Raw genomic sequence first — 56,498 nt, 5'->3', positions numbered from 1 at the left:
CCGGAGGTCTCCGCTCCGGCGGCTCCCGCACTGTGCCTCTCGCCTGCCGGAGGTGCCTGCGTCGCGCGTCGGCGGCTCCCGCACGGTTCACCCCACCCACGCGTCCGGCGTCTCCGCTCCGGTGGCCTCCGCACTGTGCTCCTTGCCTGCCGGAGGTGCCTGCGTCGCGCGTCGGCGGCTCCCGCACGGTTCACCCCACCCACCCGCCCGACGTCTCCGCTCCGGCGGCCTCCGTTTCCACCCCAGCCCGCTCACCCACCCGACGCCCCCCCCAACCGCCCCTACGTCGAGGATCGGACGCGGGTGATCGGGTGGGTGGGTGGGAAGCATCCGCCGCGAAGCGGCGGTTCAGGCCGCCCGCAGGGCGCCCTGCCAGTCAAGGCGGCGGTTCAGGCCGCCCGCAGGGCACCCCGCCAGGCAAGGCACCGGCCCCCCCCGCCAAACACCCCAGCGGCCTAGGACTCCCCCCGCCGAGCCCGCTGGGCAAAGAGCACCACAAGGCCCACGGCCAACCACATCGCCCCCACCACCTGCGCGGACCCCGCCGCCTCCACGATCACCGCGATGGTGACGGCCGCCCCGAGCACGGGGACGAGCACATGCCGCCACCAGCTCACGGGCCCCCCTTGCCGACGGACGGCGAACCACCCCACCACGCTCGCGTGCAACAACACGAACGCCGTCAGCGCCCCGACATTCACCACCGACACCAGGTGATCCATCCCGTCGTCCCGGCGAGCCGCCCACACCGCGGCCACCAGCGTCACGACAGCCGCACACAGCAGCGCGAGCCGAGGCGTCCCCGAATCGGTCTTGGACAGCGCGCCGGGCAGCCGCCGGTCACGCGCCATGGCGTACAGCAGCCGTCCCGCGGCGGCCTGCCCGGCCAGCGCGGCGAAGGCAGCACCGATCGCCTTGCTGACGGCCACCAGATCGTGCAGCCAGTCCCCGACGGCCGAGTCGACCGCATCGTAGAAGGCCGACCCCTGCTTGGCCGGCTCGGCGGCCAGCTGCGCGGAGGACACCGGCTCGAGGAGCGCCACCAGGTACGTCTGGGCGATGAACAGCACACCGGCGAGCGCCAGACAGCACAGCACCGCCCGCGCCACCTTCGCCGAGCCGCCCGTCACCTCCTCGGCGAACGAGGCGATCGCGTCGAAGCCCAGATACGAGAGCACCGCCACCGACACCGCCCCCACCACGGCGCCCAGCGCGAACGCCCCCTGCGAGCCGTCCCCGCTCAGCGGCGAGAGCCAGTCCCGCTCGGCGCCGTCCCGCGCGAGGACGACGATCGCCGACACCATGAAGACAAGGAGGACCACGATCTCCATCGCGAGGACGAGGAAGCCGACCCGCGCGGCCGCTCGTACGCCCCACAGGTTCAGCGCGGTCGTCACCAGGACCGCGATCGCCGTCCACACCCACCGCGACACGGAGGGCACGAGCGCCTCCATCGCGATCCCGGAGAAGAGATAGGCGACGGCGGGGATGAGGAGATAGTCGAGCATCGCCATCCACCCGGCGATGAACCCGGGACCGTTGCCGAGCCCCACGCGCGCGTAGGCGAAGACGGAACCCGCCTGGGGGACCACCTTCACCATCTGGGCGTAACTGAACGCGGTGAACGCCATCGCGATCGTGGCGATGATGTAGACGAGGGCCACGGCGCCGTGCGACTTGGCGTCGAGCGTGCCGAAGACTCCGACCGGCGCCATCGGGGCGATGAACAGCAACCCGTAGACGACGAGATCACGGAAGCCGAGACTGCGCCGCAGGCCGTCGCCCTCGGCAGCGGAGGCGGTGTGGGCGCCGCCCGTCGCGCCGCCCGTCGTGTCTGAGTTGCCGGAGTAACCGGACATCGTGCCTCCGTAAGTGAACGCAGGCCTCCAGTCTCCCCAAGAAGCCGATCTTTGACGCGCTGGGCTCGGCCTTACGATGGGGGGTATGACTGCTTCGACTCCTGCCCGCCGAGTCCTGCTCGCCGCCCCCCGCGGCTACTGCGCGGGTGTGGACCGTGCCGTGATCGCCGTCGAGAAGGCCCTTGAGCAGTACGGGTCTCCGATCTATGTCCGCCACGAGATCGTTCACAACAAGTACGTGGTGCAGACCCTGGAGAAGAAGGGGGCCATCTTCGTCGACCAGACGGCGGAGGTTCCCGAGGGTTCCATCGTCATGTTCTCCGCGCACGGCGTTGCGCCGACGGTCCACGCGGAGGCCGCCGAGCGCAAACTGGCGACGATCGACGCCACGTGCCCCCTGGTCACGAAGGTCCACAAGGAAGCCGTCCGGTTCGCCAAGGACGACTTCGACATCCTCCTGATCGGCCACGAGGGCCACGAGGAGGTCATCGGCACGTCCGGTGAGGCGCCCGACCACATCACCCTGGTCGACGGCCCCGACGACGTCGCGAACGTCGAGGTCCGTGACCCGGACAAGGTCGTCTGGCTCTCCCAGACCACGCTTTCGGTCGACGAGACCATGGAGACGGTCGACGCCCTGAAGACGAAGTTCCCGGGCCTGATCTCCCCTCCCAGCGACGACATCTGCTACGCCACGCAGAACCGCCAGGTCGCGGTGAAGAAGCTGGCGGAGGACGCCGAGCTCGTCATCGTGGTCGGCTCCAAGAACTCCTCGAACTCAATCCGTATGGTCGAGGTCGCCCTGGACGCGGGCGCGGCCGCGTCGCACCTCGTCGACAACGCCGACGAGATCGACGAGGCCTGGCTGGAGGGCGTGACCACGGTCGGCCTCACCTCGGGCGCCTCCGTCCCCGACATCCTGGTGGACGGCGTCATCGAGTGGCTCGCCGAGCGGGGATACGGGGACGTGGAGACGGTGAAGACGGCCGACGAGTCGATCACCTTCTCGCTGCCGAAGGAACTCCGCCGCGACCTGCGCGCCGAAGCCGCGGAGCTGTCACAGAAGTAACGCGAAGGCCAGGCCAGGGTCGTACGGTGGGTCTCATGCAGATCTTCGGTGTGGACATCGGCGGATCAGGGATCAAGGGCGCTCCCGTGGACCTGGACCGTGGAGACCTGGCACAAGAGCGGCACAAGGTACTGACACCGCAACCGGCCACGCCCGACGGCGTGGCCGACAAGGTGCGTGAGGTCGTCGAGCACTTCGGCTGGACGGGGCCGATCGGCGCCACGTTCCCCGGCGTCATCACCGGCGGCACGGCGCGCACCGCGGCCAACGTGGACAAGAGCTGGATCGGCACGGACATCCAGAAACTGGTCTCCGACCGGCTCGGCGGCGGCGTCCCCGTCACCGTCCTGAACGACGCGGACGCGGCGGGCGTGGCCGAGATGCACTTCGGGGCGGGCCGCGGCCGTACGGGCACGGTCATCCTGCTCACCCTCGGCACCGGCATCGGCAGCGCCCTCTTCACCGGCGGCCGCCTCGTCCCGAACACGGAGCTCGGCCACCTCGAGCTGCACGGCCACGACGCGGAGAAGCGCGCCTCGTCCAAGGCCAAGGAGGACGAGGACCTCAGCTGGGAGCACTGGGCGCACCGCGTGCAGAAGTATCTGGCGCACGTGGAGATGCTGTTCTCGCCCGAGCTCTTCATCATCGGCGGCGGAGTGAGCCGCAAGTCACACAAGTTCCTGCCGCTGATCAAGGACATCAAGGCAGAGATCGTCCCCGCGGAGCTGCAGAACAACGCGGGGATCGTGGGAGCGGCGATGGCGGCGGCGGAGAAGGACTAGAGCGCGGTCCGCCAGGTTCGGGCCGGCCTACGACGCCAGGTTCGGACCGGCCTACGAGGTGGGCATGCGCCTCTTCGCCGAGACCGGCTTCCGTGGCGGTGCGGTGACGGGGGAGGCGGCGCGTGCCCGGCGCCGCTGCCCCATGAGCTTGATGCGGCGCACGATCGCGACGAGACCGGCGACGAGCGTCCCGGCGTACAGCCAGCCCGCGTGCAGCGCGAGCGACGTGACGAGCCCCATGAAGTGACCGCCGAAGCCGCCGCCGTTGCCGCCCGAGAGGGGCACGAGCCCGACGGCGAAGGCGATCGGCGCGGCCACCGGCGCGGTGATCAGGTCGGCGGGCCGCACCCAGTACGCGGTCAGCGCGCTCACGGGCAGGAAGAGCACGCCGTACGCGACCACGGAGCTGCCGAAGAGCAGCCACAGCAGACAGGCGAGCAGGAACATCGTCGCGGCGCAGAAGAGCCCGCTGCCGAGCCCGGTGAGACGCGGGTTCGGCATCGCGCGCAGTCTGCGATAGAGGGGCAGCGCGCGCAGTTTGCGTACGACGGGCGGGACGGGGCGGCGGGGACGCGGCGCGGCGCGGTAGACCGCCGCCGAGTCGGCGGACCTGCCCTGCGGGGGCAGGGGCGCGGTGCGTCGCGGCCGGGCCGGAGGCTGAGGGGGACGCGTCCTGTGTTGCTCCACCGGACCAACCTAGGTCGAGCCGTACCGATAATCCGGCATGGGACACGCGCTTTGGCCGACCTTGGCCAAGCGTTCGATACGAGAGCGGTACGCCGACGAGTGCGGGGCCCGCACGCCGTAGACTGGGGGATCGCCCTACGGTCGCTCCGGCCCTCCGGGCCGTCCACCCCCAGCACTCACGTACGGGAAGTCGCAACGTGTCGCTCACGATCGGAATCGTCGGTCTGCCCAATGTCGGCAAGTCGACCCTTTTCAACGCCCTGACCAAGAACGACGTCCTTGCGGCCAACTACCCGTTCGCGACGATCGAGCCGAACGTCGGCGTGGTCGGCGTCCCCGACCCCCGCCTGACGAAATTGGCGGAAATCTTCAGCTCCCAGAAGGTGCTCCCGGCGACGGTCGACTTCGTCGACATCGCGGGCATCGTGCGCGGCGCGAGCGAGGGCGAGGGCCTGGGCAACAAGTTCCTCGCGAACATTCGCGAGTCGGACGCGATCTGCCAGGTCATCCGCGCCTTCAAGGACGAGAACGTCGTGCACGTGGACGGCAAGGTCTCGCCCAAGGACGACATCGAGACGATCAACACCGAGCTGATCCTCGCCGACCTCCAGACCATCGAGAAGGTCCTCCCGCGCCTCCAGAAGGAGTCGCGCATCAAGAAGGACGTCGCCCCGAAGGTGAAGGCGGTCGAGGAGGCCCAGGCGATCCTGGAGAAGGGCGACACGCTCTTCTCCCAGGGCATCGTCCAGGGCTCGGGCAAGGAGGAGCTCCTCCACGACCTCCACCTCCTCACGACGAAGCCCTTCCTCTACGTGTTCAACGTGGACGAGGACGAGCTGACGGACGACGCGTTCAAGGCCGAGCAGAGCGCCCTGGTCGCCCCCGCGGAGGCGATCTTCCTCAACGCCAAGCTGGAGTCGGACCTGGCGGAGCTGGACGAGGAAGAGGCACTGGAGCTCCTCCAGTCGGTGGGCCAGGAGGAACCCGGCCTGGCCACCCTCGCCCACGTCGGCTTCCGCACCCTCGGCCTCCAGACGTACCTCACGGCCGGCCCCAAGGAATCCCGCGCCTGGACGATCCCCCAGGGAGCCACGGCCCCCGAGGCCGCGGGCGTGATCCACACGGACTTCCAGAAGGGCTTCATCAAGGCCGAGGTCATCTCCTTCGAGGACCTGGTGGAGGTCGGCTCGGTCGCGGAGGCCCGCGCCAAGGGCAAGGCGCGCATGGAGGGCAAGGAGTATGTGATGCAGGACGGGGATGTGGTGGAGTTCCGCTTCAACGTGTGAGCGGATGAGCCGGCGCGGCGTTTCCGGTACGGGGATGGCCCCGCTCGTGAGAGCGGGGCCATCCCTTTGTGCTATCCGGGCGGGGCTCCGGCGGGCGTCCCCGCCGGCACCCCCGCATACCCCGACGGACGTGTGGTGAAGGTGCCTCTGCCCTGGGTTCGGCTGCGCAAGCGGGTTGCGTAGCCGAAGAGTTCGGACAGGGCCACCGTTGCCGTGAGGGTGGCCGTGCCGGAGCGGGTGGTGGAGTTCGTGACGTGGGCCCGGCGTGCCGCCAGGTCGCCCAGTACTCCGCCGACCGCGTCATCCGGCACCGTTGCCGTCAACTCAGCCACTGGTTCGAGGAGTTGCATCGTCGCCTCCCGCAAGGCCGTGCGCAGCGCGAATCTGCCCGCCGTCCGGAACGCCATCTCCGAGGAGTCCTTGGAGTGGGTCGCCCCGTCGGTGAGCGTGACCCGCAGGCCCGTCACCGGGTGGCCGCCCAAGGGGCCCTCCGTGAGCGCGTCCCTGCAGCCGGCCTCCACCGCTCGGATGTACTCCTGCGGAACCCGGCCCCCGGTCACCGTGGCGTCGAAGGTGAAGGTGGGCGTCGGGCCCGGCTGTACCTCCAGTGGTTCGACGTTCAGGACCACGTGGGCGAACTGGCCCGCTCCTCCGTCCTGTTTGACGTGCCGGTACACCAGGCCCGACACCCCGCGCACGACCGTCTCGCGGTACGCCACCTGCGGGCGGCCCACGCCGACCTCGATGCCGTGGGCACGGCGGATCTTCTCCACCGCGACCTCCAGGTGCAGCTCGCCCATGCCGGAGAGCACCGTCTGACCCGTCTCGCGATCGACCCGTACCGCCAGCGAGGGGTCTTCCTCGACCAGGCGGGCGAGGGCCGACGAGAGGCGTCCCGTGTCCCCGCTCCTGCGTGCCTCCACCGCGACCGAGACCACCGAGGCCGCCACCGCGGGAGGTTCCAGGACCAGGGGTGCCGCGGGGGAGCACAGTGTGGTGCCGGCGCGGGCCGTCTTCAGGCCCACCACGGCCACGATGTCCCCTGCCGTCGCCCGGTCGAGCTCAGCGTGGCGGTCGGCCTGCACGCGCAGGATCCGGCCGATCCGCTCCGTGCGGCCCGTGCCCGCGTCCATCACCGTCTCTCCCTTCGTGATCGTTCCCGCATACACGCGCACATACGTCAGCCGCCCCGTCGCCGTCGCGTTCACCTTGAACGCCAGGCCCGCGAACGGCGCCCCCGGATCAGCGGCCCGCTCCTGCACCGTGTCGCCCAGAGTGCCGCGTACCGCCGGAACGTCCTGCGGCGACGGCAGGTAGGACACGACGGCTTCGAGCAGCGGCTCGATCCCGCGGTTCCGGTACGCCGACCCGCACAGCACCACCAGGCCCTCACCGCTGAGGGTGAGGTCACGCAGCGCGGCCGTCAGGGTGGCGGTGGTGAGCGCCGACGTTGCGCAGTACTCCTCCATCGCCGTCGGATGCAGCTCGGCCACCCTCTCCTCCAACTCCCTTCTGCGGGCTTGCGCTTGGGCGGTCAGCGGCGGGGGGATGTCCGTTGTCTCGTACGTGTCCTTGCCCGGGTGCCAGAGCAGTGCGCGCATGCGCAGCAGGTCCACGACGCCGGTGAACTCGTCCTCCCGCCCGATCGGCAGCTGCACCACCAGCGGGACCGTGTGCAGGCGCTCCCTGATCGACGCGACCGCCGTGTCGAGGTCCGCGCCCGTGCGGTCCAGCTTGTTGATGAACGCGATCCGCGGCACGTCGTACCGGTCCGCCTGCCGCCACACCGACTCGCTCTGCGGTTCCACGCCCGCGACGGCGTCGAACACCGCCACCGCGCCGTCGAGCACCCGCAGCGAGCGCTCCACCTCGTCGGCGAAGTCGACGTGCCCGGGGGTGTCGATCAGGTTGATCCGGTGACCGTCCCAGGCACAGCTGACCGCTGCCGCGAAGATGGTGATCCCGCGGTCGCGTTCCTGCGCGTCGAAGTCGGTGACGGTCGTGCCGTCATGGACCTCGCCCCGCTTGTGGGTGGCGCCGGTCAGGAACAGGATCCGTTCGGTGACGGTCGTCTTGCCCGCGTCCACGTGGGCGAGGATGCCGAGATTGCGGACAGGGAGCGGTGGTGTGTGGCCCGTTGTGCGGCGGGTGGTGGGGTTCGTGGTGTGGGTGCGCATGGCCCTTGGTCTTTCGATTCGTGCGGGCGGGGCAGCGCGATTTCCGGGGCGGGGCCGAGCCAGGGCGGAGAGCCACGGCAGGGAGCTACGGCAGAGAGCCGGGTGCGGGGAGCAGCAAGCCTCGGAGATTCAGTGACGGCCGCGCAGCCGGCACCGTACGCGCGAAGACACCAGGATCACGTCGAACCGTGTCCGGGGAGGGCGGGCAGCTGTGCGGTGACGCATGGCCCTGCCCCCTCACTCGGTCGTTCCTTCGGCTGACCGGAGTCTAGGCAGCCGGGTCCCCCCGCCGCACCGGAATATTGGTGGGCGGCTCGTTTCGAACCCGTGAAGGGATCACAGACCCGGCATGAGTTCATGACTGTCGGGATACCTCGGTGCGCCTTCAGAGTGGACACTCTCAGACACTGCGAGGAGAGCGCGCATGGAGGCCACGATCGACCTGCTGGAGCTGCCCGGCGGACGGCTGCGGCATCTCTGGTCGCTGCGTGAGGACGTGGTGGTCGAGTCCGACGCGCTCACGGGGTCCCTGGTGCTCACCTGGGACCAGGGCACCGCCCGTGTGGCGAGCCCGGGGCCCACCGTCCTCGAAGTGCTCCGGCGGATGCAGTTGGGTCCGGTTCTTCTCGGCAACGCGCTGGTCGACGACGGCGAAGGGGGCCGGGACCGGGACGCGAAGGTCTATTTCATGATGCGGCCGGTGTTCGGGCGCTTTCCCCATCTGCTGGTCCGCACCCTCGGGCTCGACGGCCTGAGCGGTCCGCTTCTGTCCATCGCGCCACTGGCCGACGTGGGCGGAACACACCCACCCGAAGCGACCGAAGCGGGCGCGTCTCTCACCGTCCTGCCCCTGGACCAGGCGCGGCCCATCCGGCTGTTCCTCGGGCTCTCCTTCGCCTTCGACCCGCTCACGGCCACCTTCGAGTCCCGCACGGCATCACACCGCCTCGTCATCCACCGGCAGGAGGCCATGATGGTCTTCGCGCTCGCCCTCGCCCGACCAGTGACGCTGAAGGCCATCACCGCCGTACTGCCGTTGCCCGGCGACGTCACGGAAGGCATCCTCTGCTACCTCGCGGCAGCCGGAGTCGCGGCCCAACCCCGCTCCTGAGCAGCCCCGTTGAGAGCCTCACGGCCACCCGGTGTCACAGCCACCCGGAGTCATTGGCGATGCGGATCGCGTCCACCCTGTTGCGGGCGTTGAGCTTCGTCACCACGGTGGTCAGATAGTTCCGTACGGTCCCCACCGACAGACGCAGCCGCTTCGCTATCTCACTGGCGTCCGAACCCTGTGACGCGAGGCGCAGCACCTCCGTCTCGCGTGAGGTGAGCGGACTGTCCGCGCTGCCCCACGCCGCCAGCGCGAGTTCCGAGTCGATGACCCGCTGGCCGGCCGCCACCTTCCGCACCGCCTGCGCGAGTTCCTGCGGCGGCGCGTCCTTGAGCAGATAACCGGAGACCTTCGCGGACATCGCGCGGCGCAGAGTCCCGGGGCGGCCGAGGCTGGTGAGGATCAGGGTGCGGCACTGGGGAAGCCGTTCGTGCAGCTGCTCCGCCGCGCTCAGTCCGTCGAGGCCGGGAAGATCGATGTCGATGATGGCGACGTCCGGCTGGAACTCGCGGGCCGTGGAGAGAATCTCGTCGCCGCGTTCCACGCTCGCCACGACGTCCAGATCATGTTCCAGGTTCAACAAGGCGACCAATGCGCCTCTCAGCATGTACATATCCTCGGCGAGCATTACACGGATCATCGATAGCCCCCCATGATTACCCGTATCGCGAACCCCCGTTGTTGCTCGCGGGCACATGTTATCAGCCGCCTAGAACGCGCCATTCGGATTTATTCGCCCGGTTTTCTGGGGTTGTTCCGCACTGTTTCGGCCGACACTGTTTCGGCCGACGGCCTGCGCGGGCACCTCGGCGACGAGACGGAACCAGCCCCCGCAGTCCGGGGGTATCTCCTTCTCGCGTTCGGTGATCAGTCTGCCGCCGATCTCGCCGAGCCGTTGTTCCAGGTTGCCGAGGCCGTTTCCGCTGTCCGGGGATGCGTCGTGATAGTCGTCCACCACACCGTCGTTGATGATCGTCAGCCGGGCCGTTCCGTCGTCGACCACCGCGGTGATGTTGCAGCGTGACGCCTTGCTGTGGCGCAGCAGATTGGTGACGCCCTCGCGCAGGACCGTGGCGAGCGCCGTGCCGGCCTGGGAGCTGATCTCCTCGACGGCGGGGTCGAGGACCACCTCCACCTCCACCTCCGCCGCGTCGAGCACCGACTTGGCCGACGACACCTCGGGTACGAGCGACATGTCGCGGTAGCTGCGGGCCACCCTGCGGACGTCGCCGAGAGCTTGCCGGGAGATGGCGAGGACCTCCTCCACCTCCTGGTCGGCGCGCGGATGCTGGGCCCGGATCAGGCGCTGGAGGAGCTCGCTCTTGAGCACGATCGCGGAGATGCTGTAGCCGAGGAGATCGTGCAAGTCCCGTGCCAGGCGCAGGCGTTCACTGGCGACGGCCATCCTGGCGATCTCCGCGCGCGCGGCGTACACCTCGTCGACCAGTGACGACAGACGGGACAGGCCGTAGATCACCAGGCCCGTGAGCAGAGTGCTCTGGCACATGTAGACGAGGTCGATCACCGACATCCCGGCGATGATCCCGGGGACGAGCAGGCTCAGCCCGGTCACCCCGTAGAGCGGCCAGGCCGCCCGGGGCGGCAGCAGGAGCAGCAGCGAGCCGCCGAGGAAGCCGGCCATCGCGCCCCAGAGGATGCCGAAGAAGACCAGGGGCAGATAGGTGAGCAGGGCCTGGGCGCCCAGGGTGGCGGCCTTCGTCCAGGGTGAGGCGCGGTCGGCTCCCGGTTTGGAATGCACGAGTTGCAGGCCGAAGACGGCGGAGAGCGTGACGAGTCCGGTGATGAGCTCCGGCGTGGAGGGCCGTTGGCTCAGCAGGTTGATCGCGGTGATGCCGAGATAGCAGATGAGCGCCGCCAACAGGATGACGTGGGCCAGCCGGGGGGCAGGCCGAGGGCTCCATCTGGAACCAGCCACGTCAGACGTGTCCTTGGTGTCGCTGTGCATCCTCGAAGTGCTCCTCTTCTGCCAGGAGAGCGTACGAGAGCGCGTCTTGTCGGGCGCTCCCGAACCCCGGGCCCGTGGTATTCGGCCACAACGCTCTTCCAGCAGACCTTACGTGGGATGGCCGCGCATCAGTCCCTTCCGGAGAAAACCGTGCTTTCGCATGAACTCGCTTGGCCGGGCTCGGACTTTGCGTTGTGTGGCACCCGGAGAAATGCCTCTCCCGCACGCGTGACGCGTGAACTCGTGTCAGACGAAGAGAGGGATCGGGTTGAGTTCCGCGTACGGCGTCGGTTCCGCGATCCGGCCGAGCGCGACGGGAACGTCGTAGAGGCGTCCGGGCGCGTATCTCGCCCAGAAGTGCCGGAGCCCGGGAACCACGACCTTGACCACCGGAAGGCCGATGTCGGGGCGGGTCTGGTCGAGTACGAGCAGATCCATGCCGTGCGAGGCGAGCAGGTCCGTGGCCGCCGAGAGGTCGTCCCGCAGGTCGCCCCTCGCGGTGTACTCCCAGGAGTGGGGCGCTCTGGGGGCCGCGTCGGGGGCGGGGGTCAGATAGGGCTGGGTGGCCGTCGTCTCGCGCCGCCACCAGTCGACGGCCTCCGGCTGGTCCACGCGGTAGCCCGAGCCGTCGGGACACGCCCCCGAGACGGCGGGCAGGAGCTGGCCCATCTCCGTCAGGGCCCGGCGCAGCGCGACACGGGGATCGAGGTGGGCGCCGAAGCCGAAGATGATGTCCTCGGAGGGCTTGTCGGTGCGCCGCGAGAGGGCCACGACGACGGGGATGCCGAGGTCGGACGTGAGGTCGAGTGCCCAGATCTCGCGGTTGAACCGGCCGTAGCCCTCGCGCAGTCGGTCGATGTAGGGCTCGGCGAAGGAGTGCAGGTCGATGCCCGGCTGACGCGTGCGGTTGTACCACCACAGGGCCACCGCGTCGCGCTCGACCAGCTCCAGGAAGCCCTGGAGCACGGCGTCCTCGAAGCTGCTGCCGGCGGCGTTGCCGTTCGAGTCGGCGACCGGCTCGTGCGGGGACACCCTGTCGGCGGGGAAGTACAGCATGCCCGTCGGCAGGAGCCGGTGCGTGCCCGTGGCCAGGGACCACAGGGGGGTCCAGTCGACGGGCCGGTTCTCGTCGAAGCGTTCCGGTACGTGGGTGAAGGGCGAGCGGGCCGCGTTCCAGCGGGACCGGTCGCGGAACTGCCGGTCGTCGTACAGCTGGCAGGAGTTGGGGTGCAGGGCCACGTCGCCGAGGCCGCGGAAGGTGTCGCGCACCATCGCCTCGTCCCCGCGCCGGGTGCCGCTGTAGCGCTCGATGGCCTCGCCGAGCGCGCTGACCTTCGCCTCCTCGGCGGTCAGGCCCTTGCCGCCGCTGAGCGAGCGGAGCCCCGCGCGCAGCCCGGACAGGGTGCTGGCCTCCATGGCGAGGTTCTGGCCCGACACATAGGCCTGGGTGAAGTCGGGGGCGCCGGGCGCCCGCCGGATCTCCTTCACCACGCCCGTGATCGGGCCGACCAAGTGGCCGTAGCGCTCCAGCATCAGCGCCGTACCCAGCGCGCGGTGACCGCCGCCGGTGCCGTCCGCGGCCTTCGGGCGGCTCTGCGGCCGGGTGGGCCGCCAGCCGCGTTCGCTCATGAGCGACGGGTCGCCGCACGACGCGCACTGCGGGAGGCGGGACACCAGGTGGGTCGCGGTCCGCAGCGTGAGGGTGTCGAGGGTGCGTACGGCGCTCTGCTCCGGACTGCGCAGCCCGCTCGCCCACTTGACCGCCTCGAGGACCGCGGCCTGCACGGCGAGGGCGCGCCCGGTCGGCAGGTCGGCCGCCGGCCTGGCCACCGGGTGGTCCAGGCGCAGCGCGCGCTGCAGGGGCAGTTCGGTGGAGCGGTGGCCGCGCAGCCGGGTCGCGAGACAGGACCAGCAGGGCCCGTCGTCGGGGCGGAACACCGGACCGAACCACGGCTCGGGACCACCCAGGCGTACGAGGAGCCAGGGGCGCCCCGTCGCCCGGTGCTCGGCGTCCACCTCGCGCAGGCCGGGGGAGAGATAGTCGTCGCACAGGACGAGGCTGAGGCAGGAGTCCGCCGCGGAGTCGGTGACCCGCAGGCCCGAGGCCGCGCAGGCCTCGCGGACCCGGAGCTCGTCGGCGAGCCGGGGCTCTCCGGAAGGCCCGGACGGCGTCACGATCCGCACGGCCGCCCGCGCCGCCTCCTCGGTGGCGCGGGCACCGTCGAGGCCCGCGAGATCCCAGTAGGCCTCGGCGGCCCGGTCTGCCGGTGACCTGCCGGCCCGCTGCTGGAAGCGGAGCAGCCCGGCGTCCGTGAGGACCCGCAGTGCGTCGCCGACCTCCTCCGCGGACAGGGAGGCGGCGGCGGCAAGGGCGACGGCGGCGGGTGTGCGGGTCCCGTCGAGCAGGGGGGCCAGCGCCTCCGCCTGCGCCCCGCGCAGTGCCGTGATCCCGGAGTGCGACACCAGATAGGCCGCTTCCCCGGGGACGACCGCGCAGCGCAGGTGGCTCTTGAACTCGACGAACGCGGTCTGTTCCCCCGTGGGCGTCATGCGTGGGAGAGCTCGTTGACCGTGCCGGCACCCGACATGAGGGTGCAGAAGGTGAACAGGGCCACCGCGTCGTCGGCGCCGGAGTCGAGGTGGTCCACGACGAGCGCGGGACGCGGGGAAGAGTGGCTGTCCGTGGCGGCGGGGAGCGTGAGTGCGCCGGCAATGATCTCGATCATCAGCACGTTCCTTTTCGGTCTGGGGAGGCGTTCTCCGTTGCCAGGATCCTCATACGGGGAAAGCGTCCGCAGAAAGTGAAGGGCTCATCACTGGGGGGTGAGACTTTCCCATGCGCCACCTTCATATCTCACTCCCGGGTTGCCCCGGGAACGCCGCGGTAATCGGAAACCTCCATTCACCTTCGCCCCACCGAATGGCAGGGGCTCTTCTGGAGGATTTGATTCCGGCGTTGTGAATTCTTCACGGGTGTGACGTGGTCACATCCCGGGGCAGAGAAACCCACCCCGAACGCCGGTACGCACCCACTGTTTCCGGCCCCGGTCCGAATGGAATCTTCGGTGTCCATGAGGGTCACCGAGACGCCGTACCTGCCGCAGGCGGCGCACGCCGCCGCCGCCGGGCCGAACCTGTTCTGCCTGCCCTGTGCGGGCGGCGGCGCGTCCGCCTACGCACGGTGGCAGCGGGAGCTCGACGTGCGTGGCGCCGGAGTCCAGGTGCTGCCGGTGCAGCCGCCGGGCCGTGAGGAGCGCGCCCACGAGGCGAGGTTCACCGACCTGGACGCGCTGGTGGAGGAGCTGGACGAGCAGCTGGACGCCGCGTTCTCGCGGCCCCACCTGCTCTACGGGCACAGCATGGGGGCGTTCATCGCCCACGCGCTGACCCTGCGCAGACAGCGGCGGGGTGCCGTACTGCCGCGGGCGCTCGTCCTCAGCTCCCACCGCGCGCCCCACATCCCGCCCAACCGGATCCTGGACCCGGCGGCGGACGACGAGGAACTGGCCGCACGGCTCGCGGAACTGGGCGGCATTCCGCCCGAGTTGGCCGCGCGGCGCAGATTCCGTCAGCGCTTCATGCCGCTGGTCCGGGACGATCTCAGGCTCTGCTCGGGGGTGGTGAAAGAGGACGAGATCGAACCGCTGCGGGTGCCTCTGCGCCTGTTCGTGGGGGAGCGGGACCGGCTGGTGCCGGTCCACAAGATGGCCGCTTGGTCGGAGCACGGAAGCCGGGGGGCCGAGCTGCGCACGATGCCGGGCGGACACTTCTTCGTCCGCTCCCAGGAGGGCGCCCTCCTCGATGAACTCGCGGGGGTGCTGAGCGAGTTCGGTGCCGTACCGGCCGAGTAATCCCATTCTCGAAAGGAACACGGAACGTGAAGATAGTGATCGCCCGGCGGGGGACTCCGGTCTGGCTGGAATCCGCATCGCTGGTCAGCAAGGTGTTCGGGACGAGTTTCGGGGCGCGGGTGTCCCCGGATCCGGATCAGTTCATCGCGTACGTAGGACGGAAGGACGGCGGCCCCGACGAGGTGGAGGCCTGCATCGGGATCTCCTTCCCGGAGAACGGGCCGATCTTCCTCGAGCGGTATCTGGACGGGCCGATCGAGGACGCGCTGCGCGAGGCGGCCGGCCAGGACGTACGACGGCACCAGATCGTGCAGCTCGGCAGCGTCGCCTCGGTCGCGAACCTGGCGGGCGCGGAGATCTACCGCGCGCTCCCGCTGATCCAGGCCTGCCTGGGCCGGTCGTACGCCGCCATGACGATGACCAACCGGTCGGCGGCGCTCGCCAAGCGCCTCGGCCTGATCACCCACCGCCTGTGCGACGCCGACGGCACCCGCCTGGGCGCCGAGGAACTGGCCCGCTGGGGAACCTTCTACGACCAGCGGCCCGCGGTGCGCTGGGGCCGCCTGGCCGACCACTCCCAGCAGCTGGTCACGGGCGTCGAACGCTACGCACTCGACTCCGTCGACATCCGCCTGCTCTCCCCGAACCGAACGGAGCTGACCCGTGCTGCCTGACGTCACGTCCCGCACCACCTCCTTGACGGCCGGGCTCCTGAAGCGGGCCGAGAGCGACGCGGTCATGGTCGAGGTCCTCTCCACTACCGGAGGGCCCGGAGTCCGGCACACCTACCGTGAACTCATCGGCGCGGCCCGGGTGTTCGCCGCCGAGCTGCGCAGGCGCGGGGACGCGCTCGGCCGCCCCGTGCGGGTGGGGCTGCTCGCCGACAACTCCGCGCAGTGGGTGGTCGCCGACCTGGCCGCCCTGTTCGCGCGGGCGGTGGAGATCCCGGTCCCGATGGCCTTCACCGCCGAACAGGCCGCGTCGCTGCTCGCGGACGCCGACCTCTGCCTGGTCGACGCGCGGGGCGAGCGGTGGCTTAAGCGCGCCGCGGACCAGGGGACCCAGGTCCTGCCCGCGGACTGCGCGGTGGTCGGGATCGACCTGCCGGGGCTGATCGAGTCCGCCGCCGGCGCCCGACTGCCGTCGCTCGCAGCCGAGATCGCCGAGGCGGAGGCCGCCGACGACACCGTCGTCAAGGTGGTGCACACCTCGGGCACGACCTCCGCGCCCAAGGGCGTACGGGTCAGGCTGCACGGCATGGAGGCACTGCTCGCCTCCCTCGGCGGCCGGGTCGACGACGCGGTCTTCGGCCGCTACCTCTCCGTGGTGCCGCTGAGCCTGCTCATCGAACAGGTCGCCGGGCTCTACATGCCGTTCCTGAACGGCGGCAGCGTCACCTTCCTGCCGCCCGGCACCGCCCTGATCGGCACCGTGGCCGACGCGGGCCCGCGGATGCTGTCGCTGCTCCGGCAGGCGCAGCCCACCGCCATGGTCGTACCGCCCACCGTCGCGGGCCTGCTGCTCGCGCTGTGCGAACAGAACCCCACGGAGGACCTGGCCCAGCGCAGGCACCGGCTCTTCGGCCACACCGGGCCCGTCTTCATCGCCTGCGGGGGCGCGCCCGTCTCGCTCGACGTCCTGGAGCGCCTCGAAGCGTTCGGGATCCCCTTGTACGAGGGGTACGGCCTGAGCGAGAACAGCTCGGTCGTGGCCTGGAACTTCCCCGGGCAGTTCCGGTTCGGCACGGTGGGCCGGCCGCTCGACCACGTACGGGCGCGGCTCGCGCAGGACGGCGAACTGCTCATCCAGAGCACGTCGTTGTTCGCCGGCTACACCCAGGAGGACCCCTCCAGCGTGGTCGTCGACGACCAGGGGTGGCTGCACACCGGCGACCTGGCCACCATCGACGACGACGGCTACATCCGGATCACCGGCCGCAAGAAGAGCCTGGTCATCACGGCCGCGGGACGCAATCTGTCCCCCGAGTGGGTCGAGGCCCGCTACCGCGAACTCGGCTTCGTGCGCGAGGCGGCCGTCGTCGCGGACGGCCTCGACGAGGTGCTCGGCCTGTTCGTGATCGACGCCGGCACGGACCGCGTCGAGGCCCGCCGCCGGATCGAGGAGTTCGGCGCGGGACACCTCTCCGCCATCGAACGGGCCACCTCCGTACGCCTCATGGCCGAGGACGACCCGGAGTACACCACCTTCTTCACCGTGACCGGACGCCCCCGCAGGGACGCCGTCCGTGACCTGCTGACCCGCACCGCACCCGAGGAGATCACCGCATGAGCACCGCCCTGAGGACCACTCCGTACGGCACCGGCGGCGGACTGCTCGTGACGCCCGCCGAGCCGGGCGCCCTGGCCGGCGTCGAGCCCAAGGAACTTCTCGACCTGCTCGCCGAGGCGGGCTTCCTCCTCCTGCGCGGCTTCGGCGCCGACATGGCCTCGTTCACGGACCTGGTGCAGCGCACCTCCACCTCCACCACCCTCGACCCGGCCCGCGACTTCTACTCGGAGGTCGCGCAGAAGGTCGACGCGGGCGTCGCCGAGGTCGGCCTGCACACCGAGAACGGCAACAGCCCCTTCCGCTCGCATCTGGCCTGGTTCTTCTGCGAGAAGGCGGCCGCCTCCGGCTCTCAGACCACGGTCTGCGACGGCTACCGGGTGTGGGACGAGCTCGCGGAGCCCGTACGCATGGCGTTCCTCGGCCAGGACATCGTCTACAGCAGGCATGTCGCCGAGCCCCAGTGGCGCGCCATGGCCCACCACCTCACGGGCCGGCCCGCCGAGGAGATCACCGTCGACGAGCTCGTCGCCCTCGCCGCCTCGATGCCCGGCACCGAGGTGACGCCCGAGGCGGACGGCGGGGTGCGCTACGCGTTCCGTACACCGGCGGCGGGAGCGACGCTGTTCGGCGAGCGGATCTCCTTCGCCAACAGCATCCTCGGCCCGTCCTTCAACTACGAGAAGCCGCGCATCACCTTCGCGGACGGCAGCGAGCTCTCCGACGAGCTGCTCGCCGCCGTCACCGAGACCACCGGCGCCCTCACCGAGAACCTCGACTGGGCCGACGGGGATGTCGCCGTCATCGACAACACCCGGGTGATGCACGGCCGCAGGGCCATCACCGACCCCCGGCGGACCATCTACAACGCGCTGAGCTTCGTCGAAGCCACCGCGCCCGTGGCCGCCTGACCCGCGCCGCCGAACCGGCGGCGCCCTCGACCGGCGGAGGCCGGTACCACCCCCCGGCGCCGGCCTCCGCCCCCGTACCACCGAACCTCGAAGGTGATCTCGCATGTTCTCTGCCCTGGGCTCCGCCCTCCACGCGAAGCGGAGGCTGACCCTGTACGTGGTCATCGGCCTCGCCGTGCTCTCAGCCCTCTTCGGCGGCACCCTGCAGAGCAAGGTGACCAACGGCCTCGCCGACTACGACGACCCGACCGGTTCGCACACCGTGGCCCGCGAGGTCATCCAGGAAGCCACCGGCATCGACGCCCAGCAGGGGTACGCGCTTCTCATCCGCACGGATGAGGCCATCGACCCCGGCGGGCCGCAGCCCGATGCGGTGACGGCGGGCATCGCGCTCCTGAAGGAGCGGCCCGAGGTGAAGCGGGTCGTCGACTACAAGTCGGCCGGTGACCCGGCCCTCATCTCCGAGGACTCGCGCTCCACCGTCCTGATCGGCGCGGTCAGGCCGATGAAGGAGAAGGAGACCAAGGACGCCGAGAAGGCGCTGCAGAAGGCGATCGACGCCGACCCGGCGCTGCGCGGCCACGCCCACCTCGGCGGGCCGACCATCGGCATGGTCCAGGTCGGCGAGGTCACCACCAAGGACCTCTCGACGGCCGAGGGCATCGCCCTGCCGGTCGTCCTCGTGCTGCTCTTCCTGGTCTTCCGTGGCCTGGTCGCGGCGCTGCTCCCGGTCATCGGCGCGATCTTCACGCTGCTGCTCACCATGGCGGGCCTGCGCCTTGTCACCCTCTTCGACAACGTCTCCACCGGGGCGCTCAACCTGGCGTTCGCCCTCGCGCTCGGCCTCGCGGTCGACTTCGGACTCCTGATCGTCTCCCGCTATCGTGACGAGCTCGCGCGGCACGGAGCCGGGGTGCTCGCGCTGCGCCGCACCATGGAGACCGCGGGACGCACCGTGCTCTTCAGCGGGCTCACCGTGGCCGCAGCGCTCGCGGCGCTGCTCGTCTTCCCCCAGCCGTACCTCCAGTCCATGGGCATGGCGGGCGTGATCACGTCGCTCGCCGCGGTGCTGTTCGCGCTGGTCGCGCTGCCCGCCGTGCTCGCGTTGCTCGGCGACCGCGTCAACTCCTGGGCGCCGCGGCGCTGGCAGCGCACCGCGCAGGCAGCGGGGACCGAAGGCGAGGGTGACCCGGCCGTCAGGCGCTGGCGGCGGATCGCGCAGCTGGTGATGCGCAGGCCCGTCGTCGTCGCGGTCGCCGCCACCGCCGTCCTGCTCGCGCTCGCCTCGCCGATGCTCGGCATCCGCTTCACCGGCGCCGACGCGTCGGCGCTGCCCACCAGCATCAGCGCGGGGAAGGTCGCGGCCGCCCTGCAGGACGACTTCGCGGAGCCCGCCACCTCACCGCTGCGCGTCGTCGCCGACACCTCCGACGGGGGCGAGCTCGACGCGTACGCGAAGAAGATCGCGGGGGTGCCGGGCGTCGAGGCGGTCGCGAAGCCGGTACGCCTGGACGCCACGCACTGGGAGATCGACGCCGTCCTGGAAGGGGAGCCGCTCGGCACGGTCGCCAAGGACGCCGCCGGCGAGGTCAGGTCGCTCGACGCACCCACGACCGTACGGTTCACCGGGCAGACCGCCGACTTCCTCTCGCAGAAGGACGGCATCCGTGACCGCCTTCCGCTGGCCATCGGCGTACTCGCCGTGGTGACCCTGGTGCTGCTCTTCGCCTTCACCGGGTCGGTCGTCCTGCCGTTCAAGGCGCTCCTGATGAACACCCTCTCCACCGGGGCGGCGCTCGGCTTCCTCGTCTGGGTCTTCCAGGACGGGAACCTCGGCTTCGACGCGGTGAACGGCATCGAGTCCACCACTCCGGTGCTGGTCTTCGCGCTCGCCTTCGGACTCTCCACCGACTACAACGTCTTCCTGCTCGGCCGGATCAAGGAGGCGCGGGCGGCGGGCCTCGACGACCGCGCGGCGGTGGCCGAGGGCCTGGCCCGCACCGGACGCATCGTGACGTCGGCCGCGCTGCTGTTCTGCGTGGCGGTGGGCGCGCTCGCCCTGTCGCGCCTGGTCTTCGTCAAGGAGCTGGGGCTCGGCACCGCCTTCGCGGTCATCCTCGACGCCACGGTCGTCCGCGCACTCCTGGTGCCCGCCCTGATGACACTGCTCGGCGGCGCCAACTGGTGGGCGCCGAAGCCACTGCGCCGGCTGCACTCCGCGCTGCGGCTCGACCGCATGGAGACCTCGGACGACACCGCCGTACGACCGGAACCCGGCACCACCGGGAGCACCGGGCGCGAGGAGGCGGTGAGCAGAGCCTGAACCAAGGACTCACCGGCTGGGGTTGCGGGGAACCACACAAGGGAGAGCGGACATGTTTGCACCAGAGCGGGAGTACGAGGTCGTGATCCCGGCGGTGCCGGGGGGCGGCGGTGTGGCGGCGGAAGCGGAAGCCGAACGCCTGATGGGTCACGGCTTCGGCGTGATCCGTGGCCGGGAGGGCGAACTCGCCCTGTTGGAAAGGCTGTTGGCCAAGCCTCAGGAACGCCTGATCACGCTGACCGGGCCGGCCGGAGTGGGCAAGAGCCATCTGGCTCACGCGGCGCTGATCGCGCGGACCAGGGCCGGCGGCGCGCCCCCGCTCTGGACGGACCTCGCCGAATCGGCCGGGGCCACAGCGGTCTGGTCGAGTGTCGGCGTCGACACGGTCAGGGCGGCCGCCGCACGGATCGGCACGCGCCAGACGCTGCTCGTCCTCGACAACTGCGACCCGGTGGCCGCGCGGGTGGCCCTGGACATCTCCGCCCTGCTCAGGGCCTGCCCGCGGCTGAAGATCCTCGTCACGAGCCGTGTCTCCCTCGACATCCGGGCCGAACGCGTCCTGGTGACGGAGCCGCTGCCCACGGGCGTGGGCTCACCGGCCGAGGAGCTCTTCACCGATCACGTGAGCCCCCGCTACCGCGCGGGACTCGACGGAGCCCAGGCGCAGTCGGCGGTGACGGAACTGTGCCGGGAACTCGACGGCATCCCCCTGGCCATCGAGCTGGCGGCGGAGGCCGTCGGCACCGAGGGCCCCCAGGCCGTCCTGGACAGGCTGGGCAGGGGCGAGCCCATCGGCCGGCGCAGGCCGCGGGACGCGTCGGCCCGGCACGAGGGCATCAGCAGCGCCCTCGGCTGGGCCACCCAGGGGCTGAGCGCCGCCGACCGTGAACTCCTCGCCACACTGGCGGTGTTCGAGGCGCCGCTCGGCCTCGCGGAAGTACGCAGGGCGGCCGGAGCGGGCCAGTCGGACGCCGTGGCCGGCATCGAGTCCCTGGTCCACCAGAGTCTGCTGCTCAGCGGGCGCGGCCCGGACGGCGAGCCGGAGTTCCGGCTGCCGCGCATGGCGCGCACCCACTACCACCAGGCCCTGGCGGCCGATCCGGACGCGCTGGCCCGGGCGCTGGACCAGCACGCGGCGCACTGCACGGCCTTCGCCGCCGTGCTCGCGGACGGGCTGCGCTCGGGGCGCGACATGGGCCAGCTCCTCGCGGCCGTCGAGGCCAGGCTGCCCGACCTGCGCAAGGCCACCGGCCATCTGCGGGCACGCGGCGACCACGCGGGGGTGCTGCGCATGCTGACCGCCCTTGAGGGCCCGCTGCTCGGCCACGGGCTCTGCCTCGACGCGGTGGACACCATGGAAGCCTCCGCCGCCGCGTGCGCCGACGGCGCGCTGGCCGCCGAGGCCCTGCTGGCCGTGGCCCGCTGGGCGCTCGGCCGTGACGAGCGGCAGCGTGCGGAGGCGGCGCTCGACCGGGCGGCCGTCGCCGCCGCCGAACTCCCCGCGGTCCGGGCGCGGGTGGCCGCGCACACCGGGGAACTGCTGCGCCGCAGGGGCGAGACGGCGGGTGCCGCCGCGCTGCTCGAATCCGCGTTGAGGGAACTCGATGCCGCGGGGGATGTGTACGGCGCGGCCCTGGCCCGCCGCTCGCAGTCGCTCCTGCGTGCCGGACACGGCGACCCGGACGCGGAACGCCCGGCGCTGCGGGCGCTGGCGGAACTGCCGTGCACGCCGGTCGAGCGGGAGCCCGGCGCCGCTGAGTTCTGGCGCGATCCATGGTCCCCGGTCGTGGTCCGTGCCGCCCTGCTCAACGCGCTGGCCCGGGTGCGCCGACTGCTCGGCCGCTCCCCGGAGGCGTACGTCAACGTCCGTGAGTCGATCCGGCTCCTGATGGGCACCAGCGGCCCCGCGGAGGCGGCCGAGGCCCTGGAGACGATGGTGATCGTCGCCGTGGGGCCCGGGAACGAGGAGCACAGGGAGGCGCTCGCCCAGGTCCTCGCCCACGCCGAGGCCCTGCGCCGGCAGCACGCGCTGGTCTCCGAGGAGGGCGTCGCGCTGCGGGCCGTGGCCGACCGGCTGCACCAGGGCTTCGACCCGGCCGCGCTGCGCAGGTTGCGGCTCGAGGCCCGTCAGGTCTCGCCGCACAGCGCCCTGATCGCGGGCCTGTTCGCGCCCGCGCCCAAGGAGGAACGGCCTTCGCCCACCGGGCCCACCGCCCCGCACGGGCTCACTCCACGGCAGCACGAGGTGGCGCTGCTCGTCGCCGAGGGGATGACCAACCGGCAGATCGGCAGGCAGCTCGGCATCTCGGAGTGGACGGTGACCAACCATCTGCGCGTGGTGATGCAGAAGCTGGAGTGCGGCTCGCGGGTGCACGTCGTACGCGCCATCCAGCAGGCCGGGTGATGGCCGGGGCCGGGCGTGCGGGCGTCCACATCTGGGCCGGTCAGGTGCCCGGCACGGCGGCCGAGCGGGACGTGGCGCTCCTGGACGAGCGGGAGAGGCGCCGCTTCGACTCCTTCACGGACGAGGTGACGCGGGCCCGGTACGCGGGCGCCCGAGCGGCGATCCGGCGCACGGTGGCGCGCTGGCACGGCGTCGAGCCGACCACGGTGCGCTGGGGCGTCGCGCGCTGCCCGGGCTGCGGGAGCAGGGACCACGGCCCGCCGTACGTCCGCCTGCCGCGCTCCGAGTGGCGTTCGAGTGTGTCGCGCTCCGGGGAGTGGTGGCTGCTCGCCCTGTCGTACGGGGCGCCCGTCGGCGTCGACCTGGAGCACCGGGGTGCCCCCGAGGCCGAGGCGGTGGTCCGCCGCGCGCTCACGCCGGAGGAGCGTGCCCATGTCGAGTCCGCCGGGGAGGGCGGGGAGCGGGACGACGCTCTGATGCGCTGCTGGGTGCGGAAGGAGGCGGTGGTCAAGGCCTGGGGCGTCGGCCTCGGCACGGACCTCGCCGGGGTGGCGGTGCGGCCGTGGCAGGAGTCGGCGGTCGTGGAGCGGCCGGGCGGGGGCGGCGTGGAGCGCTGGGCGGTGCGTGAGGTGAACGTGGGGGAGGCGTGCGTGGCCGCGCTGGCCCGCCCCGCGGATGCCACGGCCCCGGTGGTGGTGCACGGGACCGACGGCGGGCGGACAGCCGCGAGGGCCTGACTGTGCGCACAGCCAGGCCCCCGGGAGTGTCCGTGTCCATCAGAGGACGTCCGCGGCAGAGGACGTCCGTGTGCGTCAGAAGACGATCGGCCCCGGCGTCTGCTTCGAGACCGCCTTGCAGGTGTTCTCGCTGCCGAGGATGTTGAGGGTCAGCGAGGTGTCGGCGGAGCCCGCGGCCGGGATGTACGAGTCGAGGCTGTCGCCCGCGGAGACCGCACCGGTCAGCGCGCCGATGGTCACCGGCTGCCCGGCGGCGGCCGCGTCGTTGGCGGTGCCGGTGAAGTCCACCGTGCCGCCCCCGGCGCGCTCCAGACGCAGCGTGGCGGTGATCGAGTTCGCCGGGATGTCGATCGGGGCCAGCCCGCTGCTGGTGGAGATCTTGACGGAGCCGACGCCGTCCGCGGCCGACGCCTCGATCGTCAGGTCGGAGACACCGTAGCTGCCGCAGTCGTACGACGCCGTCACGGTCTGGGAGGTCGTGGGGGCCGCGACGGAGGGAGCGGCGAGGGCGATGCCGCCCGCGAACAGGGCGGCGGTGGCAACGGTGCTGGCCTTGAGAATGTGACGCACAGTCAATTTCCTTCTGTTGGGGGTCTGTTCTGCTGGAACTGCAGGGGTGTTGAGCACACGGACGGCCGGCGGGCCGTCCGGGTCATAGGGGGTGGCGCTCGGCCACCGGGATGCGCACGGTCGGCGGATGCCAGTCGGCGATTCCGTCGAAGCCGCGCAGGAGCAGGCCGGGGACGGCCCTCGAAGCGGCCCTGAAGACCGCGTCGCGCGTGGCGACGGCCGCGCGGGAGCGCAGCGACGTCAGCCTCAGGATGCGTTCGGCGCGCCGCACCATCGCGGTCGTACGCGGCCTGCGGTCGTGGTCGTAGGCGGCGAGCGCGGCGAGCGGATCCGAGCCCGGCACGGCGTGGTGGGCGAGGACGACGCCGTCCTCGATCGCCATGTTGGCGCCCTGCCCCAGGGTCGGCACCATGGCGTGCGCCGCGTCCCCGAGGAGCGTGGTGCGCCCCCGGTGGAACGAACCGAGCGGCACGGCCATGTGGTGCACGTCGTGACGCAGGATGTCGTCCTCGCCGACCGAGCCGATCAGGGTCGGCACGGGGTCGTGCCAGTCGCCGAAGAGCCTGCGGAGCTCGGCCTTCTCGCCGTCGGGGGAGCGGCCGCCCTCCTCGGTCGCGGCGCAGGCGTAGATGAACACGCTGTCCGGGTCCCGGACCAGGCTGCCCCAGACGAGGCCGGCGCCCCACGACTCGTGCGGCACGAAGCCGGGGCCGGGCGTCGGCGCGAGGATGCGCCACACGGTCCAGCCGCCGTAGGCGGAGCCGGGGTGGCCGGGGAAGAGGATGGCGCGCGTCTTGGAGTGCACGCCGTCGGCGGCGACGACGAGATCCGCCTCGTACACCCCCTGCGGGCTGCTGACGTGCGCCTTGCGGCCGGCCGATCCCGCGTCCGTGAGGTAGGCCGCCTCGCCGGTGCGCAGGACGCCTTCGGGCAGCCGGTCGACGATCAGGTCGACCAGGTCGCTGCGGCGCAGGACCACGAGGGGTCCGCCGAACCGGGCGGTGACGGCCGAGCTGTGGGTGCGGGTCAGCGGGCGGCCCCGTGGGTCACACATCAGGCCGTCGCCCTGCCACGCCGCGAGGGCGGTGACCTCGTCACCGAGGTCGAGGGCGGCGAGCGCGCGCTGTGCGTTGGGGGCCAGGGTCAGGGCGGCCCCGATCGGGGCCAGGGTGGGGGCGCGTTCCAGGACGGTGATGTCCCAGCCGCGTCGGTGCAGGGCGAGGGCGGTGGTCAGGCCACCGATGCCGGCACCGATGACGACGGCTTTGGGGCGGGTCATGGACTCTCCTTGTACGTCAGGCGAGTTGCCGTGATCTGCGGGAAGGCCGGGAGGTGGGCCGGGGGCGGCGTGAACCGCCCCCGGGCCCGTGGGTCACCCCCGCGCACCTCCCGCCCGCCAGTGCACGGCGGCGGCTCCCGCGAAGTCCCCGGCGTGGGCGAAGCCGGCCAGCATCAGCAGGCTGCCGTCCTCGACCCGGCCCTCGCGGATGCCGTGGTCGAGGGTGATGGGGACGGCCGCGCCGAAGAGGTTCCCGAACCTGTCGAAGGTGTCCAGATGGCGGTCGGGGCCGATGGAGAGCCGCTCCTGCCACTGCTTGAGGAACATCCGGTTGGGCTGGTTGGTGATCAGCAGGTCCAGGTCGTCGGTCTTGAGGTCGAGCGACTCGCAGACCCGGTTCACCACCTCGGGCACCAGACGGTTGCCGCGCTCGACGATGTCGGCGACCTTGTCGGGCGTGAACCCGACGTGCATCTGGCTGGAGCCCGCCTCCCAGTACTTGCGCCCGTCGTGCAGCGCGAGGCCGCAGTCCCGGGTGTACTCGCCGTGGTTGGCGACCTCGATGCCGAGGATCGGTGACTCGTCGGACGCCGCCACATAGGCGGCGCCGCAGCCGTCACCGGGGATGACGGCCTCGGGGAGCCTGCGCACGTCGGGCTGGGTCATCACCGGGCCCGCGCTGTTCTGCACGTTGAAGAGCAGCGCGGACCTGGCCTGGCCCGAGCCGATCAACGCACGGGCCAGACGCAGCAGATGGACGAAGGACGCACAGCCGCCGTTGTGGGCGTCGAGCACCCAGTCGGCCTTCACGCCGAGCCGGTGGGCGACCTCCGCCCCGGGACCGGTGAACGGCACCTCGGGGAGCAGCGAGTTGGTGATCACCACGTCGACGGCGCGCAGGGCGTCGTCCCCGATCCGGTCCCGCAGGACGAGACCGGCCTTCTCCATCATGTCCGCGGGCGTCTCGTCCCTCGACACCTGGTGCCGGGTGCGCGGCGCCTTGAACATCGTGTGTCCGGACAGGTCGCCGGCGCCTTCCTGATGTTCGAGGAAGTACTCCGTGCCCACCGGTTCCCCGGGCAGGTAGGAGGCGAGCTCCAGCAGACTGACGGCTCTCATGCGCCGGTGCTGCCGTTGCGCAGCTCCAGGATCTTCTTCATGTTGTCGATCTCTATCTGGTGACCGGCGTAGAAGAGGTTCCACATGTCGCCGACCCACGGGCGCTCGGGGCTCGACGCCAGCTCGGGGTGCGGGTTCTTGTCGTAGTACGGGTGACGGCAGTTGGTCCAGATGACCACGGAGCCGGGCTTGTTCAGGACCGTCTGCGCGTCGATGATCCGGTGGATGTAGACCATCCACAGCTCCTCGCCCTGGTCCCAGGCGCACTTCATGTCGACGGTGAGGGCGCGCGGGTCGCCGTCGATCCGCAGGAAGATCTTGGTCTCGTCGTCGAGGAGGGTGTCGCGGCCCTGGTAGAGGCCGGGGGTGTCGGTGGGCGCGAAGTCACGGGTGCTGTAGGTGTACTCGTTCAGGTTGCGCTCGTTGGTGAGGTAGTCGTAGACGTCCTGCGGCGGCGCGTCGATGTACTGGTGGACGGTGACGAACTTCCCGTACACCTCGTCGTACGTGAACGACTCCTTGGTCATCTGCGCGGCCTGCGCGAGGGCCTCCTCGCGCGGCGTGGTCTCCCAGCGGAGCAGCCCGGGGACGTCCTTGAGGTCGGCGGGGATCGGCTCCGGCGCGACGTAGTCGGCGGTGGTGGTGTCCGTGCTCGTGACGGTGGTCATCCTGGTACGACTCCTTGGTTGCTGGGCCGGCTCTTTCCGACGGCCATGGCGTGCTGCTGGAAGGGACGGAACGGAGGCATCTCGGTGGGGTCGGTCTCGACGCAGATCAGTGCGGGCGAGCCGGTGGTCTCGGCGCGGGCGAGCGCGGCGCGCAGCTCGTCCGTGGTCGTGGCGGTCACCGCGTCGAGGCCGGGGAACATCGCGGCGGCGCCTTCGCCGATCCGGGCCGGGCGGAAGAGGTTGTAGGTGTAGTCGCCGGAGTAGAAGAGCTGCTCGCGGGTGTGGCACATGCCGTGCGAGTTGTTGTTGAAGATCACGAAGGTGACGGGAAGCCGGTGCTCGACCGCGGTGTGCACCTCCATGCCGTGCATGAAGAAAGCCCCGTCACCGGCGAACACGCAGGTGCGCCTGCCGGTCGCGAACGCGGCACCGATGCCGGCCCCGAAGCTGTGGCCCATGCCGCCCATGCCCATGGCGACGATGAACCGCCCGTCGACGGGCACCCCGACGTGATGGATCACGGTGGCGCCGGTATTGCCGGCGTCGCTCACCACGGTGGACCCCGCGGGCAGCGAGGCGCCGACGACCGTCGCGGCGGCCCGCATGTCCAGCGGGCCCGCGTGCGCGGGACCACCGGGAGGCGGTGACGCCGCCCCGGCCGCGGGGACGTCCTGCCTGGGGGCCACCGGTGCCGGAGTTCCCGCGCCCCCGGCCGTCAACTCCTGGGTCAGTACGGTCATTTCGTCGCCCAGCGGCCCAGTGAGGCGCACCAGATCCTCGTGCGGCTCCAGGAACGGTGGCCGCGGGTCGACGCAGACCACCGGTGAGCCCTTGAGGTGGTCGTGCAGTCCGGCGCCCGCCATCTGCGGCAGCCGGGTCCCGGCGAGCACCACGGCGGACGCCTGCTCCAGGGCCTCCTGCACGTCCGCGGTGCCGATCACCCCGGCGATGCCCAGGTGACGCGGATCGCGGTCGTCGAAGACGTCCTTGGCGTCCGGGGCCACGGCGACCCGTGCCCCGAGCGCCTCGACGAGCCGGGCGAGCTGCGGCCGTGCGTCCGCCCTGGCCACCCCCTCACCCGCGATCACCACCACGCCCTGGCGCTCCCCGGCCGAGCGCAACAGGGCCACGGCCCGCTCGCGTTCGGCCGCCGGGGAGAGCTCACGGGCGGCGACCTCGGGTGGCTTCGGGGCGTCCCAGGCGGGCAGCACGGCCTGCTGCACGTTCTTGGGCAGCAGGAGCACGGCCGGCCCCGGCGCCGCCGGGTCCAGTGCCGCCGCGAGGGCACGCGGCAGCGACTCGGTGATGGACTCCGGATCCTCGACGCGTACGCAGTGCACGGCGATCTCGCCGAACAGCCGCTCCGCGTCGATGGATCCGGCGAGCCCGCTGGTCTCCTGGAAGGAACCGTGCCCGTCCAGTGAGGTGGGCGGCTGCCCGATCAGGACGAGGGCGGGCACGAAGGAGGCCCTGAGTTCGGCGATCCCGGGGACCAGGTTCATGGCCCCGGCGCCCGAGGTGGCGGCTATCACCGGTAGGCGCTGGGAGGCGCGGTGATAGCCGTCCGCCATGGTGGCGGCCGAGAACTCGTGCTTGGCGACCACGCCGATCGGGCCGGATGCCGGGCCCGTCTCCGGGCCGGATGCCGGGCCCGTCTCCGGGCTGGATACCGAGCCCGTTTCCGGGCTGGATTCCGCGTGCTGAATCGCATCGTAGAGGTCTTCGATATTGGCGCCACCGACTCCGAATACATGCCCGACGTCCTGCCGGCGAAGAAAGTCGACGATGAAGTCGACCACGCGGAATTGGTTTCTCATGGACCGTCCCTCTTTCCAGGCGGTGGTCCAGCTATTTCAGGCCGTGCGGTCCGCCGCGGGCAAGTGGCACATCCCTGTCAGCCGGGCCGGGCCACGGTATGGCAGGGATCTGCCATACCGCTCTGTCATGTCCCGGGACGGCGGCCGTAGTTAGGTTCTGGTCAATCGCTCACCGCACATCGCACCGACCGGAAGGAACAACCATCGTGATCACCGTTGAAACCGTCTGCGCCCTCATAGCGAAGAAGCTCGGCAACAAGGCGTCCGGCCTCACGCTCAACGCCGACACGGCCTTCGACTCGGTGGGCCTTTCGAGCCTGCAGATCGCCGACATCGTCTACACCGTCGAGGACGACGCGGAGATCGAGCTCGACCCGAGCCAGGCGGCCAACGTGAAGACCGTCGGTGACCTGGTCAAGCTGGTCGAGTCCACCCAGACCGCGGCCGCCGCATGAGCACCGTCGCCTACCAGGGCGCCACGGCCGAGGCGATCAGGCACCACTACGACGTCTCCAACGACTTCTACGGCCTGTGGCTGGACGGTTCGCTCACCTACACCTGCGCCCTGTGGGACGAGTCGGGCGCGGACCTCGCCGGCCTCGCCACCACCGCCGACGACTTGGAGGCGGCGCAGGCCCGCAAGCTGGACTACCTCATCGAGGGGGCCAAGGCGGCGGGCGCAGGCCGGGTCCTCGACGTGGGCTGCGGCTGGGGAAGCCTCCTCAAGCGCCTCACCGGGATCTACGGCGTGCAGCACGCCACGGGTCTGACCCTCAGCGACAGCCAGGCCGAACTGGTCAGGGCGTCCGGGATCGCGCGCACCGAGATCCGGGTGGAGAACTGGCTGAACCACGAGCCGGCGGAGGGCTACGACGCGATCATCTCGATCGGCGCGTTCGAGCACTTCGCCAAGACGGGCCTGTCCAGGGCCGAACGGATCGCGGCCTACCGCGAGTTCTTCGAGCGCTGCTACACATGGCTGCCCTCGCGCGGCCGCATTGCCCTGCAGACCAACATCAAGGGCAACAACACCGTGATGGACAAGGCCACCGTGCGTGAGCTCATGTTCATCATCGAGACCATTTTCCCGGAGTCGGAGATCCCGGCGCTCTCCGAAGTCATCGAATCCAGCGAAAAGCTCTTCGACGTGGTGTCCCTGCGCAATGACCCGGACCACTACAGCCGCACCTGCGCGGAATGGCTGCGGCGACTCCAGGAGAACAGGGAAGAGGCCGTACGCATCTCGGGCGAGGACAACGTCGTCAATTACGAGAACTATCTCGGCGCGAGCGTCCGGCACTTCAAGAACCGCCACCTGGGCCTCGCGAGGATCATTCTCGAAAAGGGGCGTTGAGTGTGAGCACCCGAAAGAACGTCGTCTACTGGCACGAGACGGAGTCCGTCACGCCCGAACCCCCGCTGCGGGACGACGTCGACTGTGACGTCGCCATCGTCGGCGGCGGCTACACCGGCCTCTGGGCCGCGCACTTCCTGAAGGAGGCCGAGCCGGCGCTCGACATCCACATCGTCGAGGCGAAGCACTCGGGCTACGGGGCGTCGGGCCGCGCGGACGGCTTCGTCACCCCGACCATCGGCAAGGACATCCAGGCCCTGGTCGAGGAGTTCGGCACCCGCCGCGCCCTGGAGGCCTCGCAGGCCGTCGGACGTTCCATCCTGGAGATCGGCCGCTTCACGCGCCGCAACAAGATCGACGCGGAGTACGAGGCCAACGACTACCTGATGGTCGCCACCGACCAGGCCCAGCTGCGCCGCCTGCGCGCGGACCGTGAACTCGCCACCACCATCGCGGGCCGCGAACAGCCCCCGCTCCTGTCGGGCTCCCAGGCACAGGAGTTGATCGGCTCGCCCGCCATCCTGGGCGCCATGCGCACCGGTGGCGCCCTGGTCAACCCGTTCCGGCTGGCCCGCGGGATCGCCCGGGTCGTCAAGGAGCGCGGGGTGACCGTCCACGAGAACACCCCGGTCCTGCGCGTGGACCCCGGAGTGCGGCCCACGGTCGTCACCCCCGGCGGCCGGATCACCGCCGACAAGGTGATCATCGCGGCCAACGCGCACCAGTTCACCTTCGAGGCGTTCCGCAACAAGACCGTGCCCATCTGGAGCTACGCGATGGTGAGCGAGCCGCTCACCGAGGAGCAGCTGGGCCGTATCGCCTGGGAGGGCCGTGAGGGTCTCGTCGAGGCGAAGACCTTCCTGACCTGCGCCCGGTTCACCGCCGACAACCGCCTGATGTGGGCGGGCGGCCCCGCCCTGTACTTCTACGGCCGCGACATGCGCCGGCGCCGCATGAACGACCAGCGTGCCTACCGCGAACTGCACAAGGAGTTCGGCCGGTTCTTCCCCATGTGGCGGGACCTCAAGTTCACCTACACGTACGGCGGCACCGTCGACGTCACCCGTGACTACGCCCCGCACTTCGGGTCACTGCCCGGCGGCAACGTCTTCTACGGATACGGCTTCAACGGCAACGGCATCGCCGCCACGCACACCGGCGGCAAGGTCCTGCGCGACCTGGTGCTCGGCAAGGACTCCGAGTACTCGCGGCTCCTGTACGTGGACGACAAGCACCGCAAGCAGCGCGACTTCCCGCCCGAGCCGTTCCTCTACGTCGGGGCCCGCGCCACCACACGCCTCATGGAGTGGAAGGAGTCCCGGGCATGAGCGAGCGACGCACCGTACTGCTCACCGGCGCGTCCGGCGTCGTGGGCCGCGCCATCCTGCAGGAGGCGCCGGGCCGCCCGGTCCGGCTCATCTCCATGGCCAGGCCCGGCGGCGTCGCCCTGCCCGCCGGGACCGAGCACGTGCTCGACGCCGACCTGGCGGAGCCGCGCTTCGGCCTCGACGAGGACAGTTACCGGGCGCTGGTCCGGGACGTGGACACCGTCATCCACTCGGCGGGGCTCACCGAGTGGGGGCTGCCCGACGAGCGCTACAAGCCGGTGAACGTGGACGGCACCCGCCGGGTCATCGAGTTCGCCGAACTCTCCGGCGCCACCGTCCACTTCATGAGCACCGCCTTCGTGGCCGCGCTCTCGGCGAGCGCCCCGTACAAGCTCAGCGACACGAACGTCACCACCAACTACGTGCGCTCCAAGCTCCGTTCGGAGCAGCTCCTGCGCGACAGCGGCCTTCCGCACACCGTGTTCCGGCCGACGAACCTGATCGGCGACTCGCGGACCGGCTGGACCTCACGCGGTCAGATCGTGCAGCTGATGTCCGACTGGATCTGCCGCGGCCGTGCGCCCTTCATCCCGGTGCACGAGGGCAACCGCATCGACATCGTGCCGCAGGACCTGCTCGCCAAGGCGGTGCTCGCGGCCGTCGAACTCGGCGACACCAGCGGCGAGTTCTGGGTGACGTACGGCGACGAGGCGATGGACATGGAGGCCGCGATCGACGTGTGCGCCAAGCACGCGGCGGGCCTGGGCCGCACCCTCACCCCGCCCCCGGTCACCGACCCCGACGCCCTCGACCCCGAGGAACTGCGCAGGCTGCCTCCGCTGGCCCGCTCGTACCTCTCCGTCCTGCGGGACGTCAGCGAGGTGACCCGGTGCGGCGGCGGAGTCCTGCCCACGTCGATGCCACTCCTGCGCGAGCGCTACCAGGTCCCCTTCGTCCACGACACGGACGCCTATCAGCGGACGCTCGAATACGCCTCCGCCCACCTCAGCTAGCCCGTCAGATCAGAGAGGACGCAACCGTGGACCCCGTGAACCCCGCGAACGAGCAGTGGGAGCCCCCGCGCCTTGACGGAACCGTCGCCGTGGTCACCGGCGCGAGCCGGGGCGTGGGCCGCGGGATCGCCCTCGCCCTGGGCAGCGCCGGCGCGACGGTGTACGTCACCGGCCGCAGCACCCGCACCGAGGGCCGCACCGAAGGCCTGCCCGGCACGGTCGACGACACCGCCGACGAGGTCACCGCCCGCGGCGGCACCGGCATCGCGGTGCGCTGCGACCACCGGTCGACCGAGGACAACCAGGCGCTGACGGACCGGATCCGGGCCGACCACGGCAAGCTCGACCTCCTGGTGAACAACGCCTGGGCGGGCTACGAGCGTTCCAGCGACGTGCGCTTCGACGCCCCGTACTGGGACCAGCCGATGTGGCGCTACGAACTGTGCGAGGGCTCGCTGCGCGCCCAGTACGACATCACGCGCCTTCTCACCCCGCTGATGTTCGGGAAGGACGACGGCAGCACCGGGCTGATCGTCGGCATCGGCTTCACCGACGGCGACACCTACCTCGGCCAGGCGGCGTACGACGTCTTCAAGTCCGCCAACGACCGGCTCAGCAAGGCGTTCGCGGCCGATCTGCGCAAGAAGAAGATCGCCGCCCTCTCCCTGCACCCGGGCTTCGTCCGCACCGAGCGGGTCGAGGCGGCCTGGGAAGCGCTCGGCGACGGACCCGCAGCGGTCGTCCACTCGCCCGAGTACGTGGGCCGCGCGATCAACGCGCTGGCGGCGGACCCCGAGGTCCTGAACCGCTCCGGCCAGGTGCTCTCCACCGGCGACCTGGCCGACGAGTACGGCTTCAGCGACGTCGACGGCAGGCGCCTGCCCGCCTTCCGCCTGGAGGGCCGGATGAGCCTGGCCACCCGCATGGACCGCCTCAACCGGGTCGTCGCGCAGGCCGCGGCCTCCTGACCCACCGGCACAGCACCCCACGCAGCACCCCCACACAGCTTGGCGAACAGGAGAAGGCATATGGGCAGGGGAACCGCCTCGTCCACCGCGGCAGCCGTAGCCGGCGGCGCGGCAACCAAGGCGGCAGGGCTCGCGCTCGCGGTGACCTGCGGCGCACAGTTCATGGTCATCATCGACGACACGGTCGTCTCCATGGCGCTGCCGACGATCCGCACCGACCTCGACTTCGACCGGGCCTCACTGGCCTGGGTCGTCGACGCCTACATGCTGCTGTTCGGCGGCTTCCTGGTGCTCGGCGGCCGCTGCGCCGACCTGTTCGGCAGACGGCGGGTGTTCCTCACCGGCCTCGCCGTCTTCACGGCCGCCTCGCTCGCCTGCGGTCTCGCCAACTCTCCCGAGATGCTGATCGTGTCGCGCGGCGCCCAGGGCTTCGGTGCCGCGCTGCTCAGCCCGGCAGCCCTGTCCATCCTCATCACCGTCTTCACCGAGGCGAAGGAGCGCCGCAAGGCGCTGGGCATCTGGGGCGGACTCACCGGGATCTCGGGAGTCTCCGGCGTGCTGCTCGGCGGGGTCATCACCGATCTCGTCGACTGGCGCTGGGTGTTCTTCGTCAACATCCCGGTCGGCGTCCTCCTCTTCGCCCTCGCCCTGAAGCCGGCGCTCGCCGACCGTGAGGACGGCGCGCCCGGCAAGCGGCCCGCGACGGACGGCCTGGGCGCCGTCCTCATCACCGGCGGCCTCCTGCTGTTCGTCTACACCGTGATCAGCACCAACCACCGCCCCTGGGGCTCCGCCGCCACCGTGGCCGGACTCGTCGGATCCGCCCTGCTCCTGGTGGCGTTCGTCATCAGGGAACAGCGCGCTCCCGATCCGCTGATCCGCCTCGGGATCTTCGCCAGCCGGCAGATCTCCGCGGCCAACGTGATCATGCTGCTCGCCGCGTCGGGCCTGTACGGGATCTTCTTCTTCCTGACCCAGTACATGCAGAACCTCCTGGGCTGGTCCCCGCTGCGGGCCGGCGTGTCCTGGGCGCCCTTCGGCATCACCATGGCGGTCTTCTCCGGCATCGCGATCCAGCTACTGCCCAAGCTGGGCAGCCGCGTCCTGTGCCTGATCGGCCTCGCCTCCGCCACCGCCGGACTCGGCCTGCTCCTCAACGCCCCGCTCAAGGCCTCGTACGCCTCCGACATCCTGCCCACGCTGCTGCTCTGCGCCGCCGGTTACGGGCTCGCCATGGTGCCGCTCGTGGTGGCCGCCGTCAGCGGGGTGCCGAAGGCGGACTCGGGCGCGGCGTCCGGGGTCCTCAACACCGGTCAGCAGATCGGCGGCGCCATCGGCCTCGCGGTCCTCGCCACCCTGGCGAGCAGCCGCCTGGACGACGAGATCGCGTCCGGCGCGGCCATGCCGGACGCCCTCCTGACGAGCTTCCACACCGTGTTCCTCGTCGGGACGGTGCTCACCGCGTGCGCCGCGCTCCTCTCCCTCGTTCTGCCCGCGCTCCGCACCGAATTCGACCCGGAGACCACATCGGGTGTCTGACGTCGAAGACCAACGAAAGTAAGGGGAAGAAATGGACGGCAAGGAACACCGCTGGTACATGCTCGCGGCCTCCCTGGTGCCACTGCTCGCGCTCGGCGCCGCCATGGTCCTGGCCTGGAACCACATCTTCGGCTGGACCGACGTCCTGGTCACGGCTCTCATGTACGTCATATCCGGGATCGGCATATCCACCGGCTACCACCGCATGCTGACCCACCGCTCGTTCGAGACGTACAAGCCGGTCCGCGTCGCCCTCGCCACGGCGGGCGTGCTCGCAGGCCAGGGCCCGCCGATCATCTGGGCGGCCCACCACCGCAAGCACCACCGCGTCGCCGACAAGGAAGGCGACCCGCACAGCCCGCACCTGGGCTTCGAGCCCGGCTTCAAGGGCGCGATCGCCGGCATGTGGCACGCCCACCTCGGCTGGCTCTTCGACGAGGACCTCAGCTCCGACCCGATCCGCTACTGCCCCGACCTGGTCAGGGAGAAGCCGCTGCGCTGGCTCAGCGAGAACTTCGTGGCCGTCGTCGCCGCCGGTGTCGTCCTGCCTGGCCTGCTCGCCTTCGCCATCACCGGCGGCTCCGTCCAGGCGCTGTTCACGGGCATGCTCTGGGGCGGCCTCGTACGGATCTTCCTCATCAACCACATGACGTACGCGGTGAACTCCATCGGCCACTACTTCGGCCGCCGCCGCTTCACCACCACCGACCACTCCCGCAACGTCGCCTGGCTGGCCCTGCCCTCCTTCGGCGAGGCCTGGCACAACAACCACCACGCCTTCCCGCGCTCCGCCCGGCACGGCATGAAGTGGTACGAGGTCGACCTCTCCGCGATCTTCATCTGGAGCCTGGAGAAGACCCGCCTCGCCTGGAAGGTCATCCGCATCGACACCGAGCGGATGACGATGCGCGAGGCCGGCGTCAGCCGGGTCAGCGGCACCAAGCTCAGCCAGGAGGAACTCCTGGTCAGCCAGCAGCGGATCGCGCCCATGGCGGACCGTTCGCGCGGCGGGAACGACCTCTCCCTCGTGGATGTGGAGTGACCATGGCAACCACCGGCACCGGACTCTGGGATCTCCTCCTGCGCGACGATTCCCACGGAGTCCTGCACCACTGGCAGGAGGACGACGGCTACGGGCACACCCCGTGGAGCGAGGTCGTCGACGACGCCCACGGCATGGCGGCGACCCTGCGCGCCGCCGGAGTGGGACCCGGCAGCAGGGTCGCCACCGTCCTGACCAACTCGGCGCACACCCTGCGCGGACTCCTCGCGGTCTGGCTGGCGGGCGGGGCCGTCGCCTCGTTCCCGCTGCCGGCCCGCGGCCAGAGCCCGCAGGAGTACGGCGGCCAGCTGAGCCTGCTCGCCGAGCGGCTCGGCCCCACGGTGCTCCTCATCGACGAGGGACTCGCGCCGCTCGTCCCCTTGGAGCTCGCCGCTCACCTCCCGGTGCTCAACTGGACGTCCCTCTACAGCGACCGGCGCATCGACCCGACGCCGCCGGGCCCCGAGGACACCGCCTTCATCCAGTACTCCTCGGGCAGCACCAGCCTGCCCAAGGGCTGCGAGCTCAGCACCCGGGCCATCGCGACCCATCTGCACATGCTCCACGAGATGACCGGCGGACGGCCCGGTGCCGAGACGATCGCCTCCTGGCTGCCGCTCTCGCACGACATGGGCATCTTCGGCACCATGCTGCACGCCTGGGCCTTCGACTACGACTTCGTCCTGTCGTCGCCCGAGCGGTTCGGCATGGCACCGCGCACCTGGTTCCGCGACATGTCCGAGTACGGCGCCACCATGACCGCGGGCACCAACACCGCCCTGCACCTGGCCGCCCGCGCCCAGGGCCGCAACCAGCTGCCCAAGCCACTGGAGCTGAAGGTCTGCGTGGTGGGGGCGGAACGCGTCGACTTCGAGACCCTGGAGGCCACCGTCGCCGCGTTCGGCCCCTCGGGTTTCGCGGCCACGGCGTTCATGCCCGCGTACGGAATGGCCGAGGCGACCCTCGCGGTCTCCTGCTCCCCGCTCGGCGAGGCCCCCGTCACCCGCAGCTTCGACGGTCCCGCGCTGCTCGACGGCCGCATCGTCGAGGTCCCCGAGGACGCGCCGGGCGCCACCCGGCTCGTCTCCAACGGGCCCCCGCTGCCGGGGGTCACCGTGACGACCAAGGAACCGGACCGCGTCTCCGAGCTCCGCGTCGACTCGCCGAGCCTCGCCTCCGGCTACCTCAACGACGCCGAGCGCACCGCCGAGCGGTTCCACGACGGCATCCTGCACACCGGTGACCTGGGCTTCGTCCACGACGGGGAGGTGTACTTCGTCGGCAGGGCCGACGACCTGATCTCGGTGGGCGGACGCAACGTCTACACCAGCGAGATCGAGTCGGCGGTCGAGGCGATGGGCCCGGTCCGCAAGGGCTGCTCGGCGCTCGTCGACATGGCCGGCGGGGGCGTCTCCAAGCTGGTGCTCCTGCTCGAACCCAAGCGCAGCACCGCCGACTTCGCGCTCATCGCCGACCAGGCCGCCGCCGTGGCCAGGGAGAAGTCGGGCATCGCGCTCTCCGAGTGCGTCTTCGTGGAGCGCGGCCACCTGCCGAGGACACCGAGCGGCAAGATCCAGCGCTTCCGCTGCCGGGCGCTGCTCGGCGGTGAGGCCGACCAGCTGCAGACCATAGCGCGCGTCCAACTGGGCTGACCGGGCCGGCCGTCCGGCCGGCCGGGCCGGCGACACCGTACGAGAAGGGATCCACATGCCTCAGGTCCAGGCACCACCACTGGGCTTCTTCGCCGACACCGAGATCGTCGGCAAGGAGGACCATCTGCGACTGCACCTCAACGAGAACCCGTACGGCCCGCCGCCCGGAACCGTCGACGCCGTGCGGGCGGAGGCCGCGAGCTACCTCAACCGGTACCCCGACAGCGAGTGCGGGGAACTGCGCGGCAGGCTGGCCGCCCACTTCGGGGTCACCCCCGACATGGTCGCGGTCGGCAACGGCACCGACGAACTGGTCCTCGTCACCTCGATGGCGTTCCTGCGCGAGCCCGGCGCCTCCGTCGTCACCACCGCCACCACCTTTCCCGGTTACGTGGTGTCCGCCGCGGCCGTCGGGGCGCGGGCGCACACGGTCCCGCTGGAAGGCGCCTCGATCCCGGTCGACGGGGTGGTGGCCGAGATGGAACGCGGCGCCGAACTCGCCTTCGTCTGCAACCCGCTCAACCCGACCGGAGCGGTGCTCGACCGGGCGGCCGTGACGGCGCTGATCGACGCCGCGGAGCGCAGCGGCACGGTGCTCGTCTTCGACGAGGCGTACATGGACTTCGCGGGCCCGGCCCACGAGTTCGCCCTCGACGCGGTGCGCGAGGGCCGCCGGGTCCTGGTGACCCGCACCTTCTCCAAGGCCTGGGGGCTCGCCTCGGTCCGGATGGGCTTCGTCATCGGCCCCCAGGACCTCGTCCAGCGGATCAACGGCGTCGCGGGCGCCCTGCCCTTCAACGTCAACCGGCCGGCCCAGCGAGCCGTGCTGCGGGCCCTCGAACAGCCCGAGCACATCGACCGGGTACGCGCGGACAACGCGCGGGCCAGGGAACTGCTCTGCAAGTCCCTGGACACCCTGAACATCGAACACGCCCCGTCCGTCTCCAATTTCGTGATGGTCAAGGTGCCGGGGGAAGGCACGGCCCCGGGCGACAGCGTGGGGTTCGCGGCCCGGCTCGCCGCCGAGCACCGGATCTTCGTGCGCAACCTCGACGTCCTCGGTCTGCCCGGCTACCTGCGGATCTCCGTCGGGACCGTGGACGAGGTGGAGCGGCTGGCCACGGCGCTCGCCGCCCTGCTCGGACACCACTGACCCACTGACCCGCGATCGCCGTGAAGGAGCGAGGGAGCGCGCCATGAGCCACTACAAGTCGAACCTGCGGGACCTGGAGTTCAACCTCTTCGAGGTCCTCGGCTGCGACCGCACGTACGGCAGGGGAGCCTTCGAGGCGACGGGCCGTGACACCGCGCGCGGCATCCTGGCCGAGGTGGATCGGCTCGCCGTGCACGAACTCGCGGACCCCTTCGTCGAGGCCGACCGCACCCCGCCGCGCTACGACCCGGCGACCTGTTCGGTCACGCTGCCCGACTCCTTCAAGCGGGCGTACCACACCTGGATGGAGTCCGGCTGGCACCTGCTCGACCTGCCGTCGTCGCTGGGCGGCGCCGACATCCCGCCGTCCCTGCGCTGGGCCGTCGCCGAGCTCGCACTCGGCGCCAACCCCTCCCTCTACCTCTACCAGGGGCTCGCGGGCTTCGCGAAGATCCTCGACCGGCTCGGCACCCCGCAGCAGCGGCGACTCGCCCGCCTCATGGTCGACCGGCAGTGGGGCGCCACCATGGTGCTCACCGAGCCGGACGCGGGCAGCGACGTGGGCGCCTGCCGGACCAAGGCGGTCCGGCAGCCGGACGGCACCTGGCACATCGAGGGCGTCAAGCGGTTCATCACCTCGGGCGAGCACGACCTGGCCGAGAACATCGTCCACTTCGTGCTCGCCCGGCCCGAGGGCCACAAGCCGGGCACGAAGGGCCTCTCGCTCTTCCTGGTGCCGAAGTTCCACGTCGCCGACGACTCCACGGGCCGCCTCGGCGCGCGCAACGGCGTGTTCGCCACCGCCCTCGAGGACAAGATGGGCCTGAAGTCCTCGGCCACCTGCGAGCTCACCTTCGGCGCGGAACAGCCCGCCGTCGGCGTACTCCTCGGCGAGGTGCACGACGGCATACGGCAGATGTTCCAGGTCATCGAGCAGGCCCGGATGATCGTCGGCACCAAGTCGGCGGCCACGCTGTCCACCGGCTACCTGAACGCGGCCGCCTACGCCAAGGAGCGATTCCAGGGCACGGATCTGGCCGCCTTCGGCGACAGGTCGGCGCCCAAGGTCCCCATCAACCGCCACCCCGAGGTCCGGCGCTCCCTGCTCCTCCAGAAGGGGTACGCCGAGGGCCTGCGCGCCCTGGTCCTCCACACCGCAACGGTGCAGGACCGGATCGCCGCGGCCGAGGCGGCGGGCGGCGTGGACGAGGAGGCGAAGGCACTCAACGACCTGCTCCTGCCGATCGTCAAGGGCTACAGCTCGGAGCGCGCCTGCGAACAGCTCAACCACGCCCTGCAGATCTTCGGCGGCGCAGGCTACCTCAAGGACTTCCCGCTGGAGCAGTACATACGCGACACCAAGATCGACACGCTGTACGAGGGAACCACCGCGATCCAGGGCCTCGACTTCTTCTTCCGCAAGGTGGCGAAGGACCAGGGCGCCGCGCTCGGCGCGCTCCTGACCGAGGTGGAGAAGACCGCCCTCACCGAGACAGGTACGGAACTCTCAACCGCACACGCACAGTTGGGCGAGGCGGTCACCCAACTGCGCGCCATCGGCGACGTCATGGGCGGACACCTGCTGCGGTCCTTCGAGGACTCCACGGCGATGTACCAGGTGGGACGGAACACGGCCAGGCTCCTGATGGCCGCCGGCGACGTACTCATCGCTTGGCTCCTGCTGCGGCAGGCCACGGTGGCCGAGTCGAAACTGGCGGAGGGCCGGGATGGCCTGAACGCCCCCGACACGGCCTTCTACCGAGGCAAGATCGCAACAGCCAGGTTCTTCGCCCAGGAGGTGCTCCCGCTGCTGACCGCAGAGCGACACGTTGCGGAGCACACGGACACGGTGCTCATGGCCGTGCCGGACGAGGCCTGGTGAACCCGAAGCACCCGGCGCGCGAACACCCGTACCGCCCGCCGTTGACCTGTAAGGAGCGACATTCATGACCGAGTCCATCGCCCACCTGCCCTCGGGCCACCAGACGATGCTGCTGGCCCACCGAGCCATGGTGCGCGACCTCGACCGCGTGGCCCGCAGCGCCGAGCAGCTGGCCCGTACGCCCGACCCCGCCCAGGCCGCCGCCCTCCTCGACTACGTGGACAAGCTGTTCCAGGTGATCGAACACCACCACGAGGGCGAGGACGAGTTCCTCTGGCCCCGCCTGCGTGAACTGGGCGCCGACCAGGAGGCGTTGGCCCTGATGACCGCCGAGCACGAAGAGCTGGCGAAGGTCCTGCACACCTGGCACGAGACGAGCAAACGCCTCGGCACGGACCCCGCGGCCGCGACGGAACTGGCCAAACGCACGGAGGAGGTGCGCGAACAGCTTGCCGGGCACGCCGGCGACGAGGAGCGCGAACTCCTCGGCCGCCTCGCCCCGGCCCTCGGCAAGCAGATCTGGAAGGGCTTCGCGACCCACATGCGCAAGACCGCGCCCGGCTGGACGCTGCGCTTCATGCCGGCCTGGCTGCTGTCCGTGGCCGGACCGGGGGAGCAGGGCGGCGTCGCCGCCGCGCCGATCGGCAAGCTGTTCAGCGGCTGGCTGGAGAAGCGGCAGCGCGCCGCGTTCGGCGACAACTACTGAGATCCACCGGACCGCCGCGCGTCACCGGACGAGCACCGCCCTGAGATGAGTTGACCGGCCAAGACCAACAACTGCCCGAGCTGAACCGCTGAGTCGCCTGGCGACCTCAACACCCCTCTGCGTCACGCGAGTCCGGGTGGCGGTTCAGTGCGTCCTGAATCACGGAGGGAACCCTCATGAGTCCGTCGGTATCGGCCGTCACTCCCCAGTACGGGAGGGCGGACACACCAGACCGCTCGGCCGCATCGCCCCTGGAACGGGGGCGGCAGTGGATAGAAGAGTTCATCATGCGTCCGCACGAGAGTATCAACCGGGAGGGCGCCGTCTGCCCGTTCGTCGAATCCTCGATGAAGGCGCAGAGCTTCCGCATCGAGGAGTGGCAGGTCGACCCGGACGTCGACGCCGAAGGAGTGGTGGGCCTCGTGCGCCGCATGGCCGAGGCCTTCGAGACCACACCGTGGGAGGGCCGCAACCGCGTCCTGCACACCCTGGTCCTGGTCCTGACGGGTCTGCCCGAGGGGAGCAACCGCCTGCTCGACGAGGCACACGCACTCGTCAAGCCCGAACTGGTGGGCCGCGGCCTGATGCTGGCGCAGTTCCATCCCGACTGTGACGAACGCGCCGCGCGCAACCCGGAGTTCGAGGTCTCGCGCTCGCCGGTGCCGATGCTCGCCATGCGCTGGATGGCCTTCCACGACGTCCTGTTCCTCGACTCGGACCCCGAGTGGTTCGCCGCCTACGAGGAGCGGTACGGCGGCAGGCACGAGCGGGGATCGGTGGCCGACCCGCTGTTCGCCGAGGCCTTCGCCGAGGCGCGGGACAAGTGGGGCACCACGTGAGCCCGGCGCTGAGCACGTCCCAGGGCGCCCGCTTCGCACGGATCATGGGCGTGGGCACGTACCGCCCGCAGCGGATCGTCGACAACGAAGAGGCCAGCAGCCTCATCGACTCGTCGGACGAGTGGATCCGGTCCCGTACGGGCATCCGCACCCGGCGCTGGGCGGGGCCCGACGAGACCCTGGCGGTGATGGCCGAGGAGGCCGCCGCCAAGGCCATCGCGGCGGCGGGCGTCACGCCGGCCGACATCACCTGCGTCATCGCGGCGACCTTCACCTACCTCAAGCAGACTCCGGCCGTCGCGACGGAGATCGCGCACCGCGTCGGGGCGCGGGGCGCGGCCGCCTTCGACCTGTCGGCGGGCTGCGCCGGGTTCGTGCACGGCGTGGTGCTCGCGGCGGACGCGGTCCGCAGCCGCGGCGGCCATGTCCTGATCGTCGGCGTCGAACGGATGACCGACCTGCTGAACCTCAAGGACCGCTCGACCGCGTTCATCTTCGGGGACGGGGCGGGCGCCGTGGTGATCGGCCCGTCCGAGACCCCCGCCATCGGCCCGGCGGTCTGGGGCGCGGACGGCTCACAGGCGGACGCCATCGAGCAGACCGCCCCGTGGGACGTGCTCAGGGACTCGCCTGGCCAGGAGTTCCCGTGGATGCGGCAGGAGGGGCAGCGGGTCTTCCGCTGGGCCGTCTACGAGATGGCCGAGGTCGCGGGCCAGGCCCTCCGGGCCGCGGGTCTCACCCCCGCCGACCTCGACGTCTTCATCCCGCACCAGGCCAACGTCCGCATCATCGACGCGATGGCCAGACGCATCGGCCTGCCGGAACGCGTGCGGGTGGCCAAGGACATCGTGACCTCGGGCAACACATCGGGCGCGTCCATTCCGCTCGCCATGGACGCGGTGCTCGCGTCGGGTGAGGCGAAGCCCGGCGACACGGCCCTGCTGCTCGGCTACGGCGCGGGCCTCTCGTACGCGTCGGTCGTGGCCACCATGCCGTGAGGCGGGGCCGGGCTCCGTGAGGGCCCGACCCCGCCTCTGTTCGCGTGCGACCGGTGCTAGGCGTTGAGCAGACCCGTGACGGGCGCGGCCAGGTCGGTCAGCTGGTGGAGCTGCTGCAGCTCGTACAGGCCGTTGAGGCCCTGGAGCTGCCCGGTGACGGAGGGCACCTCGGCGCGCTGCTCCGCGGGGAGCGAGGACGCGGCGAGCGAGTCGATCGTGCCGGTGGGGGAGATGGGTTCGGCGCTCGCGGCGGGCGCGGCCAGGGCGGAGGCACCGGCGGCGAGAGCGAGGACGGCGACCATGCGTCGTGTTGAGATCATGTGATGCGCAACGGCTCGGCACAGCCCTGGACACGGGCACCCAGCCGATTTCACCAATGATGTACCGATCAGTGCCGTTACCTGCGGTCGATGACGCCGTTGAAGGGACAGTACGGCCGCGTGCATGCGGCGGTACTCGTCAATTCAAAGGAGAACGTGATGTCTCGCATCGCGAAGGCAGCCGCTGTTGCCGTCGGCACCGGCGCCGTGGTGCTCAGTGGCACCGGTATGGCCATGGCCGACGCCGGCGCCGAGGGTGCAGCCGTCGGCTCGCCCGGCGTCCTCTCGGGCAACCTCGTCCAGGTCCCGGTCCACGTCCCGCTCAACGTGTGCGGCAACACCGTCGACGTCATCGGGCTGCTGAACCCGGCGTTCGGCAACACCTGCGTCAACGCCGACGGCCACAAGGGCGGCCACGGCCACGGCGGCTACGGCAGCTGACCCCCGTGCGTGAGCCCCCGGCGGTCCGTGACCGCCGGGGGCTTTTCCGTGCCCGCCCGTCTGCCCACCCGTCACGCGTACCGGTAGATGCCCCGGTGGCCGATCAGCTCGTCCGGCTTCACGTCCCACGGCGGCATCCTCTCGAAGCGGGCGCAGATACGGCCGTGCGGCGGGCCCTTCCCGGGCCCCGGCGGCTTCTCGGGCAGGTAGGGCGCGGAACGGGGGTGCCTGGCCTGCCAGCGGTCCCACAGCAGGTCCACGAAGGCGTGGTTCAGCCAGAAGACGGGGTCGTTGACCGACGCGCCGCCGAGCATGTGTCCGCCGACCCAGCGGTGGACGCGGTTGTGGTTGCGCCACCTGCTGTTGCCGGTGCCGGACGTCCACCCCTCCAGCTTGTTGCGGAAGCCGTCGGCCGACGTGGAGTCCCAGGGCGCCTTGTCGTACACCGGGTCACGCATGGCCCAGTTCAGCGTCGCCTCGGTGGGCAGTTCGATCGGGTTCTGCGGACGGCCGAAGTCACGCATGAGGAAATCGCCGTCCGTCTCCCCCTCCGTGATGATCCAGGTCCCGTTCGTGCGGGCGAACGGCCCGGTCGTGACCTGGCGGTCGGAGCGACGTCCGTTGCCGCCCATGAGCCCGCTGCCCCAGAGGGAGGACCGCGGTGACCTGTCCGCCGTCCAGTCCCAGTACGGGACGGTCACCGAGGAGTCCAGCCGCTGCAGGGCCTGCTCGAACTCCAGGAGGAACCTGCGGTGCCAGGGCAGGAACGAGGGCGTCATGTGGGCCACCCGCAGGCCTTCCTCCCCGTCGGACACGTAGTGCTCGACGTGGATCCGCACGAACTCGTCGTACTCGCCCCTGCGTTTGAGTTCGAGCACCGCGTTGACGAACCGCCGCTTCTCGGTGCTGGTCAGCCGGGCCTGGTTCTTGCGCGTGTGGACCACTTCGGTTCGCTCCTCCGATCCGGATGTGCGGGGCGGTGATCAGACCTTCCCGCCGCGCAGGTGCCGACCACGGCCGAGTTCGTCCACTGCTCTGCGGGTGGCGATGAGCGGCGTCGGATACGACTGGTAGTGGTCGATCATGCTCAGATAGCCGCCGTCGGCGCGCCGCATCAGATGGAGCGGACGCCCGTCCACGGTGATGTCCCAGGATTCGTCCGGGTGTTGATGCCCCGATGCCGCTCGCGACCCGCGGATGTGGCGGCCCGCGTAGACCTCGTCGAACGAGCCGTCACCGAGGTCGTCGGACGGCGAATCCTGGGCCGGTTCCCGGGTCCGCCACTGGAGGACGGCCTGTCCCGTCACCGCGGCGAGTGCGACTCCGATGAGGCCGCCCGTCGTGGCCCGGCGGGTCAGCCACCCCGCACCCCGCCCGCCGGCCGCTGTTCTTCTGGCCACTGCTGATGCCTCCTTGCGCGTGCTGCCGTGCTGCCGTGCTGCCGTGCGGCCGTCAGCTGGTCCAGAAGTCCCACCAGCGCGTGAGGATGAGCATGCCGATGATGCCGACGTGCAGCACCGGAAGCACCCAGGTGAACTCGCCGAGGAACGTGCGCAGTCCGGCGGGCGCGGGCAGCAGGCCGTTACGGACGTTGAACGAGGTCACGTACCAGAACATGGTGATCGTGGCGACCCAGGCCAGGCAGCACCACAGGCACAGCGAGTTGATCTCGTACAGCGACTGGTACTGCAGCCAGGTGCAGAAGGCGACACCGAAGAGCGTGCCCGCGTTCAGCGTCAGGTAGTACCAGCGGGGGAAGCGCGCACGGCCCAGCAGGCTCATGCCCACGCAGATCACGACGGCGTAGGCGGCGATGCCCAGCATCGGGTTGGGGAACCCGAAGACCGACGCCTGCTCGCTCGTCATGATGTTGCCGCAGGAGACCACCGGATTGAGGCTGCAGCCGGGAGTGTAGTCCGGGTCTTCGAGGAGCTTGAACTTGTCCAGCGTGATGACCCAGGCCGCCAGCAGCCCCGCGGCACCCGTGATCACCAGGAGCAACGCGAACGCACGACTCCCGCCGGTGCCGGGGGACGGCGGCTCCATGTGCCCCGAGGAAGCCTCGGGCTCACGGGCCGCGGGGAGGTGCGTCGTGGTGTGCATCGCGGTGTCCTCACTGATGCCGGGCCCCGCCGGTCTGTCGCGACCGGCGGGCCCCAGTCGGGTACGGGCCCTGGCGGCGGTTCCTAGCCGCGCAGGCTCTTCGCGTTGACCAGGCAGTGCGCGGCGCGGGTCATGGTCTCCTCGGCGCCCGCGAACGCCGCGAGGGCCTCCTCGGCGAGTGGGACGCCCGGCTTGCCCTCGGGCCAGGGGCGCGTGGTGAACATGAAGTAGGCGTGGCCACGCTCGCCCACCGCGGTGAGCCACTCCGGCGGCACCACGCACTGGGCGTTGAGGTGCGGCATGTTCAGGACGGCCTGCCCGGCCTCGACGAGGAGGGTGACCGGCAGGCCCGGGTTGCGGGAGGTCTCCACGACGGGTCCGCCGACGGGGAGTCCGGTGTTCTGCAGCAGAAGCTCGATGGCTTCGGTCGCGCCCTCGGGACCGCCCTCGCCGTCACCGAGCGAATAGGCGAGCAGGAAAGGCATGTCCTTCTCGTCGTCGGGGTGTTCACCACTCCAGGCGACCACGGTGAGGGTGCCCAGATCGGCGGCTCGGAAAGTGCGGGTTTCGCTCGATGTCGAGGTCATCCGGGAACGCTATCGATGTGTTCCGGGGCTCCGGGCCCATCTTTCACTGAACTGGGTGAGTACGGACGAGCGATCACACGATCGGGGCACGCGCCGGTCGAACTCCGGGACCCCGCAGTCGAACTGGGCCGGGGGCCGCGGAGAGCGCCGGGGAAAGCCCGAGGGCCGGTTCCGCGGAATGCGTCCGCGGAACCGGCCCTGGTGGAGAAGCGGGGGAGCTCTACTTGGCGACGGGGAGTCCGCCGAGGAGCTTGCCGGCGCCGCCACCCGCGTGCAGGCTTTCCGCGGCACCCGACACGGCGTTGACGACCGAGTCCTTGTTCTCGGTGTCAAGGGCGTTGGTGGCCAGCGGGGCCGCGTCGAGGGACGACGTCTGGCCGGCGATCGTGTCGACTGCACCATTCAGGCTGGTGGGCGTGAGGTCGGCGGCGAAGGCGGGTGCGGCGACACCAGCGATGACCAGGGATCCGGCAACGACAGCGGCAGCCTTCAGGGGCTTCATCGTGTTCCTTTCTGCGGCGACGGACGGTCGCCAGAGGGGATTTTCACTTCGCCTTGGGTAACGAGCGCTGTGTACGCCGGAAACTCTGTGCGCGGGAAATTCACGGAACCCACCCGAACGAAGGCGGTGTCTCATTCTCGTATGAGATGGACGGTCGCAAGGAGGGAAAAGGAAGCCGGTGACGGCCGTGACGCGGTCGGCCGCGCGCACGTGAAAAACCCGTCGCGCCGGCCCTGAGGACCGACGCGACGGATGAGGCTGATGCGGGCTCAGGAGAGCGCGGGTGCCTGGGCCGCGGGCTTCTCCGGGGCCTTCGGCAGGGCGGGCAGCCCGGCCAGGTCGGGGGCGGGGAGGCCACCGCCGACCAGCGTGGCGGCGACGAGGTTGACGAGATCGGTCACCACGGTCGGAGCCGCCCCGGACACCGCCTTGGCGTCGCCACCGGTGGCCGCCTTGACCAGGGCGTCGACCGCGGTCTGCAGGGCCTTCAGGGCGTCGGCCTTCGGGTCGGCGGACGCGGCGTCGTCCGCCGCCTTGGGGAGCGCCAGGGGCTGCGGGAGCGTCTGGGCCTCGGGGACCGCCGGGGTCTCGGGGAGTTCCGGGGCCTTGGAGGGCTCGGCCGCGGCCTTCGTGATGGCGTCCTTCACCGGGGCTGCGAGCTTCGTGGCGTCATCGGCGGGCAGCTGCCCCTTGTCGGCCTTGAGCACGGCGGTGAGCAGGTTGGTGACGGGTGTGAGCACACCACCCGCGTCGCCCAGGGTCTTGACCTGGGCCAGCAGCTTTTCCGCGTCGGCGACCGGTGCGCGGGCCGCCTCCTGGGCGCTGTCATGCGGAGTGTCGCTCTCGGCGGCGATGACGGGGCCTGCCGTCCCGATGAGGAGAGAGGCGCAGAGGACGGTGGTCGCGATACGCCGTACGGGCAGAGCGCGCATGGATGTTCCCTTCGGTGATGCGTCGGATCTTGTGTTCACCGTGAAAGCGGTGGGGTCCGGCCGCAACCGAGCGACTGCCATTCGGGGGCACGGCGGCCGTCCGGGGCAGGGAAGGGAACGCACGACGGCCGTCCTCCTCGGGGGAGAACGGCCGTCGCTCAGAGCGTGTTGCCGAAGCGTCAGCTGTTGACGCAGGTGTTGCCGAACGCCGGGTTCAGCAGGCCGATCACGTTCACGGTGTTGCCGCAGACGTTGACCGGGACGTGGACCGGGACCTGGGCCATGTTGCCCGAGAGGACGCCGGGGGAGTGGGTGGCGGCACCCTGGGCACCGGCGTCGGCGGCGGCGATGCCGGCGCTGCCGGCCATGGCGGCCACGGCAACGGTGGAGAGGGCGAGGGCCTTCGCGGTACGCGACATGCGGGGTTGCTCCTTGGTCAGTTGATGCTCGGCAGGGCGGGGTGCCCGGCCCATGGATCAACGGATGTCGCCCGCAGGAGTTGTGGGCCCAAAAGGGTGATCTGCTGGCGCCGGGTTAACGCGAAGGGACCGTCGGGCCGTGCTCCCGGCAGGTTCCTGGCGTTACGCACTTCACGTTTCCGACACACTTGTCAGCCTTCCTGGATTAATGCGGAAAGCGGCTAGTGTTGCTCTCCTCCTGAAGCCATTTGTAAGAACAAGTGCGGGAAGTTACGGGTCCGGTGTGACTGTCGCATTTCAATTCTCCCTCCTGGTTCGGAACTTTCCCGAAAGGGCAACGCCGGTCATGCGTCATCCCCTGGGCCCCCCTCCGCGTCGCGTGACGCCGTGCGATTTCGTGCGGCACGAATACGCCTCCGACATGCTCTTCGCCGCTGTGGCCGCGAAGCGGTAGCGCACCACCTTCCCCCTGAGCAAGGCGCCGTGCATGCAACTGTCATCAAACGACCACCGGCTGAGCGTCCTTCACGTCGCCCAGCCCGTCGACGGCGGAGTGGCCCGCGTGGTCACCGACCTGGTGAAGTCCCAGCTGTCCACCGAAATGCGGGTCGACGTGGCGTGTCCGCCGGGCGGCCGTCTGCCGGACGCCGTGCGCGGCCTGGGAAGCGGCACGCACGCGTGGGCGGCGACCCGCTCCCCGGGGCCGGGGCTCCCGGACGAGGTGCGGCGCCTCGCCCGCATCGTCGACGAGCTGCGGCCGGACGTCGTGCACGCGCACAGCGCCAAGGCCGGACTCGCCGCCCGGCTCGCCCTGCGCGGCAAGGTGCCCACGGTCTTCCAGCCGCACGCCTGGTCCTTCGAGGCCGTCGGCGGGGTGACCGCGCGGCTCGCCCGGCACTGGGAGCGCTTCGGGGCGCGCTGGGCCACGCACCTGATCTGCGTCAGCGAGGCGGAACGGCTCACCGGACAGCGCTCCGGGATCGACGCGCCCTGGTCGGTGATCCCGAACGGGGTGGATGTGGAACGCTTCCGCCCGGTGGCCGCGCAGGCGGCACGGGCCGACCTCGGGCTCTCCCGGCAGGAGCTCCTTGTCGTGTGCGTGGGGCGGCTGTGCCGGCAGAAGGGGCAGGACGTCCTGCTGCGGGCCTGGGCGCCGGTCGCCGAGCGGCTGCCGCTCGCCCGGCTCGTGCTCGTCGGGGACGGGCCCGACGCGGCCGGTCTGCGCGAGCGGGCGCCCGCCTCCGTGCGGTTCGCCGGAGACGTCGGGGACGCCACCCCCTGGTACCAGGCGGCCGACCTCGTGGTCCTGCCGTCCCGGTGGGAGGGCATGGCACTCGTACCCCTGGAGGCGATGGCCTGCGCCCGGCCCGTGGTGGTCACCGACGTGGACGGGGCGCGCGAGAGCCTGCCGCCCGCGCTGGCGTCCCACGGCCTGGTCCCCGCCGAGGACCCCGAGGCACTGGCACGAGCCCTCCTGCGTCTCCTCGGCGATCCGCCCCTGCGTGAATCCCTCGGCCGGGCAGCGCACCGCCACGTCCTGAACACCCACGACGTGCGGCACACCGCGGACGCTGTCGCGGCCGTGTACCGCGAGCTACTGGGCGTGGGACCCATCAAGTGCAGGGAGTCCATCACCCCGTGAGTGCGGAACGAACCGTCGCCCCTGCCGCGCAGCCACGGGCGGCCGACCACGCCATCGCCACCGCCTCGGTCATCCCTCCCCGAGGGTCCGGGGGCGGCCGCAGGACGAGCGTCACCTGGGGGGCTTCGGCGCGCCGCTCATCGGCGCTCCCCCTGTTCGCCGTCGACTGCAGCGCGGCCCTCCTCGCCACCGTGCTGCTCGCCGATCCGCAGCGCCACCCCCTCCTCGTGGTCCTGCTGCTCGCCGCGGTGACCGGCCTGAACGCACGCGCCGCCCTGTACCGCCCGCTCGCCGTGCCCTGTGCCCTCGACGAACTGCCGTCGCTCGCCTGGCAGGCCCTCCTGAGCTGGTGTGCCGTGGGGCTCCTCGCCGCGAGCGTCGCCGCCCTCGACCCGCTCTCCCTCAGCACCCTGTGCACGGCGGCGGCACTCCAGAGCGTGCTGTGCTGCGCGGGCCGCGGCGCCCTGTACGGATGGGCACGCAGAGCGGCGCTCCGGCAGCCACGCCCGGCCCTGGTCGTCGGCCCCGGAACCGTCGCACGGCGCGTGGCGGAGGCGGTACTGCGCCATCCGCGGGCCGGGGTACGGCCCGTGGGCATCGTGGGGGACGCGCCCGCCGAGCGCCCGGAGTCGGACGTCGCCGAACTGCCGGTGCTCTCCACGATCGAGGAGCTGCGCCGCGCGGTCATCCAGAACGACGTACGCACGGTCCTGGTCGTCGGACCGACCCCGGGCCCGGAGCAGATCGGGTGGCTGCGGACGCTGAGCGGTTCGGGCTGTGACGTATGGGCGGTCGACGCGACGCAGCCGCCGGGCTACGACGCGCCGGGGCGCCAGGCAAGATCCGGGCGGCTCGCGGGGTTCCACTGCCGTCAGCTCGTGCCCGTGCGGCGCAGGCACTTCAGCGTCAGCAAGCGCGCCCTGGACCTCGTGACCTCGGGGTTCCTGCTGCTGCTCATCAGCCCCGTGCTCCTCACGTGCGCCGCCGTCCTGCGGGCCACCGACGGCCCCGGGGTGATCTTCCGTCAGGAGCGCATCGGCAGGGACGGCCGGCCGTTCACCCTGCTGAAGTTCCGCACGCACCGGCCCGCCGACCCGCACGAGGCGGCGACCCGGTGGACCGTCGCGGGCGAGCAGCACATGAGCCGGTTCTGCCAGTTCCTGCGCCGTTCGTCGCTCGACGAGCTTCCCCAGCTGTGGAACGTCCTGCGCGGCGACATGAGCCTGGTCGGGCCCCGGCCCGAACGCCCTTATTTCGTTGGCAAGTTCAGCCAGACCTACCCCGGATACGCCGAGCGCCACCGGATGCCGACCGGCATCACCGGGCTCGCCCAGATCCAGGGGCTGCGCGGCGACACCTCGATCGAGGACCGGTGCCGGTTCGACAACGCCTACATCGACAGCTGGTCGTTCTGGCAGGACCTCTGCATCCTGCTGCGCACCGCAGTCTCCCTCGTACGTCCGACGGGGAGCTGACCCGCTTGAACGCCGCCTCGATCACGTTCTTCCCGGCCGGGTCACCCGCCGCCGCCTTGATGTCGGCGCTCCGGAGCGCCGGTCCCGTGCTGCCCGTCATGGCCGTGGTCGCCCTGCTCGCGCTGCCGGTGCCGCCGAGCGAGGGCGGCACCGGCGGGGGCACCATCGCTGACGCGGCCTCCGCCCTGGTGGTGCTCTGGTGCGTGGCCCGCACCGTGCGCGGGGCGCGGCGGCCGCTGACCCGGACCGCCGCCGTCGTGCTCGGCATGCCGGTGGTCGGCATCGCGGTCGCGGCGGTCGGCGCGAGCACCGCGACCGCGGGGATGACCGGCCTGGCGCGCTATCTGCAGGTCTTCGTCCTCGTGCCGGCCGCGGTCCTGCTGCTCGTACGCGACCGCCGCGACTTCCGCCTGGTGGCCTGGTCCCTCATCGGCCTCGCCCTGTTCCAGGGCTCGCTCGGCGTCTATCAGTACGTCACGGGCACGGGCGCCAGCTACATGGGTTCGGACGTCCGGGCCGTGGGGACCTTCGGCGCGACGGACGTCATGGGAATGTCGACCGTGGTGTCGTACGGGGTGGTGTGCGCGGTCGCCCTCGCGCTCGGCCCGGCCTCGCCGAGGCAGCGTCAGGTGGCGCTGGCGTGCGCGCTGCTCCTGACCGTTCCGCTCGCGCTCTCCTTCAGCCGCGGCGCCTGGATCGCCACCGTCGTGGCCTGCGGCGCCCAGCTGGGGCTCGCGGGCGTACGGAACGCGCTGCGGGCGCTCACGGCGCTGGCTGCCGCGGCCGTGGTCCTCGTGGGCGGATTCGGCATCGGCACCCAGATGCTGCAGGAGCGCGTCACCAGCATCACGCAGGTTTCCGACGCCCCCGACCAGTCGGTCACCGACCGGTACACCATGTGGGCCGCGGCGGTGGACATGTGGCGTGCCGAGCCGGTGACGGGCGTGGGGCTCAAGGCCTTCCCCGACCACCGCGACAGTCACGCCTCGCTGGCCCTCTCCTCCGCGAGCGACACGGCGGGCGCGGGCGCGAAGTTCAGCCGCCAGCCGCTGCTCTCCCCGCACAACATGTACTTGCTCGTCCTCGGCGAGCAGGGGCTGCTCGGCCTGTGCGCGCTGGTGGGCAGTTGGGCGGCCTTCCTGCTGCTCGGCCTGCGGCGGCTGGTCCGGGTGCGCGGGAGCGCGGGCGCGGACTGCGCGCTCGTCGCGTGCGGGCTGCTGGCGTGGCAGCTCGTGGACTTCTCGTACGCCGACATCGGCGGTCCCTCGACGGTCCTCATGGCCGTGGTCCTCGGGCTCGCCGCCTGGTGGGCGCTGTCCGGCCGCGCGCTGGCCGCCCCGATGCCGGGGGAGGTGCCGCGATGACCTCCACCACCCACTCCGTGGACGCGGAACCGGCGGGCAAGGTGCCCGCTCCGGCCACCGAGGCCGGGCCCGCCAGGGGCTCCGACCCGTCCAACGGGTTCCTCGCCAAGGCCGCCCTGATCACCGCGGCCCTCACGGTGGCCGGATCGGTGCTCGGCCTCGTACGCGACCAGGCGCTGGCCCACTTCTTCGGGGCGGGCCCCGAGACCGACGCCTTCCTCGTCGCGTGGACCGTCCCCGAGGTGGCCACCACCCTGCTCATCGAGGACGGCCTGGCCTTCGCCCTCGTCCCCGCCTTCAGCATGGCGCTCGCCCGCCGGGGCCGGGGCGCGCGCCGCGATCCGGTCCGCGCCCTTGTCGCCGCGTCGCTGCCCCGGCTGATGCTGGCCTCCGGGGCGGTCGCGCTGATCCTGATGGCCGGGGCGCCGGTCCTGGTGGAGGTCCTCGCGCCGGGGCTGCCCGACCCGCGCCTCGCCGTGGACTGCACGCTGCTCACCGCCACCTGCGTCTTCACCTTCGGCCTCGCCGGATACTGCAGCGCGGCCCTGCGCGCCCACCGCCGGTTCGTGGCGCCCGCCGCCATCTACGTCTTCTACAACATCGGCATCATCACCGCCGTGTTCGTCCTCGCCCCCCGCCACGGCGTCCGGGCAGCAGCGCTGGGCGTCGCGGCCGGCGGCGTACTCATGGTGCTCGTCCAGGCCCCCTCGCTCTGGCGGCAGCTCACCCGCGACACGGCGGACGCGCCGAACGAGAGCGCGGCGGACTCCTCGGGTCCGGCGCTGATGGGCCGCACCGTAGTCGCCACCGTGCTCCTTTTCGCGCTGTGCCGGCAGTCGCAGGTGCTCATCGAGCGCTTCCTGGCGTCCTCGCTGCCCTCGGGAGCCATCTCGCACCTCAACTACGCGCAAAAAGTGGCGCAGGTGCCGATGATCCTCTCCCTGATGCTGTGCACGGTCACGCTCCCCGTCGTCGCGCGGGCGCTGGCCGAAGGAGACGTCAAGCGCGCGAGATCACGCGTCGAGCGGGACCTGGGCCTGGCCGGCTGCGTGGTGCTCCTCGGCACCGCCGTGGTGATCGCCTGCGCGCCCCAGCTCATCCAACTCCTCTTCCAGCGAGGCGCGTTCACCGCCGACGACACCGACGCCACGGCGGCCGTGATGCGCGTCTACGCCCTGGGGCTCCTCGGCCACACGCTGGTGGGGGCGCTCGTCCGCTCGTACTTCTCCGGCGGGCGGGCCACGTGGTTCCCGCTGGCCGCGATGGCGATCGGGGTCGCCGCGACCGCCGGGGCGGGCAGCTGGGCGGTGGACGTGTGGGGCGTACGCGGCATCGCGCTCGCCAACGCGGCGGGCATCAGCATCGCGGCCTGCGTGCTGCTGTGCGGGATGGGCCCGCGCAATGTGCCGATCCGGGTCCGCGGGGTCCTTCGCGAGCTGGCCAAGCCCGTGGCCGCGGCGGTGTGCGCCACCGGGGCGGGCGGCGCCGTCGCGAGCGCCCTGGACTCCCCGTTCGCCGCCTTCGCCGTCGGTGCGTCGACCGTGTCCGCCGTGTTCGTCCTGGTGCTCTGGATCCTGAAGTCCCAAGCCGTCGAGCCCGTCATCCGCTCCGTCACATCCGCCACACGAAAGCTCACGCATGTCCGTTGACACAGCACTCGGTGAGACCCCCCGTTCACGGCGTACGCGGCGCCGGCTGCCACAAGCGCCGATGTGGGTGGCGATGTACCACTCCGTGGACACCTGCGCGGACGACCCCTACAAGATCACCGTCACGCCCGAACGCCTCGCGGCCCAACTGCGCTGGCTGCGGCGCCAGGGCCTGCGCGGGGTGAGCATGTCCCGGCTCCTCACGGCGCGCGCCCGCGGCGAGGGGCGCGGTCTGGTCGGCCTCACCTTCGACGACGGATACACCGACTTCGTCGCCAACGCCCTGCCGCTCCTGCACCACTACGACTTCGACGCCACCGTCTTCGTGCTCCCCGGCCGCCTCGCGGGCGACAACGCGTGGGACCCGCTGGGCCCGCGCAAACCGCTGCTCGACGCGGCGGGCATCCGCGTCGCCGCCGCCGAGGGGATGGAGGTCGCCTCGCACGGCCTGACGCACGTCGACCTCACCCAGGCGGACGACCGGCTGCTGTGGCAGGAGACCAGCGGCAGCCGGGTCGCGCTGTCCGACATCATCGGACGCGAGGTGGAGGGCTTCTGCTACCCGTACGGCACCGTCGACCAGCGCGTGGTCGACACCGTACGAGCCGCCGGTTACCGCTACGCCTGTGCGATCTCCCCCGGCGCCCTGACCGGGATGCACGCCTTGCCGCGCGTCCACATCGGGCAGGAGGACACCGCCCTGCGGCTCCAGCTGAAGCTGCGGCTGAACCGGCTGCGCCGCCGTGCGGTCCGCGAACCGGCGGTGACCGAATGAGGGCCCTGCACATCATCACCGGCCTGGGAGTCGGCGGAGCCGAACAGCAACTGCGCCTGCTGCTGCGCCACTTGCCGACCGAGTGCGACGTCGTGACCCTCACCAACCCCGGCCCGGTCGCCGAGGGTCTGGCGGCCGACGGGGTGCGCGTCATCCACCTGGGCATGTCAGGCAACCGCGACCTGGGTGCCGTGCCGCGCCTGGTGAAGGTCATCCGTGGCGGCGGCTACGATCTCGTGCACACCCACCTGTTCCGCGCCTGCCTCTACGGGCGGATCGCCGCCCGCCTCGCGGGGACGCGTGCCGTCGTGGCCACCGAACACTCCCTGGGCGACTCGCAGATGGAGGGACGGCCGCTGACCGCGGGCGTCCGTGCGCTGTACCTGACCGGCGAGCGCCTGGGGCGGGCCACGGTGGCGGTCTCCCCGTCCGTCGCCGAGCGGCTCAGCCGGTGGGGGGTGCCCCGGCAGCGCATCCATGTCGTGCCGAACGGCATCGACGCCGACCGGTTCCGCTTCGACCCCCGCGCCAGGGTCGCCGTACGCCGCCGACTGGGGCTCCCGGACGAGGCGTTCGTCGTCGGCGGCGTCGGCAGGCTGGCCCCCGGCAAGCGTTTCGACGTCCTGCTGCGTGCCCTGGCCGCGCTGCCCCAGGACGTTCGCGTGCTCCTGGTCGGCGGCGGCCCCGAGGAAGCGGCTCTGCGCGCCCTGGCTCATCAACTGGGCGTCAGCGAGCGGGTGTTGTTCGTCGGGGAGCAGCCCTACCTGTCGGCGACCGGAGCCGGGTCCGGGGCGGACACCGAAGAGGTGACCGGACTCCCGGCGTTCCTCGCCGCCATGGACGTCCTCGCGTCGCCGTCCCCCGAGGAGGCCTTCGGCCTCGCCGTCGTGGAGGGCCTCGCCGCCGGTCTGCC

General features: G+C 71.3%; 51 protein-coding genes (1 of these 51 only partly in view). 31 read left to right on the top strand and 20 right to left on the bottom strand.

Features of this window, described 5'->3' with window-relative positions; genetic code table 11:
- Positions 1 to 455: 455 nt before the first annotated feature.
- Positions 456 to 1,859, bottom strand: coding sequence for an APC family permease (locus ACWGIH_RS30655; protein ID WP_453448390.1), 1,404 nt, complete (start codon positions 1,857 to 1,859; stop codon positions 456 to 458).
- Positions 1,860 to 1,935: 76 nt separating this feature from the next.
- Here ACWGIH_RS30655 and ACWGIH_RS30650 point away from each other — a divergent pair, with 76 nt between their 5' ends.
- Both ACWGIH_RS30650 and ppgK read left to right on the top strand, forming a co-directional pair.
- Positions 1,936 to 2,928, top strand: coding sequence for a 4-hydroxy-3-methylbut-2-enyl diphosphate reductase (locus ACWGIH_RS30650; RefSeq protein WP_453448389.1), 993 nt, complete (start codon positions 1,936 to 1,938; stop codon positions 2,926 to 2,928).
- Positions 2,929 to 2,963: 35 nt separating this feature from the next.
- Positions 2,964 to 3,710, top strand: coding sequence for a polyphosphate--glucose phosphotransferase (ppgK, locus tag ACWGIH_RS30645; protein WP_453448388.1), 747 nt, complete (start codon positions 2,964 to 2,966; stop codon positions 3,708 to 3,710).
- Positions 3,711 to 3,761: 51 nt separating this feature from the next.
- On the opposite strand, the gene ACWGIH_RS30640 is transcribed toward ppgK, so the two are convergent.
- On the bottom strand, positions 3,762 to 4,397 hold the full coding sequence (locus tag ACWGIH_RS30640) for a DUF6542 domain-containing protein (protein ID WP_453448387.1): 636 nt from the start codon (positions 4,395 to 4,397) through the stop codon (positions 3,762 to 3,764).
- Between the two features lie 197 nt (positions 4,398 to 4,594).
- On the opposite strand from ACWGIH_RS30640, the gene ychF reads away from it, so the two are divergent.
- Entirely contained in the window at positions 4,595 to 5,683 is a 1,089-nt protein-coding gene (gene ychF / locus ACWGIH_RS30635; RefSeq protein ID WP_453448386.1) for a redox-regulated ATPase YchF, read from the top strand.
- A 71-nt stretch (positions 5,684 to 5,754) separates the two neighbouring features.
- On the opposite strand, the gene fusA is transcribed toward ychF, so the two are convergent.
- Complete coding sequence (gene fusA, locus ACWGIH_RS30630) at positions 5,755 to 7,860, bottom strand: elongation factor G (RefSeq protein ID WP_453448385.1); 2,106 nt, start codon at positions 7,858 to 7,860, stop codon at positions 5,755 to 5,757.
- 424 nt (positions 7,861 to 8,284) lie between these two features.
- On the opposite strand from fusA, the gene ACWGIH_RS30625 reads away from it, so the two are divergent.
- On the top strand, positions 8,285 to 8,971 hold the full coding sequence (locus ACWGIH_RS30625) for an NADH oxidase (RefSeq protein WP_453448384.1): 687 nt from the start codon (positions 8,285 to 8,287) through the stop codon (positions 8,969 to 8,971).
- A 34-nt stretch (positions 8,972 to 9,005) separates the two neighbouring features.
- Here the strand turns inward: ACWGIH_RS30625 and ACWGIH_RS30620 are convergent, their stop codons facing one another.
- The 4 genes from ACWGIH_RS30620 to ACWGIH_RS30605 form a co-directional block, all read right to left on the bottom strand.
- Entirely contained in the window at positions 9,006 to 9,611 is a 606-nt protein-coding gene (locus ACWGIH_RS30620) for a response regulator transcription factor (RefSeq protein WP_363307923.1), read from the bottom strand.
- A gap of 69 nt (positions 9,612 to 9,680) precedes the next feature.
- Positions 9,681 to 10,937 (bottom strand): sensor histidine kinase, encoded by a 1,257-nt coding sequence (locus ACWGIH_RS30615; protein ID WP_453448383.1) that lies wholly within the window; start codon positions 10,935 to 10,937, stop codon positions 9,681 to 9,683.
- 246 nt (positions 10,938 to 11,183) lie between these two features.
- Complete coding sequence (locus tag ACWGIH_RS30610) at positions 11,184 to 13,487, bottom strand: TOMM precursor leader peptide-binding protein (RefSeq protein WP_453448382.1); 2,304 nt, start codon at positions 13,485 to 13,487, stop codon at positions 11,184 to 11,186.
- Complete coding sequence (locus ACWGIH_RS30605; RefSeq protein ID WP_453448381.1) at positions 13,484 to 13,663, bottom strand: hypothetical protein; 180 nt, start codon at positions 13,661 to 13,663, stop codon at positions 13,484 to 13,486. The genes ACWGIH_RS30610 and ACWGIH_RS30605 overlap by 4 nt, the downstream gene beginning before the upstream one ends.
- Positions 13,664 to 14,008: 345 nt before the next feature.
- Here ACWGIH_RS30605 and ACWGIH_RS30600 point away from each other — a divergent pair, with 345 nt between their 5' ends.
- From ACWGIH_RS30600 to ACWGIH_RS30570, 7 genes are all read left to right on the top strand, one after another.
- Positions 14,009 to 14,788, top strand: a complete 780-nt coding sequence (locus ACWGIH_RS30600) for a thioesterase II family protein (RefSeq protein ID WP_453448380.1) — start codon at positions 14,009 to 14,011, stop codon at positions 14,786 to 14,788.
- Between the two features lie 26 nt (positions 14,789 to 14,814).
- Positions 14,815 to 15,462 carry a thermostable hemolysin gene (locus tag ACWGIH_RS30595; protein ID WP_453448379.1) on the top strand — a complete coding sequence of 216 codons (648 nt, stop codon included), beginning with the start codon at positions 14,815 to 14,817 and terminating at the stop codon, positions 15,460 to 15,462.
- A complete protein-coding gene (locus ACWGIH_RS30590; RefSeq protein WP_453448378.1) occupies positions 15,452 to 17,077 on the top strand; it encodes an AMP-binding protein in 1,626 nt (541 codons plus the stop codon). The genes ACWGIH_RS30595 and ACWGIH_RS30590 overlap by 11 nt, the downstream gene beginning before the upstream one ends.
- Positions 17,074 to 17,985, top strand: coding sequence for a TauD/TfdA family dioxygenase (locus ACWGIH_RS30585; protein ID WP_453448377.1), 912 nt, complete (start codon positions 17,074 to 17,076; stop codon positions 17,983 to 17,985). The genes ACWGIH_RS30590 and ACWGIH_RS30585 overlap by 4 nt, the downstream gene beginning before the upstream one ends.
- A 103-nt stretch (positions 17,986 to 18,088) precedes the next feature.
- Positions 18,089 to 20,308: an MMPL family transporter gene (locus ACWGIH_RS30580; RefSeq protein WP_453448376.1), complete on the top strand. Its 2,220-nt coding sequence runs from the start codon at positions 18,089 to 18,091 to the stop codon at positions 20,306 to 20,308.
- Positions 20,309 to 20,360: 52 nt separating this feature from the next.
- Positions 20,361 to 22,712 carry a LuxR C-terminal-related transcriptional regulator gene (locus tag ACWGIH_RS30575; protein WP_453448375.1) on the top strand — a complete coding sequence of 784 codons (2,352 nt, stop codon included), beginning with the start codon at positions 20,361 to 20,363 and terminating at the stop codon, positions 22,710 to 22,712.
- Positions 22,712 to 23,449, top strand: a complete 738-nt coding sequence (locus ACWGIH_RS30570) for a 4'-phosphopantetheinyl transferase family protein (RefSeq protein WP_453448374.1) — start codon at positions 22,712 to 22,714, stop codon at positions 23,447 to 23,449. Before ACWGIH_RS30575 ends, ACWGIH_RS30570 begins: the two co-directional genes overlap by 1 nt.
- A gap of 75 nt (positions 23,450 to 23,524) precedes the next feature.
- On the opposite strand, the gene ACWGIH_RS30565 is transcribed toward ACWGIH_RS30570, so the two are convergent.
- The 5 genes from ACWGIH_RS30565 to ACWGIH_RS30545 form a co-directional block, all read right to left on the bottom strand.
- Positions 23,525 to 24,019, bottom strand: coding sequence for a hypothetical protein (locus ACWGIH_RS30565; RefSeq protein ID WP_453448373.1), 495 nt, complete (start codon positions 24,017 to 24,019; stop codon positions 23,525 to 23,527).
- Between the two features lie 82 nt (positions 24,020 to 24,101).
- On the bottom strand, positions 24,102 to 25,298 hold the full coding sequence (locus tag ACWGIH_RS30560; RefSeq protein WP_453448372.1) for an FAD-dependent oxidoreductase: 1,197 nt from the start codon (positions 25,296 to 25,298) through the stop codon (positions 24,102 to 24,104).
- A gap of 93 nt (positions 25,299 to 25,391) precedes the next feature.
- Positions 25,392 to 26,417: a 3-oxoacyl-ACP synthase III family protein gene (locus ACWGIH_RS30555; protein ID WP_453448371.1), complete on the bottom strand. Its 1,026-nt coding sequence runs from the start codon at positions 26,415 to 26,417 to the stop codon at positions 25,392 to 25,394.
- Positions 26,414 to 27,085 carry an SRPBCC family protein gene (locus tag ACWGIH_RS30550; RefSeq protein WP_453448370.1) on the bottom strand — a complete coding sequence of 224 codons (672 nt, stop codon included), beginning with the start codon at positions 27,083 to 27,085 and terminating at the stop codon, positions 26,414 to 26,416. Before ACWGIH_RS30550 ends, ACWGIH_RS30555 begins: the two co-directional genes overlap by 4 nt.
- Entirely contained in the window at positions 27,082 to 28,902 is a 1,821-nt protein-coding gene (locus tag ACWGIH_RS30545; protein WP_453448369.1) for a thiamine pyrophosphate-binding protein, read from the bottom strand. Before ACWGIH_RS30545 ends, ACWGIH_RS30550 begins: the two co-directional genes overlap by 4 nt.
- A gap of 206 nt (positions 28,903 to 29,108) precedes the next feature.
- Here ACWGIH_RS30545 and ACWGIH_RS30540 point away from each other — a divergent pair, with 206 nt between their 5' ends.
- The 13 genes from ACWGIH_RS30540 (at position 29,109) to ACWGIH_RS30480 (ending at position 43,376) form a co-directional block, all read left to right on the top strand.
- A complete protein-coding gene (locus tag ACWGIH_RS30540; protein ID WP_363209012.1) occupies positions 29,109 to 29,357 on the top strand; it encodes an acyl carrier protein in 249 nt (82 codons plus the stop codon).
- Positions 29,354 to 30,256 (top strand): class I SAM-dependent methyltransferase, encoded by a 903-nt coding sequence (locus ACWGIH_RS30535; protein ID WP_453448368.1) that lies wholly within the window; start codon positions 29,354 to 29,356, stop codon positions 30,254 to 30,256. The genes ACWGIH_RS30540 and ACWGIH_RS30535 overlap by 4 nt, the downstream gene beginning before the upstream one ends.
- 2 nt (positions 30,257 to 30,258) lie before the next feature.
- On the top strand, positions 30,259 to 31,584 hold the full coding sequence (locus ACWGIH_RS30530) for an NAD(P)/FAD-dependent oxidoreductase (RefSeq protein WP_453448367.1): 1,326 nt from the start codon (positions 30,259 to 30,261) through the stop codon (positions 31,582 to 31,584).
- Positions 31,581 to 32,597 (top strand): SDR family oxidoreductase, encoded by a 1,017-nt coding sequence (locus ACWGIH_RS30525; protein ID WP_453448366.1) that lies wholly within the window; start codon positions 31,581 to 31,583, stop codon positions 32,595 to 32,597. Before ACWGIH_RS30530 ends, ACWGIH_RS30525 begins: the two co-directional genes overlap by 4 nt.
- A gap of 35 nt (positions 32,598 to 32,632) precedes the next feature.
- Positions 32,633 to 33,565: an SDR family NAD(P)-dependent oxidoreductase gene (locus tag ACWGIH_RS30520; protein ID WP_453448365.1), complete on the top strand. Its 933-nt coding sequence runs from the start codon at positions 32,633 to 32,635 to the stop codon at positions 33,563 to 33,565.
- A gap of 60 nt (positions 33,566 to 33,625) precedes the next feature.
- A complete protein-coding gene (locus tag ACWGIH_RS30515) occupies positions 33,626 to 35,104 on the top strand; it encodes an MFS transporter (RefSeq protein ID WP_453448364.1) in 1,479 nt (492 codons plus the stop codon).
- 31 nt (positions 35,105 to 35,135) lie between these two features.
- Positions 35,136 to 36,146, top strand: coding sequence for an acyl-CoA desaturase (locus tag ACWGIH_RS30510; protein WP_453448363.1), 1,011 nt, complete (start codon positions 35,136 to 35,138; stop codon positions 36,144 to 36,146).
- 2 nt (positions 36,147 to 36,148) lie between these two features.
- The gene (locus ACWGIH_RS30505) at positions 36,149 to 37,798 is read left to right on the top strand and encodes an AMP-binding protein (RefSeq protein ID WP_453448362.1); all 1,650 of its coding nucleotides are present in this window, start codon (positions 36,149 to 36,151) and stop codon (positions 37,796 to 37,798) included.
- A 55-nt stretch (positions 37,799 to 37,853) separates the two neighbouring features.
- Complete coding sequence (locus tag ACWGIH_RS30500) at positions 37,854 to 38,951, top strand: pyridoxal phosphate-dependent aminotransferase (RefSeq protein WP_453448361.1); 1,098 nt, start codon at positions 37,854 to 37,856, stop codon at positions 38,949 to 38,951.
- Between the two features lie 43 nt (positions 38,952 to 38,994).
- Positions 38,995 to 40,833 carry an acyl-CoA dehydrogenase gene (locus ACWGIH_RS30495; RefSeq protein WP_453448360.1) on the top strand — a complete coding sequence of 613 codons (1,839 nt, stop codon included), beginning with the start codon at positions 38,995 to 38,997 and terminating at the stop codon, positions 40,831 to 40,833.
- A 64-nt stretch (positions 40,834 to 40,897) separates the two neighbouring features.
- Positions 40,898 to 41,539: a hemerythrin domain-containing protein gene (locus ACWGIH_RS30490; RefSeq protein WP_453448359.1), complete on the top strand. Its 642-nt coding sequence runs from the start codon at positions 40,898 to 40,900 to the stop codon at positions 41,537 to 41,539.
- 176 nt (positions 41,540 to 41,715) lie between these two features.
- The gene (locus ACWGIH_RS30485; RefSeq protein ID WP_453448358.1) at positions 41,716 to 42,378 is read left to right on the top strand and encodes a DUF6875 domain-containing protein; all 663 of its coding nucleotides are present in this window, start codon (positions 41,716 to 41,718) and stop codon (positions 42,376 to 42,378) included.
- Positions 42,375 to 43,376: a beta-ketoacyl-ACP synthase III gene (locus ACWGIH_RS30480; RefSeq protein ID WP_453448357.1), complete on the top strand. Its 1,002-nt coding sequence runs from the start codon at positions 42,375 to 42,377 to the stop codon at positions 43,374 to 43,376. The genes ACWGIH_RS30485 and ACWGIH_RS30480 overlap by 4 nt, the downstream gene beginning before the upstream one ends.
- A 56-nt stretch (positions 43,377 to 43,432) precedes the next feature.
- Here ACWGIH_RS30480 and ACWGIH_RS30475 read toward each other — a convergent pair whose 3' ends face one another.
- Positions 43,433 to 43,696: a hypothetical protein gene (locus tag ACWGIH_RS30475; protein ID WP_453448356.1), complete on the bottom strand. Its 264-nt coding sequence runs from the start codon at positions 43,694 to 43,696 to the stop codon at positions 43,433 to 43,435.
- Between the two features lie 159 nt (positions 43,697 to 43,855).
- Here ACWGIH_RS30475 and ACWGIH_RS30470 point away from each other — a divergent pair, with 159 nt between their 5' ends.
- Positions 43,856 to 44,137: a chaplin gene (locus ACWGIH_RS30470; RefSeq protein WP_453448355.1), complete on the top strand. Its 282-nt coding sequence runs from the start codon at positions 43,856 to 43,858 to the stop codon at positions 44,135 to 44,137.
- Between the two features lie 71 nt (positions 44,138 to 44,208).
- On the opposite strand, the gene ACWGIH_RS30465 is transcribed toward ACWGIH_RS30470, so the two are convergent.
- The 7 genes from ACWGIH_RS30465 to ACWGIH_RS30435 form a co-directional block, all read right to left on the bottom strand.
- Entirely contained in the window at positions 44,209 to 45,081 is an 873-nt protein-coding gene (locus tag ACWGIH_RS30465; protein ID WP_453448354.1) for a tyrosinase family protein, read from the bottom strand.
- A gap of 39 nt (positions 45,082 to 45,120) precedes the next feature.
- Positions 45,121 to 45,537: a tyrosinase family oxidase copper chaperone gene (locus tag ACWGIH_RS30460; protein ID WP_453448353.1), complete on the bottom strand. Its 417-nt coding sequence runs from the start codon at positions 45,535 to 45,537 to the stop codon at positions 45,121 to 45,123.
- Positions 45,538 to 45,589: 52 nt separating this feature from the next.
- A complete protein-coding gene (locus ACWGIH_RS30455) occupies positions 45,590 to 46,183 on the bottom strand; it encodes a vitamin K epoxide reductase family protein (protein ID WP_453448396.1) in 594 nt (197 codons plus the stop codon).
- A 140-nt stretch (positions 46,184 to 46,323) separates the two neighbouring features.
- On the bottom strand, positions 46,324 to 46,827 hold the full coding sequence (locus ACWGIH_RS30450) for a DUF5949 family protein (RefSeq protein ID WP_453448352.1): 504 nt from the start codon (positions 46,825 to 46,827) through the stop codon (positions 46,324 to 46,326).
- A 220-nt stretch (positions 46,828 to 47,047) separates the two neighbouring features.
- On the bottom strand, positions 47,048 to 47,329 hold the full coding sequence (locus ACWGIH_RS30445; RefSeq protein ID WP_453448351.1) for a hypothetical protein: 282 nt from the start codon (positions 47,327 to 47,329) through the stop codon (positions 47,048 to 47,050).
- 269 nt (positions 47,330 to 47,598) lie between these two features.
- On the bottom strand, positions 47,599 to 48,261 hold the full coding sequence (locus tag ACWGIH_RS30440) for a hypothetical protein (protein ID WP_453448350.1): 663 nt from the start codon (positions 48,259 to 48,261) through the stop codon (positions 47,599 to 47,601).
- 179 nt (positions 48,262 to 48,440) lie between these two features.
- On the bottom strand, positions 48,441 to 48,680 hold the full coding sequence (locus ACWGIH_RS30435) for a chaplin (RefSeq protein WP_453448349.1): 240 nt from the start codon (positions 48,678 to 48,680) through the stop codon (positions 48,441 to 48,443).
- Between the two features lie 487 nt (positions 48,681 to 49,167).
- Here ACWGIH_RS30435 and ACWGIH_RS30430 point away from each other — a divergent pair, with 487 nt between their 5' ends.
- The 6 genes in view from ACWGIH_RS30430 to ACWGIH_RS30405 are tightly spaced (at most 59 nt apart) and all read left to right on the top strand, a layout consistent with a single transcriptional unit that may run on beyond the window.
- Positions 49,168 to 50,322 carry a glycosyltransferase gene (locus tag ACWGIH_RS30430; protein WP_453448348.1) on the top strand — a complete coding sequence of 385 codons (1,155 nt, stop codon included), beginning with the start codon at positions 49,168 to 49,170 and terminating at the stop codon, positions 50,320 to 50,322.
- Positions 50,319 to 51,797, top strand: coding sequence for a sugar transferase (locus ACWGIH_RS30425; protein ID WP_453448347.1), 1,479 nt, complete (start codon positions 50,319 to 50,321; stop codon positions 51,795 to 51,797). The genes ACWGIH_RS30430 and ACWGIH_RS30425 overlap by 4 nt, the downstream gene beginning before the upstream one ends.
- A gap of 59 nt (positions 51,798 to 51,856) precedes the next feature.
- Positions 51,857 to 53,161, top strand: coding sequence for an O-antigen ligase family protein (locus ACWGIH_RS30420; RefSeq protein WP_453448395.1), 1,305 nt, complete (start codon positions 51,857 to 51,859; stop codon positions 53,159 to 53,161).
- The gene (gene murJ, locus ACWGIH_RS30415; RefSeq protein ID WP_453448346.1) at positions 53,158 to 54,810 is read left to right on the top strand and encodes a murein biosynthesis integral membrane protein MurJ; all 1,653 of its coding nucleotides are present in this window, start codon (positions 53,158 to 53,160) and stop codon (positions 54,808 to 54,810) included. Before ACWGIH_RS30420 ends, murJ begins: the two co-directional genes overlap by 4 nt.
- Entirely contained in the window at positions 54,800 to 55,585 is a 786-nt protein-coding gene (locus ACWGIH_RS30410) for a polysaccharide deacetylase family protein (protein ID WP_453448345.1), read from the top strand. Before murJ ends, ACWGIH_RS30410 begins: the two co-directional genes overlap by 11 nt.
- A protein-coding gene (locus ACWGIH_RS30405) for a glycosyltransferase (RefSeq protein WP_453448344.1) crosses the window boundary here: on the top strand, positions 55,582 to 56,498 show its 5' portion. The gene runs 244 nt beyond the window's last position; 917 of the gene's 1,161 nt are visible here — the first part of the coding sequence; the start codon lies at positions 55,582 to 55,584; its stop codon lies beyond the right edge, outside the window. Before ACWGIH_RS30410 ends, ACWGIH_RS30405 begins: the two co-directional genes overlap by 4 nt.

This window comes from Streptomyces sp. NPDC054872 (assembly GCF_053610705.1).
Note: the sequence above shows the minus strand (reverse complement) of the source record. Positions and strands in the feature narration are given on the sequence as shown.

Bases quoted from the DNA above. Each gene is read 5' to 3' on its own strand.
- ACWGIH_RS30605 (WP_453448381.1), bottom strand. From the start codon at position 13,663: ATGATCGAGATCATTGCCGGCGCACTCACGCTCCCCGCCGCCACGGAC.
- ACWGIH_RS30585 (WP_453448377.1), top strand. From the start codon at position 17,074: ATGAGCACCGCCCTGAGGACCACTCCGTACGGCACCGGCGGCGGACTG.
- ACWGIH_RS30545 (WP_453448369.1), bottom strand. From the start codon at position 28,902: ATGAGAAACCAATTCCGCGTGGTCGACTTCATCGTCGACTTTCTTCGC.
- ACWGIH_RS30430 (WP_453448348.1), top strand. From the start codon at position 49,168: ATGCAACTGTCATCAAACGACCACCGGCTGAGCGTCCTTCACGTCGCC.
- ACWGIH_RS30650 (WP_453448389.1), top strand. From the start codon at position 1,936: ATGGGGGGTATGACTGCTTCGACTCCTGCCCGCCGAGTCCTGCTCGCC.
- ACWGIH_RS30535 (WP_453448368.1), top strand. From the start codon at position 29,354: ATGAGCACCGTCGCCTACCAGGGCGCCACGGCCGAGGCGATCAGGCAC.
- ACWGIH_RS30455 (WP_453448396.1), bottom strand. From the start codon at position 46,183: ATGGAGCCGCCGTCCCCCGGCACCGGCGGGAGTCGTGCGTTCGCGTTG.
- murJ (WP_453448346.1), top strand. From the start codon at position 53,158: ATGACCTCCACCACCCACTCCGTGGACGCGGAACCGGCGGGCAAGGTG.
- ACWGIH_RS30505 (WP_453448362.1), top strand. From the start codon at position 36,149: ATGGCAACCACCGGCACCGGACTCTGGGATCTCCTCCTGCGCGACGAT.
- ACWGIH_RS30620 (WP_363307923.1), bottom strand. From the start codon at position 9,611: ATGATCCGTGTAATGCTCGCCGAGGATATGTACATGCTGAGAGGCGCA.
- ACWGIH_RS30470 (WP_453448355.1), top strand. From the start codon at position 43,856: ATGTCTCGCATCGCGAAGGCAGCCGCTGTTGCCGTCGGCACCGGCGCC.
- ACWGIH_RS30490 (WP_453448359.1), top strand. From the start codon at position 40,898: ATGACCGAGTCCATCGCCCACCTGCCCTCGGGCCACCAGACGATGCTG.
- ACWGIH_RS30550 (WP_453448370.1), bottom strand. From the start codon at position 27,085: ATGACCACCGTCACGAGCACGGACACCACCACCGCCGACTACGTCGCG.
- ACWGIH_RS30610 (WP_453448382.1), bottom strand. From the start codon at position 13,487: ATGACGCCCACGGGGGAACAGACCGCGTTCGTCGAGTTCAAGAGCCAC.
- ACWGIH_RS30555 (WP_453448371.1), bottom strand. From the start codon at position 26,417: ATGAGAGCCGTCAGTCTGCTGGAGCTCGCCTCCTACCTGCCCGGGGAA.
- ACWGIH_RS30625 (WP_453448384.1), top strand. From the start codon at position 8,285: ATGGAGGCCACGATCGACCTGCTGGAGCTGCCCGGCGGACGGCTGCGG.
- ACWGIH_RS30525 (WP_453448366.1), top strand. From the start codon at position 31,581: ATGAGCGAGCGACGCACCGTACTGCTCACCGGCGCGTCCGGCGTCGTG.
- ACWGIH_RS30445 (WP_453448351.1), bottom strand. From the start codon at position 47,329: ATGAAGCCCCTGAAGGCTGCCGCTGTCGTTGCCGGATCCCTGGTCATC.
- ACWGIH_RS30410 (WP_453448345.1), top strand. From the start codon at position 54,800: ATGTCCGTTGACACAGCACTCGGTGAGACCCCCCGTTCACGGCGTACG.
- ACWGIH_RS30485 (WP_453448358.1), top strand. From the start codon at position 41,716: ATGAGTCCGTCGGTATCGGCCGTCACTCCCCAGTACGGGAGGGCGGAC.
- ACWGIH_RS30615 (WP_453448383.1), bottom strand. From the start codon at position 10,937: ATGCACAGCGACACCAAGGACACGTCTGACGTGGCTGGTTCCAGATGG.
- ACWGIH_RS30600 (WP_453448380.1), top strand. From the start codon at position 14,009: ATGAGGGTCACCGAGACGCCGTACCTGCCGCAGGCGGCGCACGCCGCC.
- ACWGIH_RS30580 (WP_453448376.1), top strand. From the start codon at position 18,089: ATGTTCTCTGCCCTGGGCTCCGCCCTCCACGCGAAGCGGAGGCTGACC.
- ACWGIH_RS30575 (WP_453448375.1), top strand. From the start codon at position 20,361: ATGTTTGCACCAGAGCGGGAGTACGAGGTCGTGATCCCGGCGGTGCCG.
- fusA (WP_453448385.1), bottom strand. From the start codon at position 7,860: ATGCGCACCCACACCACGAACCCCACCACCCGCCGCACAACGGGCCAC.
- ppgK (WP_453448388.1), top strand. From the start codon at position 2,964: ATGCAGATCTTCGGTGTGGACATCGGCGGATCAGGGATCAAGGGCGCT.
- ACWGIH_RS30420 (WP_453448395.1), top strand. From the start codon at position 51,857: ATGTCGGCGCTCCGGAGCGCCGGTCCCGTGCTGCCCGTCATGGCCGTG.
- ACWGIH_RS30450 (WP_453448352.1), bottom strand. From the start codon at position 46,827: ATGACCTCGACATCGAGCGAAACCCGCACTTTCCGAGCCGCCGATCTG.
- ACWGIH_RS30495 (WP_453448360.1), top strand. From the start codon at position 38,995: ATGAGCCACTACAAGTCGAACCTGCGGGACCTGGAGTTCAACCTCTTC.
- ACWGIH_RS30570 (WP_453448374.1), top strand. From the start codon at position 22,712: ATGGCCGGGGCCGGGCGTGCGGGCGTCCACATCTGGGCCGGTCAGGTG.
- ACWGIH_RS30440 (WP_453448350.1), bottom strand. From the start codon at position 48,261: ATGCGCGCTCTGCCCGTACGGCGTATCGCGACCACCGTCCTCTGCGCC.
- ACWGIH_RS30515 (WP_453448364.1), top strand. From the start codon at position 33,626: ATGGGCAGGGGAACCGCCTCGTCCACCGCGGCAGCCGTAGCCGGCGGC.
- ACWGIH_RS30435 (WP_453448349.1), bottom strand. From the start codon at position 48,680: ATGTCGCGTACCGCGAAGGCCCTCGCCCTCTCCACCGTTGCCGTGGCC.
- ACWGIH_RS30510 (WP_453448363.1), top strand. From the start codon at position 35,136: ATGGACGGCAAGGAACACCGCTGGTACATGCTCGCGGCCTCCCTGGTG.
- ACWGIH_RS30475 (WP_453448356.1), bottom strand. From the start codon at position 43,696: ATGATCTCAACACGACGCATGGTCGCCGTCCTCGCTCTCGCCGCCGGT.
- ACWGIH_RS30560 (WP_453448372.1), bottom strand. From the start codon at position 25,298: ATGACCCGCCCCAAAGCCGTCGTCATCGGTGCCGGCATCGGTGGCCTG.
- ACWGIH_RS30500 (WP_453448361.1), top strand. From the start codon at position 37,854: ATGCCTCAGGTCCAGGCACCACCACTGGGCTTCTTCGCCGACACCGAG.
- ACWGIH_RS30655 (WP_453448390.1), bottom strand. From the start codon at position 1,859: ATGTCCGGTTACTCCGGCAACTCAGACACGACGGGCGGCGCGACGGGC.